Genomic DNA, 56845 nt, shown 5'->3' with positions numbered 1-56845 from the left:
GATAAGCAGCCAGAACGCGTCCTTTTTTCCCTTTGTCCTTCCCTGCAATCACGATAACCGTATCGCCTTTTTTTACGTGCATCGCTTGGTGCACCTCCTATCGAACAAACTGCCTTGCACGAATTTCCGTTCCGAATTAGAGAACCTCTGGAGCGAGGGAGATAATCTTCATGAAATCTTTGTCACGAAGTTCACGCGCTACCGGTCCGAAGATACGCGTACCACGCGGGGACTTGTCTTCACGGATGATAACCGCTGCGTTCTCATCAAAGCGGATGTAGGAACCGTCGTTACGGCGCACACCGCGTACCGAGCGAACGACAACCGCCTTTACTACTTGCCCTTTCTTGACAACGCCGCCGGGTGTAGCGGATTTTACGGAGCATACGATAACATCGCCGATGTTTGCCGTCTTGCGGCCGGAACCACCCAGAACTTTGATGCACATCAGCTCTTTCGCGCCGGAGTTGTCTGCAACGGCCAGTCTCGTCTGAGCTTGGATCATTTGAAGTTCCTCCTTTCGGTGTTGTTTCCCCGAAATCTAGCTTATAAAATAACAGCTTCTTCCACGATGCGTACCAGACGGAAACGCTTGTCTTTGGAGAGCGGACGGGTTTCCATGATCTCTACGACATCGCCGGTTTTGGCTGTATTGTTCTCGTCATGCGCCTTGAACTTCTTGGAGTATTTCACGCGCTTGCCGTACAACGGGTGCTTTTTGTAGGTCTCCACCAGTACCACGATGGTTTTATCCATTTTGTCGGATACGACGCGACCTACCATGGTTCTACGGTTATTGCGTTGAGCAGTCATCGTTCGAACCTCCTTCCTTTATTAGCCGATTCCCAATTCTCTTTGGCGCAGGATGGTTTTCGCACGAGCGATATCCTTACGCACCTGCTTGATACGAGCGGTGTTTTCCAGCTGACCGGTAGCCAATTGGAAACGAAGGTTGAACAGCTCTTCTTTCAAAGAGGCGATGTTTTGCTCGATTTCGGCAGTGGTCAAATTACGGTACTCATTAGCCTTCATGTGCGTCACCACCCACTTCTTCACGCTTCACGAACTTGCACTTGATCGGCAGTTTGTGCATGGCCAAGCGCATCGCTTCGCGTGCTACTTCTTCAGGAACACCGGCAAGTTCGAACATGATCTTACCCGGTTTTACGACAGCGACCCAGTGTTCAGGAGAACCTTTACCGGAACCCATCCGCACTTCCAACGGCTTTTGGGTAACCGGTTTGTCCGGGAAAATTTTGATCCATACTTTACCGCCACGGCGGATATAACGAGTCATCGCAATACGCGCTGCTTCGATTTGACGGTTGGTAACCCAGGCCGGTTCGAGTGCTTGCAGACCGTATTCACCGAATGCTACAGTCGTACCGCCTTTTGCGTTACCTTTCATTCTGCCGCGCTGTTGTTTGCGGTGTTTCACGCGTTTCGGCATTAACATGTTTACTTGCCTCCTTCCTCATTGGCTTCTTTCTTCTTTGTAGGAAGCACTTCACCACGATAAATCCATACTTTTACGCCGATGCGGCCATAGGTTGTGTGCGCTTCAGCCGTGCCGTAGTCGATATCAGCACGCAGCGTATGAAGCGGAACCGTACCTTCGCTGTAGCCTTCGGAACGGGCGATGTCAGCGCCGCCCAAACGACCGCTCACCAGGGTTTTGATCCCTTTCGCGCCTGCACGCATGGTGCGGGAGATCGTTTGTTTTTGCGCACGGCGGAACGAAATGCGGTTTTCCAGCTGACGAGCGATGTTTTCTGCCACCAGCGTCGCATCCAGATCAGGTTTTTTCACTTCGTTGATGTTGATGTGAACGCGTTTGCCGGTCATTTCGGACAGGGTTTTGCGCAGAACTTCCACTTCGGCACCGCCTTTTCCGATCACCATGCCTGGCTTGGCGGTGTGAATTGTCACGTTTACGCGGTTAGCCGCACGCTCGATTTCGATGGTGGATACGGCTGCATCTTTCAGACGCTCTTTTACATATTTGCGGATACGCAGGTCTTCATGGAGCAGCGTGGCGAAATCCTTGTCAGCGTACCATTTGGATTCCCAGTCGCGGATGATGCCAATGCGAAGACCTACAGGGCTTACCTTTTGACCCACACGTTTTCCCTCCTTATTTCTCGTTTAGAACGACTGTGATATGGCTAGTGCGCTTGTGAATGCGGCTTGCACGACCCATAGCGCGCGGACGGAAGCGTTTCAAGGTAGGACCTTGGTCCACAAACACTTTTCCAACCACCAGGTTGTTCGGATCCATTTCGTAGTTGTGTTCCGCATTGGCAATAGCCGATTTCAACAGTTTTTCCACAACAGGAGAAGCGGCTTTCGGCGTGTGTTTCAGGATCGCCAGCGCTTCACCCACCTGCTTGCCCCGGATCAAGTCAACCACCAGGCGGACTTTGCGAGGAGCGATGCGAATATAGCGAGCAACTGCTTTAGCTTCCATCTGTGTACCTCCTCTCTATGAAGAGAAAATTAACGCTTCTTGGATTTCTTATCGTTGTCGACGTGACCTTTGAAGGTACGAGTCGGCGCGAATTCACCCAACTTATGACCCACCATGTCTTCCGTCACGTACACCGGTACATGCTTGCGACCATCATATACCGCGAACGTGTGTCCAACGAAATCAGGGAAGATCGTAGAGCGACGAGACCAGGTCTTGATCACGCGTTTCTCGTTTTTCTCGTTTAGCTCCAGCACTTTTTTCATCAAGTGGTCGTCCACGAAAGGTCCTTTTTTCAAACTACGTCCCATGTGTGAACCTCCCTTCGCCTAAGGCGTTCGGTTATTTTCTCATCCTGCCTTACTTCTTGCGACGGCGGATGATGTATTGATCGGATTTGTTGCGTTTTTTGCGGGTTTTGAGACCCAGAGTCGGTTTACCCCAAGGAGTAACAGGCGCTTTGCGTCCGATTGGCGCGCGACCTTCACCACCACCGTGCGGGTGATCGTTCGGGTTCATTACGCTACCGCGAACGGTCGGACGTTTGCCCAGCCAGCGGGAGCGGCCTGCTTTCCCGATGTTGATCAGCTCATGATCCAGGTTACCTACTTGACCGATGGTTGCGCGGCACTCGTTGTGAATGCGGCGGATCTCACCGGAGGAGAGGCGAACGATCACGAAGTCGCCGTCACGACCCAGCAGCTGCGCGGAGGAACCAGCGGCACGAACCAGCTGACCACCTTTGCCCGGCTTCAGCTCGATGTTGTGGATCGTGGTACCTACCGGAATCTTTTCCAGCGGCAGTGCGTTACCTACTTTGATATCGGCATCCGGACCGGAAACGATGGTGTCGCCCACTTTCAGGCCGAGCGGAGCGATGATGTAACGCTTTTCGCCATCCACATAGTTGATCAGCGCGATGTTTGCGGAACGGTTCGGATCGTATTCGATCGTGGCAACGCGGCCAGCGATGCCGTCCTTGTTCCGTTTGAAGTCGATGATACGATATTTGCGTTTATGACCGCCACCTTGATGACGAACGGTAATCTTACCTTGGTTGTTACGGCCTGCCTTTTTGGTCAGAGGGGCCAGGAGAGATTTCTCTGGGGTAGAGGTGGTAATCTCTTCGAAAGTAGATACCGTCATTTGGCGACGACCAGGAGAAGTCGGTTTAAACTTTTTGATACCCATTTGCATTACCCTCCTTTACGGTAGTCGTCGTGCTTACACGCCTTCGTAGAATTCCAGCTCTTTGCTGTCAGCTGTCAGTTTTACGATAGCTTTTTTCCACTCGGACGTATATCCGGAGTATTTGCCGTAGCGTTTCGGTTTGGCCGGAACACGCATGGTGTTCACCGCTTCCACTTTCACGCCAAACACCTTTTCAACCGCTTGCTTGATTTCGGTTTTATTGGCTTTGAGCGGCACTTCGAACACGTACTTCTTGTCAGCCATCATGTCAGTGGTGCGCTCCGTAATAACCGGACGACGGATGACATCGTGAAGGTGTTTCATTATGCGAGCACCTCCTCTACTTTGGCAACCGCATCTTTGGTTACGATTACCTTGTCGTGCGCAACGACATCTAGAACGTTAATGCCGGCAGCATCCACGAACTTGGCACCCGGAATGTTGCGGGAAGAGAGCGCTACGTTTTGATCATACTCGGAGGTGACGATCAGCACTTTGCGATCTACTTTCAGGTTGTTCAGCACCTGAACCATTTCCTTCGTTTTGGGAGCCGCAAAATTCAGGGCATCCAGTACGAGCAGTTCATTGTTTTGCACCTTGGAAGAGAGTGCGGATTTCAGAGCCAGACGGCGAACTTTACGATTCAGTTTGTAACCGTATTTGCGCGGAGTCGGTCCGAATACCACGCCACCGCCTTTCCATTGCGGCGCACGGATAGAACCTTGACGAGCGCGGCCGGTACCTTTTTGACGCCATGGCTTGCGGCCACCACCGCGAACTTCGGAGCGGTTCTTGACATCATGGGTACCTTGGCGGCGGGAAGCTTGTTGCATCACAATCGCATCATACAGTACCGCGTTGTTTGGCTCGATGCCAAATACGCTGTCTGCCAATTCGATTTCGCCAACCTGCGCACCAGATTGGTTGTAAAGAGCTACTTTTGGCATGTCAGTTCCTCCTTTCTTTACTTGTTCTTGACAGCCGTTTTTACGACGACGTAGCTATTTTTCGGTCCAGGAACGGAACCTTTCACTAGGATCAGGTTGCGGTCTGCATCCACTTTCACGACCTCGAGGTTTTGGATGGTCACATTGTCGCCACCCATTTGACCCGGAAGCGTTTGACCCTTGAACACGCGGTTCGCTGCAATGGAACCGAGAGAACCCGGCCCACGATGGTAACGGGAACCGTGCGCCATCGGCCCGCGGGATTGGTTGTGACGTTTGATCGCACCTTGGAAGCCTTTCCCTTTGGTTACGCCTGCAACGTCCACCACATCTCCTGCGGCGAAAATGTCTGCTTTCAACTCTTGACCAACCTCGTAATCGGCGAGGTTAACTCCGCGAATCTCGCGAATGAAGCGCTTAGGTGCCGTGTTTGCCTTGGCTGCATGGCCTTTTTCCGGCTTGTTGGCGCGCTGTTCCTTCTTGTCTTCGAAACCGACTTGGATCGCTTCATACCCGTCGTTTTCCAGGTCTTTCTTTTGCAAAACAACGCAAGGACCCGCTTCGATAACCGTTACAGCGATCGCTGTTCCATTCGGACCGAAAACTTGGGTCATGCCCAGTTTCTTCCCTAAGATTCCTTTGGTCATTAGTGCCACCTCCTGTACATGATTCATAAAAAAACAAATGACCAGTTTGTTGTATCAAGTCCCCACCGATGCGCAGGGTTGCTATGTTTTTAAGACAACGCTTGCGTGTGTGTCACACTTGCTACTTACAGTTTGATTTCGATGTCAACACCGGACGGCAGATCGAGACGCATCAGCGCATCTACCGTTTGCGGCGTCGGGTTCAAAATATCGATCAGGCGCTTGTGCGTGCGCATTTCGAACTGCTCGCGGGAATCTTTGTACTTGTGAACCGCACGCAGGATCGTGTATACCGCTTTTTCGGTAGGAAGCGGAATCGGCCCGGACACGTTTGCACCAGAGCGTTTCGCTGTCTCTACGATTTTCTCAGCGGATTGATCGAGGATTTTGTGATCGTACGCCTTCAGACGGATACGAATCTTTTGTTTTGCCATTGTAGTCCCTCCTTCTTCGCCCATTTTATAAACGGACATTTCTCCGTGGAAATATCCTGCACCCCAGCCATGGCAAAGGGGCCGGGTGTGTCAGCAACCTCCCACTTCATCGCAAGTCCATGACCAACATTCACTATTGTACTAAAATCGAATAGGCAGCGCAAGTTTTTTTTGGTGCGCCAAACCGTTGGAATATTTGGGCTGACACGGGTTTGCACACTTTGGGATTGGAGCGCGGCTCCTTTTTTTGATACAGTAGATGGAGACGAAAGGAAAGGGGCTTTGATCCGATGTCACAGCAGCCTTTTGCAACCCAATACGAGCTGATCGGCGGGGCTGAAACCCTGCGGCGCCTGATTGACGTTTTCTACGATCTGGTCAAGGCGCACCCCGATCTCGCGCCGATCTTCCCGGATGACCTGACCGAAACCAAGGAAAAGCAGTATATGTTCCTGACCCAGTTTCTCGGCGGTCCCGGGTTATACAGCGAGCGATACGGCCATCCCATGCTGCGGGCACGCCACATGCGCTTTCCCATCACCCCCAAAAAGGCGCAGGCCTGGCTTTCCTGCATGAGCGAAGCCATGGACAGCATCGGCCTCGAAGGAGAGGTCCGCAAGGCGATTTTCGAGCGGCTGACGCTAACCGCCTATCACATGGTGAATACGGCTGAACAATCCTGAGGCGCTGTCCCCATCGTGAACAGCGCCCGCATTTTGTCCTGATGTTTCCTTATTATAATAGAAGCATCTCATTGCTACGCCTCAAGCTGTTCCAGCCGGCGTGGTTTCGCTGCAGCTCCCTGGGCCCCCAGGAATACCCCCAGCACCACCAGCGCAAAGGCAAGCGCATGGACCCATTTCAACTCTTCCCCCAGCAGGACGGCCGAAAAAATCAAGCTGGCAAGCGGCATGCCATTGAGAAAAACAGCAGTCCGGCTGGCCCCCAATTGTCTGATTCCGTAGTTCCATCCAATCGAGCCGAGTCCGGTGGACACCCCGCCTGATGCGACGATCACCAGCCAGGTAAACGGCCGCGTGTCAATGGCCGCAAAGGTAGTGGCCGGATAGATGATCACGGAGATGAACCACAGCAGCAGGGCGGCCAATGCGTGTGAATAGCCCGTGACGATCAGCACCGGGACGCCTCGTGTTGTCAATTTGCGCACCAGCAGGCCGCCGATGACATACATCAGCATGGAGACAAACATGATAAGATCTCCCCAGCCGTTCAGCTCCACACCGCCGCTGCCGCTCGTCACCACAATCAGCACACCGCCAAAGCCCATCAGCACACCCAGCACTTTCCGGCGTGTCATTTCTTCCCCCAGAAAGATCATGGCCAAAAGCGCGGTGGACAACGGGTTTAAGCCCAGGATCAGCGACCCGGTCCCCGCCGACGTATACTGCAATCCCCACGCCAGCGTGATTTGGTGAAGCGTAATCATGGACAGCGCCACTCCCGCGATCAGCAGCAGATCCTGCCGCCTCACTCTCACGAATCCCTGTTTCCAGAGAATGATCGGCAGCAGGAAAAGTGACCCGATCGTCATCCGGATCGCTGCAAGCAAAACAGGCGGAAAAAAGCTCAGATACTTCACCATGACGACATTCAAGCCCCAAACGGTTACCACCGCGCAGAGGATCATGATGATACGACGTTCTTTACCCAACATCCGGTCGACCTTCTCTCATCCTTGCAATCAGCTATTTTCGTATTGTAGCACAGCCGGCCTCTCTTCCATATTCAATCATTTTCATCATGATGATGAAAATGATTGATGAACGATGTTTACCCGTGTCAGACTGCCGCCTGTCTCCCCGCCGGTACCTTGCGGAGAACACGGCAAAAACCCCCGAAAAGCTTTTCGGGGGTTTTCTGCGGGATTTACTTGCCGCTATTACTCGATGATCGCGGAAACTACGCCGGCGCCTACCGTACGGCCACCTTCGCGGATCGCGAAACGAGTACCTTGCTCCATCGCAACCGGTGCGATCAGTTCAACGGTGAACTCGGTGTTGTCACCAGGCATTACCATTTCAACGCCTTCCGGCAGTTGGATGATACCGGTAACGTCAGTGGTGCGGAAGTAGAATTGCGGACGGTAGTTGGAGAAGAACGGAGTGTGACGGCCGCCCTCTTCTTTGGACAGAACGTAAACTTCCGCTTTAAATTTACGGTAAGGTTTTACGGAACCCGGTTTTGCCAGAACTTGACCGCGCTCGATTTCTTTACGGTCGATACCGCGGAGCAGCGCACCGATGTTGTCACCAGCTTCTGCTTGGTCGAGCAGCTTGCGGAACATCTCTACGCCAGTAACGGTAGTGGATTTGGTTTCTTCAGCCAGACCGATGATTTCTACTTGGTCGCCCACTTTTACTACACCGCGCTCTACGCGACCGGTAGCAACCGTACCGCGACCGGTAATGGTGAATACGTCCTCAACCGGCATCAGGAACGGTTTGTCGGTTGCGCGCTCAGGAGTCGGGATGTAGCTGTCAACAGCTTCCATCAGTTCGAGGATTTTCTTCGCCCATTCGCCAGTCGGGTTGTCAAGCGCTTCTTTTGCGGAACCTTTGATTACCGGGATTTCGTCGCCCGGGAACTCGTATTGGGAGAGCAGGTCGCGAACTTCCATCTCTACCAGTTCCAGCAGCTCTTCGTCGTCAACCATGTCGCACTTGTTGAGGAATACAACAATGTACGGTACGCCTACTTGGCGGGAGAGCAGGATGTGCTCGCGGGTTTGCGGCATCGGACCGTCAGCAGCGGATACTACCAGGATCGCGCCGTCCATTTGAGCTGCACCGGTAATCATGTTTTTCACGTAGTCAGCGTGGCCCGGGCAGTCAACGTGAGCATAGTGACGGTTGTCGGTTTCGTACTCAACGTGAGCGGTGTTGATGGTGATACCGCGCTCTTTTTCTTCCGGAGCAGCGTCGATGCTGTCATAAGCCATTGCTTTTGCTTTACCTTGTTGCGCCAAAACGGTGGTGATGGCAGCAGTCAGGGTCGTTTTACCGTGGTCAACGTGACCGATGGTACCAATGTTTACGTGCGGTTTCGTACGTTCAAATTTTTCTTTTGCCATTGCAAAAAGCCTCCTTAAAGGTGAAGGTTTAATATGGGTCAAGAAAGGCTTACGCTATGCAGGATTTGTCCAAACAATATTGTAAACCTTTCTTGGTTTGAGATAAAGGGTAAAAGCTGGCGCTTGTGAAAATTCTACGCCTCAGATCCCTTGGACTTCTTGATGATCTCATCCGCAATGTTCTTCGGCACTTCTTCATAGTGGTCGAGTACCATCGCGTAGTTGCCGCGGCCTTGCGTACGGGAACGCAGGCTGGTGGAGTAACCAAACATTTCGGAGAGCGGAACCATCGCGCGGATGACCTGCGCGTTGGCACGCGCTTCCATCCCCTCGATGCGTCCACGGCGGGAGTTCAGGTCGCCCATGACGTCGCCCATGTACTCTTCCGGCACGGTTACTTCCACTTTCATGATCGGCTCGAGCAGAACCGCGTTACACTTCTTGGCCGCTTCTTTCAGCGCCAAGGAACCGGCCACTTTGAACGCCATCTCGGAGGAGTCGACATCGTGGTAGCTACCGTCAACCAGCGACGCTTTGATATCGACGAGCGGATAGCCGGCGAGCACACCGTTTTTCATCGCTTCTTCGATACCTGCTTGAACAGCCGGGATGTATTCTTTCGGTACCACGCCACCCACGATCTTGTTCTCGAACTCGAAGCCTTTGCCAGGCTCAAGCGGAGAGAACTCGACCCAAACGTGACCGTATTGACCACGACCACCGGATTGGCGAACAAATTTTCCTTCCACTTTTGCGGAGCCGCGGAATGTTTCGCGGTATGCCACCTGCGGTGCACCCACGTTTGCATCCACCTTGAACTCGCGCTTCAGGCGGTCAACGATGATCTCCAGGTGGAGCTCACCCATACCCGCGATGATGGTTTGACCGGTTTCTTCATCCGTCCAGGTTTTGAACGTTGGATCCTCTTCAGACAGCTTGGAGAGGGCGATACCCATCTTGTCCTGGTCCGCTTTGGATTTCGGTTCGATGGCGACGTTGATAACCGGTTCCGGGAACTGCATGGACTCCAGAATAACCGGAGCCTTCTCATCGCAGAGGGTGTCACCGGTTGTCGTGTCTTTCAGACCGACAGCTGCGGCGATGTCACCCGCATACACGATGGAGATCTCTTCACGGTGGTTCGCGTGCATCTGCAGGATACGGCCGATGCGTTCACGCTTGCCTTTCGTGGAGTTCAGCACGTAAGAACCGGAGCTCAGAGTACCGGAGTATACGCGGAAGAAGGTCAGCTTACCAACGTACGGATCCGTCATGATCTTGAACGCAAGCGCCGAGAACGGAGCGTTGTCGTCGGATTCACGGGTAACCTCTTCTTCGGAGTCCGGAATAACCCCTTTGATCGCCGGGATGTCAACCGGGGACGGCAGGTAGTCGATCACAGCGTCGAGCATGAGCTGAACGCCTTTGTTCCGGTAGGAAGAACCGCACAGAACCGGCACGATTTTCACCGAGATGGTACCTTTGCGCAGCGCAGACTTGATCTCTTCGACCGTCAGCTCTTCGCCTTCCAGGTACTTCATCATCAGTTCTTCGTCTTGCTCCGCTGCAGCCTCAACCAGGTTGTTGCGCAGGGTTTCGCACTTCTCTTTCAGATGATCCGGGATTTCGCCGACCACGATCTCTTTCCCCAAATCATCCTTGTAGAAGTACGCTTTGTTTTCGACGAGATCCACGATCCCTTCGAATGTATCTTCCGCCCCGATCGGATATTGGATCGGAACCGGATTGGCACCGAGGCGCGTCTTGATTTGCTCTACGCACATATCAAAGTTGGCGCCGATGATATCCATCTTGTTGATATAACAGATACGCGGTACGCCGTAACGGTCAGCCTGGCGCCATACCGTTTCGGTTTGCGGCTCTACGCCACCTTTCGCGTCAAACACGGTTACAGAACCATCGAGTACGCGCAGGGAACGTTCCACCTCAACAGTGAAGTCTACGTGGCCCGGCGTGTCGATGATGTTGATGCGATGGCCTTTCCATTGGGCCGTGGTGGCAGCAGACGTGATGGTGATACCGCGCTCTTGTTCTTGCTCCATCCAGTCCATGGTGGCTGCACCTTCGTGCACTTCACCAATCTTATGGACACGACCGGTGTAGAACAGAATACGCTCGGTAGTGGTTGTTTTGCCGGCGTCGATGTGAGCCATAATACCGATATTGCGCGTATTCGGCAGTGAGAACTCGCGAGCCATTTGGTATGCTCCTCCTCATATGTGGATATGGACGGGTATCCAAAGCGGATACCCGCTTTGGATACTACCAGCGATAGTGTGCAAACGCTTTGTTTGCCTCAGCCATCTTGTGCGTGTCTTCACGCTTTTTCACTGCTGCACCGGTATTGTTTGCCGCATCCATGATTTCAGCGGCAAGACGTTGTTCCATGGTTTTCTCACCGCGTTGACGGGAGTAGTTAACCAACCAGCGCAAACCGAGAGTCGTGCGACGCTCAGGCTTTACTTCAACCGGCACTTGATAGTTGGCACCACCGACGCGACGAGCCTTTACTTCGAGTACAGGCATGATGTTTTTCAGCGCTTCCTCGAATACTTCCATCGGGTTGCGGCCTGTACGCTCCTGAATGATATTGAACGCATTGTACAGGATGTTTTGGGCAACACCGCGCTTCCCATCGATCATCAGCTTGTTGATCAGACGAGTTACCAGCTTGCTGTTGTAAATCGGATCAGGCAGTACATCACGACGGGCTACTGGACCTTTACGTGGCATGTGTCCCCCTCCTTACTTTTAAGATATTTTCCATAGCATGATGGGCTCATGCGAGAATCTTACTTTTTGCCGCCAGCTGCTGCTTGGCCCGGTTTCGGACGCTTCGTGCCGTATTTGGAACGACCTTGCTTGCGGTTGTTCACACCGGCAGTGTCAAGCGCACCGCGAACAATGTGGTAACGTACCCCCGGCAAGTCTTTTACACGACCGCCGCGCACAAGGACGACGCTGTGCTCTTGCAGGTTGTGACCGATACCACCGATGTAAGCCGTAACCTCGATCCCGTTCGTCAAACGCACACGCGCGTATTTACGAAGAGCGGAGTTCGGTTTTTTCGGTGTCATGGTACCTACACGAGTACACACACCGCGTTTTTGCGGCGAGCTTTGGTTGGTTTGCTCCTTTTTGAAGGAGTTGTACCCTTTCTGCAGAGCAGGGGATTTGGATTTCACAACCTTCGCCTTGCGTCCTTTGCGGACCAGTTGGTTCATTGTAGGCATGATGGAGACCTCCCTTCTTGATTACCCGTTTTCAAGACCACAGATCCAGGTGAGTCATTTTTGGGGCAAATAGAAAGTTTTTGCGGACATGCTTCCTTTCAGCCTGTCGACAAAAACAGTGTTAACCACTTTTCTTTATCGCGGCCGCAGCCGCGCCCACGTCGATTCCACACGCCTTTCCCAGGCGCCGCATGGAATCTACATAGATGACTGGAACACCCTTCTCTTTACAGAGGAGCGCGATCTTGTTCGTCAAACGCTTGTCGGCATCTTCTGCGATAAACACCTCTTGGACGAGGTTGCTTTCGATCGCCTTCATCGTTTGGTTGATGCCGATCGTCAACTCCTTGGCCCGCTCTACTTTTTCATAAGACATGAGTTTCATATCCTCCAAAGTACCGAGTATCAGGCACACTTGAATATCATAGCAGGTTGTTTGGAAGAAGTCAACGCGGAAATTGAAAGAAACAGCAGCGCTTGAAAGAACCTGCACACGCCGAACAATAAAGCGAAGCCCGTCGCATCGGACGGGCTTCCGCAGCTTATTCTACCGGCACTGCTTCGCGAGCGGCTTGTTCCTGACTGTTTGCCTGCGCCTCGTATTCGGAGCGCGTCAGCACCTTGGTGCCGCGATAGCGGGCCATCCCCGTACCGGCCGGCACCAGCTTCCCGATAATCACGTTCTCTTTCAAGCCGAGCAGACGGTCCACTTTGCCTTTGATCGCCGCATCGGTAAGAACGCGCGTCGTTTCCTGGAAGGAAGCGGCGGACAGGAAAGAATCCGTCTCCAGCGACGCCTTGGTAATCCCGAGGAGAACCGGACGGCCCACCGCCGGATTTTTGCCTTCCAGCAGCACCTTGGCGTTCGCCGCTTCGAACTCGTGCACTTCGACGAAGGAACCCGGCAGGAGATCGGTATCCCCGCTGTCGATGACGCGCAGTTTGCGCAGCATCTGGCGGATCATCACCTCGACGTGCTTGTCGTTGATCTCTACCCCCTGCATCCGGTATACCTTCTGTACCTCTTGCAGGATATAGTTGGATACGCCGCGCTGGCCGCGAACCTTGAGCATCTCTTTCGGGTCGACGGAACCCTCTGTCAGCTCGTCGCCGGCGCTCAGCTTGGTGCCCACCGACACTTTGATGCGGGAACCGTATGGAACGGCGTATACCTTGTTCTCCGCTTCCCCGCGAACTTCGATTTCGCGGCGGTCCTTGCCTTCCCGAATATCGATCACTTCGCCGTCAATCTCGGAGATAACCGCCTGCCCTTTCGGATTGCGCGCTTCAAACAGCTCTTGAATACGCGGCAAACCTTGGGTGATGTCGTCCCCTGCAACCCCACCGGTGTGGAAGGTACGCATCGTCAGCTGCGTTCCCGGCTCCCCGATGGATTGGGCGGCGATGATACCGACCGCTTCGCCGATCTCCACTTCCGCACCTGTCGCCAGGTTGCGGCCGTAGCAGCGTTTGCAGACGCCGTGGCTGGTCCGGCAGGTCAGAACGGTCCGGATATAGACATCCTTGATGCCCAGCTTCTCGATCTTCTCGGCCACTTCATCCGAAATCTCTTCGTTGCGACCCACCAGGATCTCGTTGGTCTCCGGATGGCGGACGGTTTCAAAGCAGGTACGGCCGACGATCCGGTCTGCCAGTTTCTCGATCTCTTCCTTCCCGTCCTTGATGGCCGAGACGCGAATCCCCTTGTCGGTACCGCAATCTTCCTCACGCACGATCACGTCCTGGGCCACGTCAACCAGACGGCGGGTGAGATAACCGGAGTCTGCCGTCCGCAGCGCGGTGTCGGCAAGACCTTTCCGCGCACCGTGCGTGGAGATGAAGTACTCCAATACGGTCAAACCTTCGCGGAAGTTAGATTTAATCGGCAGCTCGATGATCCGGCCGGACGGGTTCGCCATGAGACCGCGCATGCCGGCGAGCTGGGTGATCTGCGATACGTTACCGCGCGCACCGGAGTTGGCCATCATGAAAATCGCGTTAAATTTATCCATCGATTTCATGAGGACATCGGTCACTTCATCCTTGGCTTTGGACCAGATCGAGATGACGCGGTCATAACGCTCGTCGTCGGTGATCAAACCGCGGCGGTATTGCGTCATGACGGTGTTCACCTTCGCTTCAGCCTCTTCCAGGATCTCCCGTTTTTTCTCCGGAACGACGATATCGGAGACCGCGATGGTGATCCCGGCCTTCGTCGAGTAGGCGAAGCCCAGTTCCTTGATCTTGTCGAGAATTTTGGCTGTCTCGGTCGTGCCGAAACGGCGGAAGCATTCGGAAATGATCGTGCCGAGGAACCCTTTCTTCACGGCGCCGTGATCCGGCAGCTTCTTGGCAAATTCCTTCAGATCAACGCCCTTTTCAAAGACAAAGTACTCATCCGGCACTTTGTTCTGCAGGTTGGCCTTGGTCGGAACATTGATATACGGCAGCTCCGGCGGGAAGATCTCGTTGAAGATGATCTTGCCGACCGTGGTAAACAGGAGCGCCTTTTCCTGTTCCGGGGTAAACGAGGTTTTCCCCAGGCTTTTGGCCGGAACGGCGATGCGTGTATGCAGGCTGATATAGCCGTTTTGATAGGCCGCAATCGCATCGTGCGGATCGCGGAAGACGGAGCCCTCGCCCTTGTCGCCTTCCCGCTCCAGGGTCAGGTAGTACGAACCGAGCACCATGTCCTGGGACGGAGTGACGACCGGTTTGCCGTCTTTCGGGTTCAGGATGTTTTGGGCAGCCAGCATCAGGATGCGCGCTTCCGCCTGCGCTTCTGCGGACAGCGGCACGTGAACGGCCATTTGGTCACCGTCGAAGTCCGCGTTGTATGCGGTACATACCAGCGGATGGAGACGGATGGCGCGGCCTTCCACCAGCACCGGCTCGAATGCCTGAATCCCCAGTCTGTGCAGCGTGGGGGCGCGGTTCAACAGGACCGGATGCTCGCGGATCACGTCTTCCAGTACGTCCCACACTTCCGGCTGCACGCGCTCCACTTTCCGCTTCGCGCTCTTGATGTTATGGGCAAGCCCTTTGGCCACCAGCTCTTTCATTACAAATGGCTTGAACAGCTCCAGCGCCATTTCCTTCGGCAGACCGCACTGATACATCTTCAGATTCGGTCCGACGACGATTACGGAACGGCCGGAGTAGTCCACGCGCTTACCCAGCAGGTTTTGACGGAAGCGCCCTTGTTTTCCCTTCAGCATGTGGCTGAGCGACTTGAGCGGACGGTTGCCGGGTCCGGTAACCGGACGGCCGCGGCGGCCGTTGTCGATCAGGGCGTCCACCGCCTCCTGCAGCATGCGCTTCTCGTTTTGGACGATGATGTCCGGCGCGCCCAGTTCGAGGAGACGCTTCAGACGATTGTTCCGGTTGATCACGCGGCGGTACAGGTCGTTCAAGTCGGATGTGGCAAAACGGCCCCCGTCCAATTGCACCATCGGACGCAGCTCCGGCGGAATTACCGGCAGGACGTCCATGACCATCCACTCCGGACGGTTGCCGGAGTTGCGGAACGCCTCCAGCACTTCCAGACGCTTGATCGCACGGTTGCGGCGCTGGCCCTGCGCGGTTTTCAGCTCTTCTTTCAGATGCTCCACTTCTTTGTCCAGATCGATTTCCTGGAGCAGGCGCTTGATCGCTTCAGCCCCCATCATCGCCTGGAAGGCATAGCCGTATTTTTCACGATAGTTGCGGTACTCTTTCTCAGACAGCAGCTGCTTCTTGTCGAGCGGCGTATCGCCCGGATCGGTCACCACATAGGATGCGAAATAGATCACTTCCTCCAGCGAACGGGGGGACATGTCGAGCACAAGCCCCATCCGGCTGGGGATCCCTTTGAAATACCAGATGTGAGAGACAGGGGCAGCCAGTTCAATGTGCCCCATCCGCTCACGACGCACCTTGGCGCGGGTCACTTCCACGCCGCAGCGATCGCACACGACCCCTTTGTAGCGGACGCGCTTGTACTTGCCGCAGTGGCATTCCCAGTCCTTGGTCGGACCGAAGATGCGCTCGCAGAACAGGCCGTCTTTTTCCGGTTTCAGCGTGCGGTAGTTGATCGTTTCCGGTTTTTTCACTTCTCCGAAAGACCAGGAACGGATTTTGTCCGGGGAAGCCAAACCGATCTTCATGTATTCAAAATTGTTAACGTCAATCACAGGGCGTTACCTCCCTTGTACCGGAATCTTACTCTTCGTCCAAGCTTCCACCTTCAAGCACGAGGTTCAGTTTTTCGCCGCTTCCTTCATCCTCGTCCTCGATCTCGCGCATCTCAATCTCACGCTCGTCTTCGGAGAGGATTTTGACATCCATCCCCAAGCTTTGCAGCTCTTTGATCAGTACCTTAAACGATTCGGGAACGCCTGGTTCCGGTACGTTTTCGCCTTTGACAATCGCTTCGTACGTTTTCACGCGGCCCACGACGTCGTCGGATTTGACGGTGAGAATCTCCTGCAAGGTGTAGGCGGCACCATACGCTTCCAGCGCCCAAACCTCCATCTCCCCGAAGCGCTGTCCGCCGAATTGGGCTTTCCCGCCCAGCGGCTGCTGCGTAACGAGGGAGTATGGACCCGTCGAACGGGCATGGATCTTGTCGTCAACCAGGTGAGCCAGCTTCAGCATGTACACGCAGCCCACGGTGACGCGGCGGTCGAACGGTTCACCCGTACGTCCGTCGTACAGGATAGTTTTACCGTCGCGGTCCAAGCCGGCTTCTTCCAGCGTCTTGAACACATCGTCCTGCCGCGCGCCGTCGAATACCGGTGTCGCCACGTGGATGCCAAGCATCTTCGCCGCCATCCCCAGGTGGGTTTCCAATACCTGACCGATGTTCATCCGGGACGGCACGCCCAACGGATTGAGCACGATTTCCACCGGTGTGCCATCCGGCAGGAACGGCATGTCTTCCTCCGGCATGATGCGGGCGATAACCCCTTTGTTTCCGTGGCGGCCCGCCATTTTATCCCCGACGGAGATTTTCCGTTTTTGCGCGATGTAGACGCGTACCAATTGATTGACGCCAGGCGGCAGCTCGTCGCCGTTTTCGCGGGTAAATACCTTCACGTCCACGACAATGCCCGATCCGCCGTGCGGCACACGCAGAGAGGTGTCGCGCACCTCGCGCGCCTTTTCGCCGAAAATGGCATGCAGCAGGCGCTCTTCCGCGGTCAGCTCGGTGACGCCCTTCGGCGTTACTTTTCCGACGAGGATATCGCCGTCTTGAATCTCCGCGCCGACGCGCACGATGCCGCGCTCGTCGAGATTTTTCAGCGCATCTTCACCCACGTTCGGGATGTCGCGCGTGATTTCCTCCGGACCCAGCTTGGTGTCGCGGGCCTCGGATTCGTACTCTTCAATGTGAATCGACGTGTATACATCGTCTTTTACCAGCTTCTCGCTCAGCAGGATGGCGTCTTCGTAGTTGTACCCTTCCCATGTCATGAAGGCGACGATCACGTTGCGGCCAAGCGCCAGTTCCCCTTTTTCGGTGGACGGACCGTCCGCCACGATATCGCCGGCTTCCACCCAGTCGCCTTTCTTGACGATCGGGCGCTGGTTGATGCATGTTCCCTGGTTGGAACGGATAAACTTATGCAGCTTGTATTTGTCCAAATCGCCGGCTACCTTCCTGCCGTCAATCTCTTTATACCGGCGAATCCAGATCTCCCGCGCCGTCACACGCTCAACCTGGCCGGCGTGACGGGCCACGATGACCACCCCGGAATCCTGGGCGGCCTTGTGCTCCATGCCGGTGCCGACGAACGGTGCCTGCGGAACCAGCAGCGGAACCGCCTGCCGCTGCATGTTGGATCCCATCAGCGCACGGTTGGCGTCGTCGTTTTCCAGGAACGGAATCAGCGCGGTGGCCACGGAGACCACCTGTTTCGGCGACACGTCCATGAAATCCACCTTGTCGCGCGGCACGATCAGGTTTTCGCCCTTGCGGCGGCAGATCACGGTCTCGTTGATGAAACGACCCTCTTCATCCAGCGGTTGATCGGACTGGGCCACGTTGTACACATCTTCTTCGTCAGCGGTGAGGTAGACGATCTCGTCCAGCACGCGTCCCGTCTCCGGATCTACCTTGCGGCGCGGGGTTTCAATAAAGCCGTAGTCATTGATCCGCGCATAGGTGGAGAGGGAGTTGATCAGACCGATGTTCGGACCCTCCGGCGTCTCAATCGGACACATCCGGCCATAGTGCGAATGGTGAACGTCGCGCACTTCAAAACCGGCGCGCTCCCGCGTCAGACCGCCGGGACCCAGCGCAGAGAGACGGCGCTTGTGCGTCAGCTCGGCAAGCGGGTTGGTCTGATCCATGAACTGGGACAGCTGGGAGCTGCCGAAGAACTCCTTGATCGCCGCGATGACCGGGCGGATGTTAATCAGCGCTTGCGGCGTGATCTGGTTCTGGTCCTGGATCGACATGCGCTCGCGCACCACGCGCTCCATCCGGGAGAGACCGATGCGGAACTGGTTCTGCAGCAGTTCGCCCACGGAACGGAGGCGACGGTTGCCGAGGTGGTCGATATCGTCCGTATTGCCCACGCCGTGCAGCAGGTTGATAAAGTAGTTAATGGAGGCCACAATATCTGCAGGCGTGATGTGCTTGATCGATTTGTCCACGTTGCCGTTGCCGATCACCTTGATGATCTTGCCGTCTTCATTCGGCGAGAAAATGTTGATCGACTGCAGCCGGATCACATTCTCTTCCAGAATGCCGCCGTGGGTGCGGACATCCATGAAGCCTACGCTCTCTTCCAGCGCCGGCAGAATCCGGTCCATCAGGCGGCGGTCGATGATCTGCCCGGCTTCGGCGATGATTTCACCGGTTCTGGTATCCACCAGGGTTTCCGCCAAACGCTGGTTATACAGGCGGTTTTTGATATGAAGCTTTTTGTTCATTTTATAACGCCCGACAGAAGCCAGGTCGTAGCGCTTCGGATCGAAGAAACGCGAAACGAGCAGGCTCTTCGCATTCTCGATGGTCGGCGGCTCGCCCGGACGCAGACGCTCATAGATTTCGATGAGCGCTTTCTCTGTCGAGTCGGTGTTGTCCTTCTCCAGGGTGTTTTTGATATATTCATCTTCCCCAAGCAAGTTCAGAATCTCCACATCGGAGCTGAAGCCGAGGGCGCGCAGCAGGACGGTCACCGGAATTTTGCGGGTGCGGTCGATGCGGACGTAAATCACATCTTTCGCATCCGTCTCCAGCTCCAGCCAGGCGCCGCGGTTCGGAATGACCGTTGCGGTATAGGTATGTTTGCCGTTTTTGTCGACTTTCTGGTTGTAATACACGCTTGGAGATCGAACGAGCTGACTGACGATGACACGTTCAGCGCCGTTGATGATGAAGGTCCCGGTTTCGGTCATCAGCGGGAAATCGCCCATGAACACTTCCTGTTCCTTCACTTCACCCGTTTCCTTGTTCAAAAGACGCACTTTTACCCGCAGCGGGGCCGCATAGGTAACGTCACGTTCCTTTGACTCATCCACATCGTACTTGGGTTCTCCCAAACTGTAATCAATGAATTCAAGAACGAGATTGCCGGTGAAATCCTGAATGGGAGAAATGTCCTGGAACATTTCCCGCAGGCCTTCGTCCAGGAACCATTGATACGATTTCTGCTGAATCTCGATCAGATTCGGCAGACCCAGTACTTCGTTAATGCGCGAATACGTGCGACGCTGGCGGTGTCGGCCGCATTGAATCACTTTACCTGCCAACTCATTCACCCCTCAGTTTCTGTGCATACACACAAAAATAAAAATGGGTTAAACCAGGAACACCATTTTTAACCCAAAAAACCTCTATTTTAAAAGATTTCCCAACTATTTACACCTGCATTCCTCCTTGTTTATATAAAGAAGAAAAGGGTTGACAAAGCAGGGAATAGCAAAAAATAGCATACATACCCATATTGACATTTTACAATGTTATCACAACCACTTTTTTGCGTCAAGGGCGAATTACATTTCTTCTTTGATGGCGCGGAAGATGTGATATCCTTTGCTCCTCTCCACTTCCTCCACGCGAGCGTAGGTTTCCTCCAGTTTTTTCCGGGCGGAAGGGGCCCCCTGCTTCTTTTGGATCACGACCCACAACTCTCCGCCGGGAACCAGCAGCGCGTGCCCTTCCGTAAAAATCCGGTGAACCGTCTCCTTGCCGGCCCGAATCGGCGGGTTGGTCAAAATCACGTCGAAGGTTTGGTCACTCACTTCGCTGTACAGATCGCTCACCCGAATCTCTACATTGCGGATGGCATTTTGTGCGGCGTTGCGGCGCGCCAGCGATACCGCCCGCTCATTGATGTCGATCATGGTGACGCTGCCTTGATCCGCCAGCTTGGCGGCAACCAACCCGATCGGACCGTATCCGCAGCCCACATCCAGGACCCGTGCGGCACGCGGAATCTGCATGGTCTCGATCAGCAGCACGCTGCCAAAATCGATCCGGTCCCGGGAAAACACGCCGGCATCTGTGACAAAGCGCAGGGAAAAGCCGCGCAGTTCAAACGTAAACTCCTGCTCGTCATGACGGGCGTCTGGATGTTGGGAGAAGTAATGGTTGGTCACGGGTTAATCCCCTTTCATGCTGTCTGCTATGCAAAAACCCCCTGCCATAGGCAAGGGGTTGTTTCCGCCAGCAGTAACTCAACTTACTTGATTTCGACAGTTGCGCCAGCTTCTTCGAGTTTTGCTTTGATGGATTCGGCTTCTTCTTTGGATACGCCTTCTTTGAGCGTTTTCGGAGCGTTGTCTACCAGGTCTTTTGCTTCTTTCAGGCCCAGACCGGTCAGCTCGCGAACAACCTTGATAACGTTGATTTTGGAAGCGCCGCCGCTTACCAGGTTCACGGTGAATTCCGTTTGCTCAGCAGCTGCTTCAGCAGCGCCGCCGCCAGCTACTACCGCTACCGGAGCAGCAGCGGTTACGCCGAATTCTTCCTCGATGGCTTTAACCAGTTCGTTCAGTTCCAGAACGGACATGCTTTTGATCGCTTCCAGGATTTGCTCTTTGCTCATTTTGTTATCCTCCCATCACGAGATTAATTTCATAAGATTGATTACGCGCCTTGGCCTTCTTTTTGCTCTGCCACCGCTTTGACTGCAAGCGCGAAGTTGCGAACCGGTGCTTGCAGCACGCTGAGCAGCATGGAAAGGAGACCTTCGCGGGACGGCAGTGCAGCCAGCGCCTTGATTTGATCAGCGCCCACTACTTTCCCTTCGATTACGCCGCCTTTGATTTCCAGCTTCTCGTTTTTCTTCGCAAACTCAGCCAGAATTTTTGCCGGCGCAATCACATCAGTCGCCGAGAACGCAATCGCGTTCGGACCCGTCAGGTATTGATCCAGCTCGGTCAGGTTTTCCTTCGCTGTCGCCAGACGAGTCAGCGTGTTTTTGTACACTTTGAACTCAACGCCTGCTTCGCGCAGTTGTTTGCGGAGTTCGGTCACTTGCGCCACTGTCAGACCGCGGTAGTCAGCCACAACCGTGGTTTGGCTCTCGCGCAGCTTTGTAGCGATCTCGTTAATCGTTTGAACTTTTTCTTCACGAATAACGGTAGGACGAATTTCTGCCATGATTTACACCTCCCGTGCGTCAAACCTGGTCAAAAAGAAAAGGCCCTCGCAGACATACGAGGGCATAATGTATCACGCATGAAAACAATCGTTTTCACTGTCCATTACACGCCTCGGAGGGATATTAAGCACGGCCTGCAAGCAAGCCGGCACCTTCTGTCTACGGCATGACACGATTCTTTTATCAACAGGCTCTATCGTAACAACTTCACTCAAGGAAGTCAAGTGCAATTATTTTACAGCGACGCGAACGCCAGGACCCATCGTGGAGCTGATGGAAACGTTTTTCATGTAAACGCCCTTGGCCGCTGCCGGTTTCGCGCGGTTCAGCGCTTCGGTCAGGGCAGCCAGGTTCTCAGCCAGCTTCTCGGTATCGAAAGAGACTTTTCCGATCGGCGCGTGGATGTTGCCGGCCTTGTCAACGCGGTACTCGATTTTACCCGCCTTGATCTCGTTGACGGCTTTCGCTACATCGAACGTAACGGTACCGGTTTTCGGGTTCGGCATGAGCCCTTTCGGACCGAGCACACGGCCCAGCTTCCCTACTTCACCCATCATGTCAGGGGTTGCCACCACTACGTCGAAGTCGAACCAACCGCCTTGGATTTTGGCGATCAGATCTGCATCGCCGACATAGTCAGCACCGGCAGCTTCCGCTTCTTTTGCCTTTTCGCCCTTGGCGAAAACGAGGACGCGCTGCACTTTACCGGTACCATGCGGCAGCACAACCGCACCGCGGATTTGCTGGTCGGCACGCTTCGGGTCTACACCCAGACGGAATGCCGCTTCCACGGTCTCGTCGAATTTGGCGGACGCCGCCTTTTTCACGAGCTCGATGGCTTCGGTTACTTCATATACCTTGTTCTTGTCAATCAGCTTTGCAGCCTCTTGATATTTCTTCCCACGTTTTGGCATTGTTTGTCTTTCTCCCTTCATTTGTGGTCGTAGCGGTTTAATCCTCCCACAAACGCGGGGTACAGGTCCTGTACCCCGCGACAGACAGCGATGATTAGTCTTCGATGACGATACCCATGGAACGGGCGGTACCTTCGATCATGCGCATGGCCGCTTCCACGGATGCCGCATTCAGATCAGGCTGCTTCAGCACGGCGATTTCGCGTACCTTGTCGCGTTTCAGCGTAGCAACCTTGGTCTTGTTCGGCACACCGGAACCGGATTCGATACCGGCAGCTTTTTTCAGCAGCACCGCAGCCGGCGGGGTTTTCGTAATGAAAGTGAAGGAACGGTCTTCATAAACGGTAATTTCTACCGGAATGATCATTCCTGCTTCGCTTTCCGTACGAGCGTTGAACTCTTTGCAGAAGCCCATGATGTTCACACCAGCTTGACCGAGAGCCGGACCAACTGGAGGTGCAGGGTTCGCTTTACCTGCCGGGATTTGTAGTTTAATTACGCGGATTACCTTTTTCGCCACGTAAGGACACCTCCTTGCTTCGATTGTGGTTATGCGGGGGAACGCCCCCTCCCACCGATTGTGCGGAAGTCTTCACGTATGTAAGACGTTCCAGATCTATAGTGAGAGTACGGGAAACCGCATCTTCATGAATGATGGTTGGAAAACCAAATTGAAATGTACCACAAGGATGGGGTACTTTTCAATATCAATCCTAATCCAATTTGTGAACTTGGATAAAGTCAAGTTCCACCGGCGTTTCGCGGCCGAAGATATCCACCAGCACGCGCACCTTCTGGCGATCCGGCTGAATCTCGATGATCTCTCCGGAACGGCCCGCAAACGGCCCTTCCGTTACGCGCACCATGTCATGGAGCGCAAAATCGACCCTGACTTTCGGCATTTCAATGCCCATCTGGCGGAGAATGGCGTCCGCTTCTTCCGGGCGCAGCGGGGTCGGCTTGGAACCTGCCCCTGCAGATCCGACAAAGCCCGTTACTCCAGGGGTGTTGCGCACGACATACCACGAGTCGTCGGTCATCACCATTTCAACAAGAACGTAACCGGGAAACACCTTTTTCGTGACGGTGCGTTTTTTGCCGTCCTTCGTTTCTACTTCTTCTTCCGTAGGCACGAGGACGCGGAAAATCTTGTCTTCCATGCCCATCGACTCAACGCGTTTCTCCAGATTCGTCTTCACCTTGTTCTCATACCCGGAGTAGGTATGAACGACATACCAAGCTTTTTCCATATCAACAAGGACGCTAACCCGTCCGTCCCTCCCAGATACCGATTGTCACTACTTCTTCAAGATCAGGTCGATCAGGTAAGAGATCCCCAGATCAATCAACCAGAAAAACACCGATAACAGCAAAACCGTCACCAGCACAACCACCGTATAGGTGGTCAGCTCTTTGCGGTTCGGCCAACGGACTTTTTTCAGCTCGGATATGACGTCGCCGAAAAACTCACCCGTCCGGCGAAACCCTGCTCCGATTCTAGCCAGGAAACCCACTCTGCCACCCCCAGACTTCGTCGCAGCCATGATTATTTCGTCTCGCGGTGAAGGGTATGCTTTTTGTCGCGGGAGCAGTATTTTTTCAGCTCGATGCGTTCCGGGTTGGTACGCTTGTTCTTCGTGGAGATATAGTTACGCTCACCGCATTCGGTGCACGCCAACGTTATATTTACTCGCATCATTGCCACCTCCGTCTCATTTCAAACCTGCATTTTTTCAAAGCAAAATAAAAAAACAGCCGGGAAAAAACCGCTACTTTTTTCCTGAACCATCTCAAAGAAGTAACCATAGAAGAAACTCTATGGCTACCTAGTCAAATTTATCACACCATCCCGTCCATGTCAACAAAACGTCTTGACAACAAACAGGTTGTTTGCTCCCAATCTTTCCCGAAATTTTTTTGACAAGAAAACAGGAATTTCGACACCAACATCGAATAGATCACATCAGGAAGAAAAAAAGAGAGAGATTCCTGCTTTACAGATGAATCTCCCTGCCTTCCAGATAACGTTCCAGTTTGCGTTTGACCCGCTGGAGCGCATTGTCGATCGATTTCACGTGCCGATTCAGCTCCTCGGCGATTTGCTGATACGACCGTCCATCCAGATACAGCATCAGCACCTGACGCTCCAGCTCGCTCAGGATCTCGCTGATCTTGCCCTCGATATCATCGAACTCTTCCCGATTGATAAACAGCTCTTCCGGATCGGTCACTTTCGTGCCGCAGATAACATCCAGCAAGGTACGATCGGAATCTTCGTCATAGATAGGCTTGTCCAACGATACGTAAGAGTTCAACGGTATATGCTTCTGGCGGGTTGCCGTCTTGATCGCGGTAATGATCTGACGCGTGATGCACAGCTCGGCAAATGCCTTGAATGACGTCAGCTTGTCCCCCCGAAAATCCCGGATGGACTTGTACAGCCCGATCATGCCTTCCTGCACGATATCTTCCCGGTCCGCTCCGATCAGAAAGTAGGAGCGCGCCTTGGCGCGAACGAAGTTTTTGTATTTGTGGATCAGGTACTCCAAAGCCTCGGCGTCGTCATCTCGTACCAGGTCAACTACTTCTTCATCGGACATCAGTTCATACTGGGTATGTTTCAACTCCTTGAGGTCAACGCTCACGACCATCCCTCCGGCAACTGATTTCCCACGCGATAGAGTTATTATACATGACGCCGTAAAAAAGCGTCAACAAACTCTCTTTTATTCCCTTCTCCATTTTTCGAAAATTTTTGCGATTTCCTCATTCAGCGTAATCCGGGTGGAGAACCGTTCTTCTTGCGTTTTTTTCACCTGCTCTGCGATTTCCTTGCCTACGCTTTCGATGTCTATCAGCAGCTCCCGGGCCGATTTGCGCAGCGCCCCCTGGCCGAAGATCACCCATTGCGAGGTATAATCCGACGTCGCGACATAGATTTGTCGATTTTTTTCATAATAGTCGGCAACGAGCTTCTCGATTTTTTCGTCCGCTGTCTCCTTTTCCGCCGTAAAGTAGATGTCAATCTGGTAATCCTTCATCTGGCGGCCGATCCCCGGAACCGTATACGCGTCAAAGACAACCACCACTTTGATCCCGGAATAGCTTTGGTAATCGGCCAGCCTGGAGATGAGCAGATCGCGCGCTTCGTCCATGCGATCCTGGTCTTTCAAAGCGCGCAGATCGGGCCAGGCCCCGATGATATTGTAGCCGTCCACAATCAACAGCTGTTTCGCTTTCCTGCCTCGAGCAGACATGTTACTTCACCTTAAGCGTCAAGGGATGGCGGGCGCGGAATACCTCATACATCAGCAGCGCTGCGGCTACCGAGGCATTGAGAGAGGTCACGTGCCCCACCATCGGCAGGCGGAACAGAAAGTCGCAGCTTTCGCGTACCAGGCGGCTGATGCCCCTTCCTTCGCTGCCGATGACGAGGGCGAGCGGCATGGTAAAATCCCCTTCACGAAAATCCTGGCGGGCCGACGCGTCCGTCCCCGCAATCCAGACGCCCTGTTCTTTCAGTTCCTCAATTGTCCGCACCAGATTGGTTACCCGCGCTACCGGCACGTATTCCACCGCACCGGCCGAAGCCTTCGCCACCGTCGCGGTCAGATTGACCGAGCGCCGCTTCGGGATAATGACGCCGTGCGCCCCTACGGCATCGGCGGTGCGCAGGATGGAGCCGAGGTTGTGCGGGTCCTCCAGTTCATCGAGGATCAGCAGGAACGGCGCCTGCCCCTTCTCTTTCGCACGCGCGAGCAGATCGTCCACTTCCGCGTAGTCATAGGCTGCCACGGAGGCAATCACCCCCTGGTGATTATCCGTTCCGCTCAGCTGATCCAGTTTTTTGCGGTTGGCCGTGCTGATCACGACGCCCTGTTCCCGGGCCAGCGAAAAGATCGGACCCAGCAGGTTCCGGTTGGCTCCTTCGGCAATCCAGATCTTGTTGATCGTCCGGCCGGAACGCAGCGCTTCGATGACCGGATTCTTGCCTACAATCCATTCTTCACTCATCCGTTCCGTACTCCTTCCACAATGGCAAACGCTTGTTCCACGATCTCGGCCAGCCGGTCCTCATGGCCGTTCAAATAAAGGTACCCGATCAGCGCTTCAAACGCGGTCGCATGCCGGTAGTCGATGATATCCGCATTTTTGGCGACCGAGCCCGACTTGGCATTGCGTCCCCTCCTGACGACCGCCTGCTCCTCTTCCGTGAGGGTGGGCAGGAGGGTGAGCAGGATGTGTGCCTGGGCCTTGGCCGATACGTAGCGGTTGGCTTCCTTGTGCAGCTGGTTGGGTTTCACCAGGCCGCGCGCAATCAGATGGTAGCGGACGCAGTGGGCGTACGTGGCATCGCCCAGAAACGCCAGCACCAGCGGGTTGGTTGATTTTGGATCGCGGGTCAGCTCTTCCCTCTGCATAACGGTTGTTGTGCTCCTTACTTGCGGCGCCAGCGGACGCCCTGCGGAGTATCCTCCAGCACGATGCCTTTGGCGGTCAGGATCTCGCGAATCTCGTCGGCGCGGGCAAAGTTGCGGGCTTTGCGGGCCTCCGTCCGCTCGGCGATCAGCCGTTCAATCTCCTCGTCCAGCAGCTGGTCCTGCCGCTCCATCTCCAGGCCGAGCACCCCGGTCAATTCCCGCAGGAGGCCGAGGTATGCTTCCAGCTGCTTGATTCCCACATTGTCATGACGCAGATAGAGATTGGCTTCCTTTACGACGTCAAACAGGACGGTGATGCCGTTCGCGGTGTTGAGGTCGTCATCCATTTCCGCGATAAACCGCTCGCGCAGCGAACGGATCGTCTCTTCCTGTTCTGCCGCCAGGCCGTTGGGCTCTTCCGCACGGGCCGTGGCCATGCGATGCTTCACGTTGGCACAGGCGGTGGTGATCCGCTCCAAGCCGTTTGCCGCCTGCTCCAGGAGATCGACGCTGAAATTGATCGGCCCCCGGTAATGGCCCGTCAGCAGGAAGAAACGGATCAGCTGACCGCCATAGCGGTTGATGAGGTCGCGGGCCAACAGGAAGTTGCCAAGCGACTTGGACATTTTCTCGTTGTCGATGTTGAGCATCCCGTTGTGCAGCCAATAGCGCGCAAACACCTTGCCCGTGAGGCACTCGGATTGGGCGATCTCATTCTCGTGGTGCGGAAACACAAGGTCGGTCCCGCCCGCATGAATGTCGATGGACTCTCCCAAAAATTTGAGCGCCATGGCGGAGCATTCGATATGCCAGCCCGGACGTCCCGGTCCCCACGGGCTGTCCCAACTGATCTCTCCCGGCTTGGCTGCTTTCCACAAGGCGAAGTCGAGCGGGTTCTCCTTGCGCTCGTTGATCTCCACGCGCGCGCCCGCCTGCAGCTCTGCCAGCGGCTGATGGGAAAGCTTGCCGTACTCGTTGAAACGTCCCGTGCGGAAATAGACATCCCCGTCGCTTTCGTATGCAAAGCCTTTCTCGATCAAGCCTTCCACAAACCGAATGATCTCCGGGATCGTCTGCATGACTCTCGGTTGGATATCGGGGGGCATGACGTTTAAGGCAGCCAGATCCTGGTTGTACGCTTCCGTATAGCGGTCCGCCAGTTCCTGGACGGTGGTGTTCTCTTCGTTGGCGGCCCGAATCAGCTTGTCATCCACGTCGGTGATGTTCTGCACGAACGTCACCTCATAGCCGCGATACCGGAGATAACGGCGCAGCGTATCAAACACAACGGCCGGACGGGCGTTGCCGATATGAATGTAGTTGTAGACCGTCGGGCCGCATACATACATTTTCACTTTTCCCGGTTCGAGGGGGATAAATTCTTCCTTCTGTCTTGTCAGCGTGTTATAGAACTGAATGCTCATTCTGCTTTTGATCCTCCCTTAGGGTGCGAAGCTCATTCACTTCTTTCCGCAACTGCTCGATCTCCCGCTGCAGCTGGCGGATCATGTCCGTCACCGGGTCCGGCAGATTGACGTGATCCAAGTCGCATTTGACGCGCTTGCCGTCCTGAATCACGATTTTTCCCTTGATCCCGACAACGGTTGAGTTGGGCGGCACTTCCTCCAGCACGACCGTGCCCGCCCCGATTTTCGAGTTGTCTCCGATTTTGAACGAGCCGAGCACTTTTGCCCCGGTGGCGATGATCACATTGTTCCCGATGGTGGGGTGGCGCTTTCCTTTCTCTTTCCCCGTTCCACCCAGCGTCACCCCCTGGAAAATGGTAACATCATCGCCGATCTCACAGGTCTCCCCGATGACGACCCCCATCCCGTGGTCGATGAACAGCCGTTTGCCGATCTTGGCGCCCGGATGGATCTCGATGCCGGTGAAAAAGCGGGATATCTGGGAAATGACGCGCGCCAACGTGTACCATTTGGCTTTCCAGAGCCTGTGGGCAATGCGATGCGCCCAAATGGCATGCAGACCGGAATAGGTCAGGATCACTTCAAGCGTGCTGCGCGCCGCCGGATCACGTTCAAAAATCGCCTGAATGTCCTCTTTCATCTCTCTCCACATCGGAAACACCTCCAGATTCCAACGGCCTTGCCACTAAACTTTCCTCTATACCAAAAAAGCCGCCTCGACGCCTTGAATCAAGGCGCAGAGACGGTCTTGCCCGCGGTTCCACTCTGCTTAGGCGATGTCCGTTTTTCCGCAGCAAAACTGACATCTCCTCGCTCTACCCTCGATAACGGGAGGAATCCGATCCATCTTACTTCACGGCCAGGCAGCCGGGTTCAGACGACAGCTCCCAGGTGCATTTCCAGGATGTCAACGCCGGATGGCTCTCACCAGCCCCATCCTCTCTGGGGGCGCCACATTCCTGTACTCTCCTGTTCATTGCCGCTTTGCGCTCTCTTAGGATTTATCTTACCACATCTTCTCGATTTGTCAGCACTCGTTCAGCCCGTTCCAATACTTTTTCCCGGCCCAGCAGATACAGGGTACGGTCCAGATCCCGGCCGTGCACCTGGCCGGTGGTGGCCACCCGGATCGGCATAAACAAGGCCTTGCCTTTTTGGCCCGTCTCTTTCTGCACTTCTTTCAGTGCCGCCTTGATCGTGTCGGGCGTGTAGGTCTCCAAGGCGCCTACGTGCTTGCGGAAAGAGGCCAGCACGTCGGGTACCTGCGGCTCCAGGAGAACGCTCTTGGCTTCTTCATCGTACACGACATCCTCCAGGAAGAACAGGGCGGCCAGCGGCACGATCTGCGCACAGTAAGCCATCTGCTCCTGGTACAGGGCGACGATCTCTTTGACCCACTCTTTCTTTTCGGGGGTCGGCTCTTCTTCCACAAACCCGGCCTTTTGCAGATGCGGCAGGCACATCTCCGCGATGATCTCCAGCGGTTTGTTCTTCAGATAATGGTTGTTCATCCAGTTCATCTTCGTCGAGTCGAAGACGGCCGGGGACTTGCTCACGCGCTCCAGCGAGAACCGCTCGATCAGATCGTCCATGCTGAAAATCTCTTCCTCGCCGCCGGGCGACCAGCCAAGAAGCACCAGGAAGTTGACGATCGCCTCCGGCAGGAAGCCCAGCTCGCGATACTGCTCGATAAACTGGATGATGCTTTCATCCCGCTTGCTCATCTTCTTGCCGTCCTGATTCAAAATCAGGGCAAGATGAGCGAATTTCGGCGGCTCCCAGCCAAACGCTTCGTAGATCATCAACTGCCGGGGCGTGTTGGAAAGATGCTCTTCCCCGCGCACCACATGGGTGATCTTCATCAGATAATCGTCGATCACGACCGCAAAGTTGTAGGTGGGAATCCCGTCGGGCCTGCAGATGACGAAGTCGCCGATCCCGTTCGATTCAAACGTGACTTCCCCGCGAATCAGGTCGTTTACCACATACACCCTGTCATCCGGCACGCGGAAATGGATGGAGGGGACGCGCCCTTCCCTTTCATACTGCTCCCGCTGCTCCGGTGTCACGTTGCGGTGCTTTTCCGAAATCTTCGGCGTCTCCCCGCGGGCGATCTGTTCCTCCCGCTCCGCGTCCAGCTCTTCCTTCGTTGCATAGCAGTAGTAGGCCTTGCCCTCCGCAAGCAGCTGGTCGATATACTTGCGGTAGATGTCCAGCCGCTCCATTTGGCGATAGGGGGCATACGGGCCGCCGATATCCATCCCTTCATCCCACTGCACGCCGAGCCACTTCAGGTTTTCCATCTGCTTTTCCGCCGCGTTCTCCACGTTGCGCGTCTGATCGGTATCTTCCACGCGGACGATGAACTTGCCACCGTGCCGCTTCGCATACAAATAGTTAAACAGCGCCGTACGCGCTCCTCCGATATGTAAATGCCCCGTCGGGCTGGGCGCATAACGCAGTCGGACTTCGTTTGCCATGACGACACCATCCTTCATTCTATCTAAACTCTAATGTTACTACTCCTGCTCCGACTTGACAAGCAAGCAGACCGCCTGGGCCGCGATCCCTTCGCCGCGTCCGGGAAAGCCCAGCTTTTCCGTTGTCGTCGCCTTCACATTGACGTCTGACAGCGCATCCGCTTCCAGCGCCTTGGCGATGATCTCGCGCATCTGCGGGATGTAGGGGGCCATTTTGGGCGCCTGCGCAATGATGGTCGCATCCACATTGCCCAGGCGGTACCCCCGCTTCTTCACCAGGCTCCACACATGCTCCAGCAGCTTCAGGCTGTCCGCATCCTTGAAGGCGGGGTCGGTATCGGGAAAATGGCGCCCGATGTCCCCCTCCCCGATCGCGCCCAGCAGCGCGTCACTGATGGCGTGCAGCAGCACGTCGGCATCGGAATGCCCCAGCAGCCCTTTCTCGTAGGGGATGGCCACCCCGCCGATGATGCAGGGACGTCCCTCCACCAATTGATGTACGTCAAACCCTTGTCCGATTCGCATCATTGCCCGCTCCCTCTCCTTCTGCGCCGCAAGATCTCTTCACCGATCCACAGGTCGTCCGGTGTTGTTATTTTGATGTTTTCATAATTCCCCCGCATGATCCGGACGGGGTGACCCAGCCACTCCACCAGCATGGCATCGTCCGTGCCGATTCTGCCCGCCGCCTGTGCGGCCTTGTGCGCTTCGATCAGCAGGGAAAGACGAAAAGCTTGTGGGGTCTGCACCGCCCACAAGCTCTCCCGTGCCGGCGTCGCTTCTACGGTTCCGGTCGGTCCGACAACTTTGATCGTATCTTTCACCGGAACCGCCATGATGGTCGCCTGATCCTTCCGCACCTGGGCAATGATGGCGCTGATCTCCTCCGCTCTGACGAAAGGGCGGGCGGCATCATGCACAAGAACATAGGTGCAATCCGGTGACAGCGCCATGATGCCCTGCCGCACGCTGTCCTGCCGCTCCGCCCCTCCCAGCGTCACCTTCACCCGGTAGGGCATCTCCCGAATCCAAGCCTGCACCTCGGCGTGATCCTGCTCGCTCACGACCAATACGACCTCCGCAATCTCCGGATGCGTGGCGAACATCTCCACCGCGTAGGCCATGATCGGCTTCCCCCCGAGCGGCAGCCACAGCTTGTTGCGGTTCGCCCCCATGCGTTTGCCCGAACCGGCGGCAACGATCACAACCCCTGTACTCACGTCAAATCCTCTCCACCATTGCGGTGTCCGCCACAGATCACCGCGGCGGACACCCTCTTTGATTGATCTTATAACGCTTTTTCCAGCAGCTTCGGCTTGGCAAAAATCATCCGCCCTGCCGAGGTCTGCAGCACGCTGGTCACCAGCACGTCAACATCATTGCCAATGTACTCGCGGCCGCCCTCGACGACGATCATCGTGCCATCGTCCAGATAAGCGACGCCCTGCCCGTATTCCTTCCCGTCCTTGATCACCTGGACCGTCAGCTCCTCGCCAGGCAGCACCACCGGTTTGACGGCATTGGCCAGATCATTGATATTCAGGATTGGCACGCCCTGCAGCTCGCACACCTTGTTCAGGTTGAAGTCGTTGGTTACCACTTTCCCGTTCAGATGCTTCGCCAGCTTGATCAGCTTGCTGTCCACTTCGGAAACGTCCTCGAAATCGCCTTCCCAAATCTGGACGTTCACCTTCAGCTCTTTCTGGATTTTGTTCAAGATATCCAGCCCGCGGCGGCCCCGGTTGCGCTTCAGCACATCGGAGGAGTCGGCAATATGCTGCAGTTCCTCCAGCACAAAGCTTGGGATAACCAGCTTCCCCTCGATAAAGCCGGTACGGCAGATATCGGCGATCCGCCCGTCAATGATGACGCTGGTATCCAGGATCTTGTGTTCCACGTTGGCGGTAATGTTGCTGCCGTCCCGCTTGGACTTGTCTCTTCGGCCAATCGAAAAAACCGCCATGATCTCGTCCCGTTTGCGAAAGCCCACCTGAAAGCCCAGGTAGCCAAGCAAACCCGATACAAGAAGCGGCAGCAAATCACCAACAACCGGGATCGCAATGCTGCTGAGGGGCAGGTATAATAAAAAACCAACAATAAGTCCACTAATCAACCCCATCGCCCCGAACATCACATCGATGATCGGCAGTTTCAGGAGCATTTCCTCTCCCCAGTGGATCGTGTTCACGATGTAATCAACGAGCCAGCTGCTCACGAAATAGAGGAGCACGGCCCCCAACACCGCTCCGAAATATTCCGGTCCTTGTATCTCTCCGAAATTGAGCAGGGAATTGAGCAGGTCAAAGATGTCCTTGCCGAAATGGAATCCCAGACCCGCGCCGACTACGACAAAGAAAATCCGCAAGATGCGTTTTAACATCCTGTCACCTCCTTATCATTAATATAGACAGAAGCCGCCAAGAAAAACCCTGTCTGCCACGAAAGAATTCGAGTTGTCATCGGCTTTCCCCCACTATAGCAAATGTTTTTTTGTCGTGTCAAATGGCTAAAAATTTTAACATATACGCTAAAATTTCGTCAACATGAATTTCGCATCCGTTTATATTCCCGGTTTGACACGACTGTGCACCAATCCGTATAATTAGCAGTAAGAACTCACAAAAAATTCTGAAGATGTGTTCAGCTTAGAGTAGAGGTGATTCCGAGTGGGAACCATTCATTTGGATGATTTCCAAAAACAGGTGTCTCAACTGTTGATACGCCACCGCAGCGTACTCGACGTCCTTTCGAAATCCCAGGAAGCCAACGCCCGCATCAACCGTTCCATCACCAAAGCCATCACGGAATGCGGCTGTGTGGAAGTTGTCGCCAAGAAGCAGGCCTATGATCCCGAAAAGAGCCTGCATGAAAACCAGCCGCACCTGGAAACCCATTTTCACGGTCCGCTGTGCGAGCACTGCAAAGAGGTATTGACAGCCGAACTGGGCAAGGGATTGTTTTACCTGGCCGCGCTCTGCAATATTACGGAGATCAAGCTGGCCGATGTGATCAAAGCGGAATGCGACAAGCTGAACACGCTGGGCGTCTTCAATTTGTCCTAGCAGCCTACCATTATTACGAAAAAAAACGCGGAAAAGTTTCAATGGAAAAACCCCGCTGATCCATTCGGCGGGGTTTTGATGTGCAGCGCCTTATTCAAACGGTAAGGTTTCCTCTTCGTTCGCCTTCTCTTTTTTCCATCTCTTCGCAAGAATCTCAACGTTTTTTTTTATCCCGTAAAGGGCGTAGATCGCCAGCGGCAGAAAGACGATTTTGGGGAACTGCGCCGGATACTTGATCGCCATCAGCACGACCACTCCGACAATCAGCGGGGTGATCCAGTACGCCGATTTGGGGATTCCCACTTTTTTGAAGTTCGGGTACTTGATCTTGGAAACCATCAAGAAGGAAAGCAGCAGCATGCTGGCCGCCAGCAGCGCGATGTTGAACACCTCATGGTACAGCGCCAGGGTAGCCAACACGCCGCCTGCTGCCGTGATGGGAAGGCCGATGAAATAACCCGGCACGCCCGCCTGTACGTTGAACCGGGCCAGCCGCAGCGCGCCGCAGATCGGGAAGACGGCGGTGATGATGATCCCCAGCACATCCAGCTGCTGCAGGGTTACCACGTACATGATAAAGGCGGGAGCGACCCCAAAAGTAATCACGTCCGACAGCGAATCCAGCTCTTTGCCAAACTCGCTCTGGGCATTCAGCATCCTCGCGACGCGTCCGTCCAGGCCGTCCATCAACATCCCGACGATCACGGTAACCGCCGCATAATCGACATATTGTTTCCCTTGAAAAGCAAGGATAATCGCCACTATCCCTAAAAACAAGTTGCTTACGGTCAGCATGTTCGGCAGTGACTTCACGAACATAGACTACCTCCTGATTCGTTGTGTAAGAAGACCGTACATCCTTGCAGGCAGGGCAGTAATTGTCTCCTTCACAGAATGGAATGACCCATAATGCCTCTATACTATTTTACATCAGATGTGTCTGTCAATGAACACCTGCTCCTGGATTCGTTTCAACCCATCCTTGATCGCTCTGGCCCTGACTTCCCCGATGCCGTCCACCTCATCCAGCTCCTCGATGGTCGCCAGCATGATGCGGGACAAATTGTGAAAATGCTGAACCAGATTGGAAATGATGGGCAGCGGCAGGCGCGGGATCTTATGTAAAATCCGGTACCCTCTCGGCGCCACCGATTCTTCCAGCAGATTGACATGGTTTTGATACCCGAGGAGCCGTAAAAAAGAGCCCATTTCCAATATTTCGTCGGCCGTCAGGTTTTTCATGCCCTGCATAACCTCTTCCGGGTCCGTGCTGTCATCCCGGCAGTAATCGCGGATCAGCATGTACGCCTCTTCCTCAATGTTGGCGACCAGCTCCTCCAGCTGCATGCTGATCAGACGGCCTTCCGTCCCTAATTCATATATATATTTCGTAATTTCCGATCGGATGCGTAAAACCATCTCGATCCTCTGCAAAACCGATGCGATGTCGTACAGGGTGACCAGTTCTTCAAATTCCAGCGCCCCCAGATTGGTCAGCGTTTGATCCAGCACCGATTTGTATTTCTCCAGCGTCGATATCGCCTGGTTGGCCTTGGTCAGAATCACGCCGATGTCGCGCAGCACGTAACGGAAGTTGCCCTGGTACAGCGTAATCACATTGCGCCGTTGGGAAATGGCGATCACCAGATGATTGGTCTGTTTGGCCGTTCGCTCTGCGGTGCGATGGCGTGTTCCCGTCTCGCTGGACGGGATCGACGACGGTGGAAACAACTGGGCGTTTGCGATCAAAATGCGCTTGGCGTCCTCACTAACTATGATCGCCCCGTCCATCTTCGCCAATTCATACAAATGGGCCGGGGTGAAGTCACAATTGATGGAAAAGCCGCCGTCCACAATCTGTTTCATCTCCGGTCCGTATCCTACCACGATCAGGCCGCCCGTTTTTGCCCGAAGCACATTCTCCAGGCCTTCACGCAGCGGGGTGCCGGGAGCCACCAATCGGAGCATGTCATTGATCGTATCTTTCCTCAATAATTCCATCATGACGGCACTACCCCCTCAACACCTCATGCAGCGCTTCTGCGATCGTGCGAACGCCGATCACTTCGATCCCGGGGGGGACTTCCAAACCCCGAATGTTCTTCTCCGGAATGATCACGCGCTTGAATCCCAGCTTCAGCGCTTCCCGAATCCGCTGATCGATACGGGAGACCCCGCGTACCTCGCCGGTCAGTCCAACCTCCCCGATCACCACATCATGCGGGCTGGTCGGCTGATCGCGAAAGCTGCTGGCAATACTTACGGCAATGGCCAGATCTACGGCAGGTTCGTCCAGCCGCACCCCGCCCGCCACATTGACATACGCATCCTGGTTTTGCAGCATGAGGCCGATCCGTTTCTCCAGCACGGCCATGATCATGGCGACGCGCTGATGATCCACCCCGGTTGCCATCCGGCGCGGTGTCACAAAACTGGTAGGGGAGACGAGTGCCTGCAGCTCGACCAGAACCGGCCGCGTCCCTTCCATACTGGCCACGACCGTTGATCCGGCAACGCCAACCGGCCGCTCCGCGAGAAATATTTCCGATGGATTGGACACTTCCTCCAATCCGCGCTCCTTCATTTCAAAAATGCCGATCTCATTGGTAGAGCCAAAGCGATTCTTGACGGCGCGGAGAATCCGGAACGTATTGTGCCGCTCTCCTTCAAAATAAAGCACCGCATCAACCATATGCTCCAGCATGCGCGGCCCGGCGATGGCCCCTTCCTTGGTCACATGACCGACGATAAACGTGGCGATTCCCTTGCCTTTGGCGATGCGCATCAAATGGGCCGTTGTCTCCCGCACCTGGGCGACGCTGCCGGCTGCCGACTGGATCTGCGGATGAAAAACGGTTTGAATGGAGTCAATAATGACGACCTGGGGCTCCACCTGGTTGATGTGCTGCTCGATCAGTTCCAGGTCATTCTCAGCCACGACAAAGAGCGGCGGCGTATCCGGTCCCAGGCGGTCCGCACGCAGCTTGATCTGTTTGACCGACTCCTCGCCGGACACATACAGGATCTTATACCCCTGCCGGGCGAGCGCAAACGAGGATTGCAGCAGCAGGGTGGATTTGCCGATGCCGGGGTCGCCTCCTACCAGAACCAGCGATCCTGGCACCAAGCCGCCTCCCAATACCCGGTTCAACTCGCCCATGGTCGTATCAAAGCGGGGTTCTTCCTCGCTGGCGATCTGCGCCAACGGCAAAGCCCCCTGTCTGCCGCCGTTTCCCGATTCGTGGCGGAAATGGGAAGATTTCGTCGTTATTTCTTCCACCAATGTGTTCCAGCTGTGACAGCCCGGGCATTTTCCCATCCATTTCGGGCTTTCATAGCCACATTCTTGACATGCGTATTTGCTTTTATACTTGGCCATGTATGATGCTCCTGTAATCATTTGGGATTAGATACCTCTTATGATACATGGAGACCGCACAGAAAAAAAGGATATCCCGGCGGGGGGATATCCTTTTCGCTCCTTAGTCAGGTTGTCGACGGTTCCAAACGCTTGACCACGAGCTTGCCGTCTTCCGCATCGATGGAGACGGTATCGCCTTTGCTGATGTTGCCTTTGAGCAGTTCTTCCGACAGGCGGTCTTCGATGTTGCGCTGGATGGCCCGGCGCAGCGGACGGGCGCCGTAAGCCGGATCGAAGCCTTCCTTTGCCAGCACCTTCTTCGCCTCATCGGTGAGCTGGAAGTCGATGTTCTGCTCTTTCAGGCGTTTGCGCAGCTCTTCGGTCATCAAGGTGACGATCTGTTCGATATGCTCCTGCTCCAGCGAGTGGAACACGATCACTTCGTCGATCCGGTTGAGGAACTCCGGACGGAAGCTCTTCTTCAGTTCGTCCATCACCTTGTCTTTCATATCCTGGTATTTCTTCTCCGAATCGCCCACCGTGAAGCCGAGCGAGGTGTTCTTTTTGATCATGTTGGCCCCGACGTTGGAGGTCATGATGACCACCGTGTTGCGGAAATCGACCGTCCGGCCTTTGGAGTCCGTGAGGCGGCCGTCATCCAGCACCTGCAGCAGGATATTGAATACATCGGGATGCGCTTTTTCAATCTCATCGAGCAGGATCACGGAGTACGGTTTGCGGCGCACTTTTTCCGTCAGCTGGCCGCCTTCGTCGTACCCCACATATCCCGGAGGCGCTCCGACCAGCCGTGCCGTGGAATGCTTCTCCATGTATTCCGACATGTCGATCCGGATCATGGCATCTTCATCGCCAAACAGGGCTTCCGCCACGGCACGCGCCAGTTCCGTCTTACCTACACCGGTCGGCCCCAGGAAGATGAACGAACCGATCGGACGTTTCGGATCCTTCAGGCCGGCGCGCGCCCGGCGCACGGCACGGGAGATCGATTTGACCGCTTCGTCCTGGCCGATGACGCGGTCGTGCAGGATCTCTTCCATTTTGAGCAGGCGTTCCGTCTCTTCCTCCTTCAGTTTGACCACCGGAATGCCGGTCCAGCTTGCCACCACATGGGCGATGTCTTCCGGCGTCACTTCCATGTTGAGCTTGCCTTGGCGCTCTTTCCAATCCTTCTTGGTTTTTTCCAGCTCTTCACGCAGCTTTTGTTCCTGATCGCGCAGAGCCGCCGCTTCCTCAAACTCCTGGGATTGAACGGCCGCATCCTTTTCCTTGCGTACCTGCTCGAGGCGCGCCTCCAGATCCTTCAGGTTGGGCGGTACGGTAAAGGACTGCAGGCGAACCTTGGATGCCGCTTCGTCGATCAGGTCGATCGCCTTGTCCGGCAGGAAGCGGTCGGTGATGTAGCGGTCCGAGAGCTTCACGGCCTGTTCGATGGCTTCATCCGTAATTTTGACGCGGTGATGGGCCTCATAGCGGTCACGCAGGCCGTGCAGAATGCGGATCGCATCCTCCACGGTGGGTTCATCGACCTGGATGGGTTGGAAACGGCGTTCCAGCGCGGCGTCCTTCTCGATATACTTGCGGTATTCATCCAGCGTCGTTGCCCCGATGCACTGCAGCTCCCCGCGGGCCAATGCCGGTTTCAGGATGTTGGAGGCATCGATGGCCCCCTCGGCTCCGCCCGCTCCGATCAAGGTGTGCAGTTCGTCGATAAAGAGAATGATATTGCCGGCTTGCCGGATCTCGTCCATGATTTTTTTCAGGCGGTCTTCGAATTCGCCGCGATACTTGGTTCCCGCCACCACGGTCCCCATGTCAAGGGTCATCACGCGTTTGTCGCGCAGGGTTTCGGGAATCTCGTTGTTGACGATCTTTTGCGCGAGACCTTCGGCAATCGCCGTTTTCCCCACGCCCGGTTCGCCGATCAGCACCGGGTTGTTCTTGGTGCGGCGGCTCAATACCTGGATCACGCGCTCGATCTCTTTCTGACGGCCGATCACCGGGTCCAAGCCGCCTTCACGCGCTATGGCGGTCAGGTCGCGGGCCAGGCTGTCCAGCGTCGGGGTGTTGGCCGACGGATTGTTGCCCGACGGCTGATGGGAAGCCATCATTTCGGAGCTGCCCAACAGCTGCAGGACCTGCTGCCGCGCCTTGTTCAGGCTAACCCCCAGGTTGTTCATGATCCGAGCCGCGATCCCTTCGCCTTCACGGATGAGGCCGAGCAGGATATGTTCGGTTCCCACATAGGTATGACCCAGCTTGCGGGCTTCATCCATGGACAATTCAATCACCTTTTTGGCGCGGGGCGTGTAGTTCGGCGTGTAGTTGCCGGTAACGGCCTGTTCCGTGCCGCGTCCGATCAGCGATTCCACTTCGCTCTGGATCTTATCCAGTCCCAGGCCAAGCGACTGAAGCGCCTTGGCGGCAATCCCTTCACCTTCCCGAATCAACCCGAGCAATACGTGCTCTGTGCCGATATCCTTGTGGCCCAAACGCACCGCTTCTTCCAGCGCGAGAGCCAGCACTTTCTGCGCACGTTCGGTAAAACGTCCAAACATCATCATGAATGCACCTCCTGCTTACCTTTTCCATTTATGAAGATTTCTCCGCAGCCAGCCGCTCGCGGATCAACCGCGCCCTGCGTTCATCCCGCTGCTCCGGTGCCAGTTTCTGGCCGGCGTGATGCTGCAGGAATCCCGGCTGCGTCATGACAAGCAATTCATTTAACGCAAAGGCCGACACATTTTTTATGATGCCGATATCGATCCCGAGCCGTACGTCGGATAAACGCTGGGCGGCTTCTTTTGATTCCACCGTCCGGGCGTATTGCAGGATGCCGTAGGAGCGAAAGATGCGGTCTTCCAGGGCGATCCGCGAATGTTCCAACAGATAGCGGCGAGCCGCCCTTTCCTGTTCGATGATCTGGTTGGCGACACTGTACAGATTGGAGAGGATATCGGTCTCCGACATGCCGAGCGTCACCTGGTTGGAGAGCTGGAACAGGTTGCCCAGGGCTTCGCTGCCTTCGCCATAGAGGCCGCGTACCACCAGCCCCACTTGATTGATCGCCTGCAGAATCCGGTTGATCTGCTTGGTCATCACCAGAGCGGGCAGATGAAGCATGACGGATGCCCGGATACCGGTGCCGACGTTGGTCGGGCAGCTTGTTAAATACCCTCTCTTCTCGTCAAAGGCATAATTGAGATGCTTCTCGAACACGTCATCGATCTTCGTGCCGATTTCCCATGCCTCATGGAGCTGAAAACCGGGAAGCAGCACCTGGATCCGGATATGATCTTCTTCGTTTACCATAATGCTGATCGACTCGTCTTCGTTCAGCAGCACGGAGCCTTTGCGGGATTCTTCCGCCAGATTGGGGCTGATCAGGTGTTTTTCCACCAGCACCCTCTTTTCCAGCGGGCTTAGCTGATCCATCGCGATCAGTTCAAATTTGCCGTGCTTTTGCATTGTGGCGCCCAAGGCCACATCCGCTACCTTCTTGACAACTTCCTCAGCCTGGGAATCGGTTGCCAGCAGCGGAAACGGATGCTGACGCAGGTTGCGGGCAATACGCAGACGCGTGCTCACCACGATATCGGCGTCCGGACCGACTCCTTTCATCCAGTTGCTCCAGGGATGCTGCATAAAACGCTGTTGGGACATCATCGCTCACCTCCTCTTCAAGACTGGGTGATCTTTTGTTCCAGCGCCCTGATCCGGTCGCGGATCTCCGCGGCTTTTTCAAACTCTTCCTTGGCAACATACTGCTGCAAGGCCGCCTTCAACTGCTCCAGCTCTTTGCGCACCTTGATTTTCCCGCCGGTCCGCTCCGGCACCTTCCCGATATGCTGGGTGTTGCCGTGGATGCGTCTGAACAGCGGGTCGAGACGGTCGCCAAAGAATTCGTAGCAATCGCTGCAGCCGAAGCGGCCGCTCTTGCTGAATTGGGCGTAGGTCATGCCGCATGTTTCGCAGCGGGCCGCCTTTGTCTGGACCGTGCCTTGCCCTTCCTTGATGCCGACACCCTCTTTTTTGGTCATCGGGTCAAAATTCAACAGACCGGACAGGAGTTGATGAATGCCGAAATCGCCGAATCCGCCAAACCCGCCGAACCCGCTGAACATATCGCCCTTATCCTTTGCACAGTGCTCACAGATATGATATTCCGTTTTCTCGCCGTTGACGATCTTTGTCAGGTGCAAGGTTGCCGGACGTTTTCCGCACTCCTCACAGTTCATGGAAAATCCTCCTTCCCGATATTGGCGTTACCGAAGCAGCACAGAGGCGATCATGTTTTTCAGGATGCTGGCGCGCAGGCGGTCGCGAATCTGGGGCTCCACAATAAGCACCTCCCGCGAGGTCGCCACTTTCATCAAGTCGGATTCCCGGCTGTTCACAATCCCCTCCTCATGCAGGCGATCGATGATGGCAAAACCGACTCCCTGCGTGATGCTTTCGCCAATCAGCTCCTGGGTCAACAGTTCCTGCAGCTTCGACCGGCTGACGATCTGTACTTTCCGAATCCGGATATATCCGCCTCCGCCCCGTTTGCTTTCGACAATGTACCCTTTTTCCACGGTGAAGCGCGTATTGATCACATAATTGATTTGCGAAGGCACGCATTGGAACGTTTCGGCAAGCTCGCTGCGCTGGATCTCCACAGATCCGTCCGGGCTTTCCTGCAGGATGCGCTTGAGATATTGTTCAATAACATCCGAAATGTTTCGCAAGATGCCTCCTCCTTGTTCCAACGTTGGATATTGACTTTGACTATCTTTGACTTTAATTATAATGGTTTTTGGTTTCCTGTGCAAGTGGTCGATGCTTCAGCATTATTTTTGTCAAAAAAGGCGCTGTTGAAACAAAAAGAGAACCACTCCCGTGCAGAGTGGTTCTACCGATGATGCAGCATGGGAAAAGGCAAATGGGCAGCCAGCTCCGAAAATTGCCGGATGATGGCATCCGCCCCCTCCAGTTCGCCCGGCTTGGCGAAACCAAAGTCGCAGGCGATGGTGAAGAGGCCGTTTTTCTTGCCCGCCTCCACGTCGGAATGGCGATCGCCTACCATGACCGCCTGTGCGATCGGGTAATCGGCCAGCAGTTTGGCGACCAGGTCGGTTTTGGATTTGGTGTGGAAGCGGCCGGCGGAGTACAGATCGGTAAAGAGCGGCTTCAATTGAAACTGCTCGCACACCGCGTCAATATATGCTTCCAGACCGTTGCTGGCCACGAACAGCGCGATTCCTTCCGCGTGAAGGAGCTGCAACTGCTCGCGGACGCCGGGATACAGCTCGCATGCTCCTTCTTTCAACAGGTCAATCTCATGCTTGAGCATCCATTCGTTTGCCGTTTCTTTGACGTGCCTGTCGGCTCCCGGGAGCAAGGTATCCCACAGCTGCTGGATGGTCATGCCGAGGACATTGGTGAACTGCTCGTCAGACGGTGTTTCCCCGTCCCACAGCTTGCGGTCGCGCAGATCGGCAAACGTTCGTTTAAAAGCCGGGGTTGCCAGTTGTTCTGTCATCAATAACGTGCCATCCATATCGAACAGCACGGCGTATGGTATCTTCATGATGGGCCACCTTTCTCAGTTCTGCTATGGTTCCATGTCGTTTTTGATAAATTGGGCGATGTGCCGGGCGGCATCCGGTTTGGCCACCCGTTTGGCCATCTGTTTCATGTAAGCCGCCTTTTCCGGGTTTTCGATCATCTCTTCAATGAAGTAGATCAGCTGCTCCGTTACATTGGCATGCTTCGCGCAGGCATTGTTCAGCAGGAAATGGCTGTTCCTCTCCTCCTGCCCGGGCAGCGGGTTATAGATGATCATCGGCACCTGTTTGCTGAGCACTTCCGCCGTGGTTAACCCGCCCGACTTGGTGACGATCAGGTCGGCCACTTCCAGATATTCGTGGAAGTTGTTCACGAACCGGAGCGGCACGACATCATGCCGGTAGGTGCGATTGGACACCTTGCGGAACAGTTTCTCATTGAGGCCGGTCAGGACGAAGGTTTTGAGCGGCGTTTCCACCTCTTCCAGCCCTTCCAGCACCTTTTCCATCGGCCCCAGCCCCAATCCGCCGCCCGACAGAATGATGCATTTCTGTTCGGGCCGGATCTGAAACCGCTCCTGCAGCTCCTCCTTGTCCAGCGGTTCGGTGAATTTCTTGCTGATGGGGATGCCCATGGGCTTGAATTTGGCGTAATCGTGGCGGTAGATATCCACCAGATAGTACAGCTGTTCATGAGCCATAAAATAATAGTTGATATGATGGTTCAGCCACGACGGATGGATGGTGTAATCCGTGATGATCGTGTAGATGGGCTCTTTCCATTCGTTGCGCCCTTTCAATACCGACAGCATGCAGCTGGCAAAGGGATGCGTCGCGATGAACGCATCCGGTTCCACGCTGCTGATCAGCTTTTTCAGTTTGTTCGCCAGGAGCTTGTTGACAAAGACATTCAGGTCAAAGAAGCGCGTTTTTTCCGTATTGTGATAGATTTTCCCCCACATGCGGGGGGAAATTCTCAGCAAATTCATGTATCCTTCCAGCAAGATCTTGTGAAACGTGGGACTGATATACTCCAGGGTATCAATCACCATGGAAGTGTATCCGACATCCGCCAAACTTTCCTGCATCGCCCGCGCCGCCTGATTGTGGCCATTGCCAATCGAAGCAGAAAAGATCAGGATTTTTTTCATTTTGCTTGATTCTCCTTCTTACCCTTTCTCCTGGGTAGCTGGCTTTTCTACTATTTTTATTCATCGTTTTCCATGTTAGTCCAGGTCTTGTCCGATTCGCAAGAGAATATCTGCACCCGTTTGGCCGTTTGGCCTCCCAGCATACTGTTTTCACATGAAAAAAAGCCTTCATACCCAAACGGTACAAAGACTTTTCCCATTGCTACCAGGCCGCGATGCAGCCGTCCGTACGCGGTTCCGTCCCGCCTACCAAGACGCCATGCTCATTTCGCACGATGATTTGTCCGCGGCCAAACCCTCCGGAGCCGAGCGCCCATCTGACATCGTGTCCTTTCTCCGCGAGGGCCAGCGCGATATGCTCGGGGACGGTGCTTTCCAGCTCCACCGTTTTTCCCTTGATCCACTGCCACCTTGGGGCATCCAGCGCCGCCTGCGGATTAAGATGAAAATCAATCAGATTCATGACCACCTGCATGTGGCCCTGCGGCTGCATAAAGCCGCCCATCACGCCAAACGGGCCCACCGGTTGATCATCTTTCGTCAAAAAGCCCGGGATGATCGTATGATACGTTTTCTTGCCCGGCTCCAGGCAGTTGTCATGAGCGGGGTCCAGCGAGAAGTTGTGCCCCCTGTTCTGCAGGCTGATGCCCGTGCCCGGAACGACCAGACCCGAACCGAAGCCCATGTAGTTGCTTTGGATAAAGGATACCATGTTTCCTTCCGCATCAGCCGCCGCCAGATACACGGTGCCCCCTTTGGGAGGCTCCCCGGGAGCCGGCTGCAAGGCCTTGTCGCCAATTAGTTCCCTTCTCGCAGCAGCATACGATTCCGACAGCAGGTCTTCCACCCTGACCTTCATTTTATCCCGCTGGGTGATATAGGCAAGTCCATCGGCAAAGGCCAGTTTGATCGCTTCAATCTGCTTGTGGTAGGTATCCGCCGTATCCCTGGAAGGGAAGTCAAACCCCTTTACGATCTGCAGCGCCAGCAGGGCAACAAGCCCCTGACCGTTGGGCGGAATCTCCCATACATCATATCCGCGATAATTGACGCGGATCGGCTGCACCCATTCCGGCTCGTAGGCCGCCAAGTCTTCCTTTCGCAAAAAGCCGTCGTGCTGCCGCGAAAAGCGGTCGATCTCCTCGGCCAGTTCGCCGCGGTAAAAAGCTTCCGCATGCGTTTCCGCAATCAGCCTGAGGGTACGGGCGTGATCGGGAGAACGCCACATTTCCCCGATTTCGGGCGCTCTGCCATGCGGGGCAAACGTGGCAAACCAATGGCGAAACTCATCGCCTTTCGCCTCCGCCGCATATTTGGCAAACGCAATCTTCCAGTATTTCCCGAGCGTAGGTGAAACGGGGTACCCCTCTTCGGCATACCGGATAGCCGGCTGCAGCACTTCGGCAAACGGCAGTCTCCCGAATCGCTTCGACAGGGCCGCCCAGGCAGACGGGGCGCCTGGTACCGTTACGGGGATCCAGCCGTATTTCGGCATCTCTGCATATCCCCGCTGCTGCACGGCTGCAATGGAGATGCTTCGCGGTGCCGGGCCGCTGGCATTCAGGCCGTGCAGCTCTCCTTTTGTCCATACAAGGGCAAAGGCGTCCCCGCCAATGCCGTTGGACGTGGGTTCTACCACGGTCAGGCAGGCTGCTGTCGCGATGGCGGCATCAATGGCATTGCCCCCTTTTTTCAAGATATCCAGCCCCGCTTGGGCGGCCAGCGGTTGGGATGTGGCCACCATCCCGTTTTTCGCAAAAACGGCATTCCGGCGCGAACCGTATGGGTAATGTAACGGGTTGTACTGCATAGACGACTCCTCCCCTGAGCAGCTTGCGTTAATGGATAAAGATGATGCCATAAACCATGGAAGAAGCGATCACCATGGCCGGATGAGCCTTTTTCCGCTCCAGGAAAAAGTAAGCGGCAGCGGCCAAAATCAGGGTATGCATCCACCCCGCCTGCTCGATGGCACTGAGGAAAAACTGGTAGGTGAGCACGGCGAACAGGACGGCAATGATCGGACGTATCGACTGGGACATCGCTTTTACCTGCGGCGCATTCCGAAAGAGATTCATAAAGCCGATCAATGCGATCATGGCGATGCCGGTGGGAGCGATCGTGGCAAGCAGGGCAACGATGGCGCCCGTCACACCGCCCACCTCATAGCCGATGTATCCGCCCAGTTTGGTTGCGATCGGACTGGGCAGTGCGTTGGCCAACGCAAGAATTTCCCCGAACTGTTCATTGGTGATCCAATGGTAATGATCTACAACCTCCGCCTGAATCAACGGAATCGACGGCGGCCCGCCGCCGTATCCCAAGATGTTGGCGACAAAAAATGCCCAGAATATCTGCAGGTACAACATGGCTTATGCCCCCTTGCTCGTCTCTTTCGCCCGCTGCTTTTTTTGCTGTCTCACGGTTCGGGTGGAAAGCGCAAACGCCCCCAGGAGGGTGACCGCGACAAGTATCCCCGGGTGAATGTCCAACAGCACGATCCCAATAACCGATGCCAGCATCATGCCGAACAGGCCGTTTTTGCGGTCGCCGGCATCTTTCCATCCTTTCTGGATCACTTCAATCGCCATCGCGGCCATCATGACGGCGATGACCGGCTGAATGGCCGTCACCATCCCTTTGACCGCACCCGAGTTTTTGAGGGTATAGACGAGACTGAGCAGCCCCATCATCGCCAGCAGGACGGGCAGGGTAACGGCGCAGTTGGCGATGAATGCCCCTGTCCACCCCTTCACTTTATAGCCGATGTAGCTGGCCATCTTGGTGGCGATCGGTCCGGGCAGCGCGTTTGCAAACCCGACCGTATCGGCAAACTCATCGGCCGAGATCCAGCCGTACTTTTTCACACACTCCACGTGAAAGAGAGGCAGCATGGTAGGTCCCCCGCCGTACCCGAATATGCCGATACGAAAAAACGCCAGAAACAACTGCCAATATATCATGCGAAGCGCCTCCTTCCGCCCTTATTTTCTCAGGAAGAGTGAAAGGGCGATCAACAATAGCGAAACGAGAAATGCGACAAAAATGCCGCCAACGCCGCCCTTGATCCACCACGTGCCGTATCCGGATGCGGCAGCGATCACGGTACTGTACGGAACCAGATTCCCCGTTGGCCGCCGGCTGAATATCACAACCAGCATGGGCAGCATCAGCGCAACCTGAATGACTCCGGCAAAGAGCAGCAGCTGCAGCAGACTTGGGGCAAAAGAAACCGTCAGGAGAAAGGAAAGCAGGGAGACGGCGGCGGCAAACAAATAGCCGGCCCGGAGCAGTTCCCTGTCGCTGGCGGCAGGCTTCCAGGCTTGATACATGTTACGCACGAACAAGCAGACCAATGCATGAAGCTCAGCTCCAAACGACGCGGTCACCATGCTGAACATCCCCAGAATGAACACACCCAGCAAGGCGGGAGTGCTGATGGTATCAATCAGCGCGTACAGCAGGGAATACACATTGGCAAAACTGCCTTTGTGAATGGCGAACAGGGTCAGGGTGGCAACCGCCGGGGGCAGCGTGGACCAGATGAACCCGGACAATCCCAGTATGGAGACCACCTTTTTCTCCTCCATCATAAACAGCCGCTGCCAAAGCGACCGGTCAGACAGCACCTGTCCCACCCCGACAATGACCCCGGCGAGGATCAGGTACCAGCCATCCCGATTGTTCCATACCAGCAAATAGGGGTGATACAGCCGGATGCCGTCATACACCTGCTCGACGCCCTCGCGGACAAAAAAATTCACGGGCAGCAGTATGAGCGTCATAAACAGGAAAACCATTTGGGCCAGTCCAACCCGATTGAGCATCGCCCCCCCGCCGAATCCGGCATACAGCAAGCAGAGCAGAAAAAACAGGAAAACCCCCTGGGACAGAGACAGCCCCGTCAGCTTTTGCAGGAAATATCCCGCCGCCAGGCCGTGAACGAATATGGCATTGACGCTCGTTGCCAGGATGAACCCCAGCATCACCCGATAACCCGCCGGATGCAGCTTCCCCCGCAGATAATCGGCGATCGTCTGCCCCTCCGGCAGCTCCCGTCTGATCCGTTTTCCCAACAAAGCGAACAGAACCAGCGCAATCCCCAATGCCAGACTGAAGCCTATTCCGCCGATCAGCCCATATTTTACCAGCACTTCCGGGGAAGTGACCAGCAAGTTTTGGGAAACCCATCGCGTCAGGACCGCGATAATCCCCATGCCGATCCCCAGCTGTACCGTTCCCATTGCATAATGGCGAAAGGATTCGTTCCGCAAGGTTATTTCTCCTTTTCACGGAATTCTTTCGGTGTGACGCCGACCAGTTTGCGAAAAATCGTGCTGAAGTAGTGAAGGCTGTTAAACCCTGCCTGCTCCGCCACTTGGGAAATGTTCCAATCCGGATGGTCCATCATCATCTCTTTTGCTCGTTCAATCCGGTATTTCATCAGGTATTCGGAAAAGGAGAGCCCTACCTCCTCATGAAACCGCCTGCTGAGGTAAGAGGGGTTTACGTGAATCTGTGCCGCTATGTCAGCCAGATTGATTTTTTCATGAAACTGTTCCCTCAGGATGTGCAGGGCGTCCCGGATGATCCGCGAATGCACGGCCGGTTTGCGGTATCGGGTGAGCACCTCCATCAGCTCGCTTTCGATTACCGGCTTCGTGATGTACTCCATCACGCCCAGCCTGATCGATTGCTTCGCATAATGGAAATCCTGGAACGCCGTCACGATAATGATGGCCAGATCCGACGCATGCCTCCGCAGCGCTTCCGCCAGCTTCAATCCTGATTGGCCCGGCAGATGAATATCCAGAAACGCCAGATCCAGCTTCACTTTTTCCTGGATGGTCAGGGCTTCCTCGCTGTCCATTGCTTTGTACAGGTTCCAGGACGGAAATTCCGGTTTGATCAAAAATTCAAGCTGTTCCAGTTCGAGCGGTTCATCGTCGACCAGCAGTACATTCATCGTCCTCACCACTTTTTCAGGCATGTCAAGCTTTCATGAGCGGCCAGCGCACCTCTGCGACCGTGCCTTTCTCCTCACCGGGTTTCATGGTCAGCACTCCCTGGTTTTCAAACAACAGCGAGAGACGACGCCGGATATTATTCAGCCCATGACCGCTTGTTCCCGTGGAATCCGCAGGCGTGCCAATCCCCCGCGCCGCCCCGTTGTCAATCACCTGCAAAACAGCCGTCTCCCTCTCGGAAAAGAGGCGGATGCGCAGAATCGCCTCCCCTGTCTTTTTCTCCAGCGCATGCTTGAACGCGTTCTCCACCAGCGTCTGAATCAGGAAGGGAAGAATCAGACAGTTCTTTAATTCAGGCTCACACTCGATCGACACCTGTAAGCGCGATCCGAAGCGCAGCTTCTGTATCTCGATGTAATGCTCCGTGTAGGTCAGCTCCTGCTGCAGTAAAATAAGCTGTTCCGTCGTTTGATACTTGAATTTCAACACAGCGGCAAGGTGCTCCAGCGCCCGGACCAGTTCCTCCGTCCGCTTCAGCCTGGCCAGGCTCAGGATCACATTGAGCGCGTTGAACAAGAAATGGGGCTGAATCTGCTGGTTCAACTGGTTGTACAAGCTTTGCTGCAGTTCCTTTTCCAGGGCGATTTTCTTGTTTCGGTTTTCCAGCAGATCGATCCGCTTTTCAAAGCTGAACATGAACAACAGCGTAATCGCCCCAACGATCGGCGCCAGAATAAACATCATGATCAGCGCGGTAAAGGTGTCAAAACCTATCATGGCGATCCCTTTGCATGCATGTAACGATCTAGATCAAATGGCAGGCCACCTGATGCGTTTCTCCCGCGGCCTTCATCTCTGGCGCCTTTTCCTTGCAAAGCGCGACCGCATAGGGGCAGCGCGTATGGAAGCGGCAGCCGGCGGGCGGATGGAGCGGAGACGGCACATCTCCGGAGAGCAGGATGCGTTCCCGTTTCACCCTGCGATCGGGCAGCGGAATGGACGACATCAGCGCCCGGGTGTACGGGTGCTGCGGGTTGGCGAACAAGGATTGCTTGTCGGCAACCTCCACGATTTTTCCCAGGTACATCACGATGACGCGATCGGAGATATGTCGGACGACGCCCAGGTCATGGGAAATAAACAGATAGGCGAGCCGATACTTGCGCTGCAACTCCTTCAACAGATTAAGCACTTGCGCCTGAATCGAAACATCCAGGGCGGAGACGGCTTCATCGCACACGATCAGCTTCGGTTCCACTGCAAGCGCTCTGGCAATGCCGATTCTTTGCCGCTGGCCGCCGCTGAATTCGTGCGGGTAACGATCCATGCTGTCGGGGCGCATCCCGACGTTCGCCAACAATTCCATGATTTTCTCGGTATACTGGCTTTTCGGCACAACCTGTTGGATGGCGAGCGCCTCCCGCAAGATCTCTCCCACTGTCTGTCTGGGATTTAACGACGCGAAGGGATCCTGGAAAATCACCTGCAAATCCTTCCGCATGCGGCGCATCTCCCTTTTGCCCAAGGCCAGCAGGTTGATGCCGTTGAAGCGGATTTCCCCGGCGGTCGGTTCATCCAGCCGCAGGATCGCGCGCCCCGTCGTCGATTTCCCGCATCCCGACTCGCCGACAATGCTGACCGTCTCTCCCGGGTAAATGGTAAAACTGATATCATCCACCGCTTTGACATGCTGGACGACGCGGCCGAAGACGCCTCCTTTTATCGGAAAATACTTTTTCAACCCGGTTACTTCCAACAATGGTTGTTTCGCTGCTTCAGCCACCTGTGGCCACCTCCCTTTCGTCACTCTTTCGCTCCGCGCCCGGCAGGTGATCGCCGTTCCACTCTTCCGTATAGGCCCAGCAGCGAACCAGGCCCGTTCCTGTATCGAATAGTTCGGGAAGCGCGGTATTGCACTTTTCCGTCGCATAGGCGCAGCGCGGGGCGAAGCGGCATCCCGGCGGCATGTGATATGGACTTGGCACACTGCCCGGGATGGCTTGCAGTTCTTCCTCATCCCGATCAAGACGGGGCAGGGAATTGAGCAGGCCGATTGTATACGGGTGCTTGGGCTGTTCGAACAGCGTATCGACATCTGTATATTCTACCACTTTGCCGGCATACATGACCGCCACCGTGTCACATGTTTCGGCAACCACCCCGAGGTCGTGCGTGATCATGATAATGCCCATGCCCATCTCTTGCTGCAGCGATTTCATCAGGTCCAGGATCTGTGCCTGAATCGTCACGTCCAACGCGGTTGTCGGTTCGTCCGCTATCAGCAGTTCCGGATGACAGGCCAGCGCCATGGCAATCATCACCCGCTGCCGCATCCCCCCGCTCAGCTCATGTGGCTCTTGGGCCGCGCGTTTTTCCGGAGAGGGGATGCCGACCAGTCGGAGCATCTCCACCGCTTTCGCCCACGCCTCTCTCCGGCCGAGTCCCTGATGCAGACGAAACGCTTCGGCGATTTGCTCTCCTACCGGGTACACAGGATTTAACGCCGTCATCGGCTCCTGAAAAATCATCGAGATGTCGTTCCCGCGGATGTTTCGCATCTCTTCTTCCGACTTCTTCAGCAAATCTTCTCCTTTAAAGAGAATTTCACCGCCTACGATTTTACCGGGAGGCGAAGCAATCAGCCGCAGGATGGAGAGGGAGGTGATGCTTTTGCCGCAGCCCGACTCACCGACGATGCCGAGCGTCTCCCCTTTGTGAACCGTAAAATCAACGCCATCGACTGCCTTCACGACCCCTTCTTCGGTAAAGAAATGGGTTTGCAGCTGCCGAACTTCCAGGATTTTTTCCCGGTGCTGACTCACGTGAACCACCTTCCCGTCAGTTTAATTCAATGCGTTTGTTCAAGGAACGATATATGATATCAACGGCCAGATTCACCAGCACGAAAATAACCGACACAACCAGTACCGCGCCTTGCACCATCGGCAAATCACGCATGCGGATGGCGTCGACAATCAACCGCCCGAGGCCGTTGATGGCAAAGACCGACTCGGTTAAGACGGTCCCCCCAAGCAGGGAGCCGAACTGGAGACCGACAACGGTGACGACGGGGATCAAGGCATTTTTCAAGGCGTGCTTGTAGACAATGACCCGTTCCTTCACGCCTTTGGCACGTGCGGTCCGGATATAATCCTGCCGAATCACCTCCAGCATGCTGGAACGCGTCATCCTGGCCACGATCGCCGCTCCCGAGGTTCCCAACGTCAGCGCAGGAAGGACCATGTGCATGAAGCTGCCCCAACCGGCAACCGGGAAGAGGTGCAGCTTGACCGAGAAATAGAGAATCAGCATCAAGCCCAGCCAAAAGTTGGGCAGCGATACGCCAAGCAGCGCCACGATCATCAAGGATATATCCGCAACCGTATACTGCTTGGTGGCAGAGACAACCCCCGCAAACACCCCCAGTACAATCGTGATCAGGATGCTGGCTGCCGCCAGTTCAATGGTAACCGGCAGCCGCGTCATGATTTCGCTCAAAACGGGGCGGTTCGTGCGAATGGACTCCCCCAAATCGCCCTGAGCCACATCCTTGACATAATTCAGATATTGCAGGGCCAACGGTTTGTCCAACCCCAGTTGATGCCGCACTTCCGCGATTTTTTCCGGGGTTGCCCCTTCACCCGCCAGCAGCACGGCCGGATCGCCCGGCACCATCTGCATGATCAAGAAGACGACCAGGGTAACCCCCAGCAAGACGGGAATCATTTGCAGAATGCGTCTGATGATAAATACCAGCATGCTCATGTCCTCCTATTTTTTCATACGCGGATCAAGCGCGTCCCTCAGCCCATCGCCGAACAAGTTGAATCCCAACACCAATGTCGAAATGGCGATGCCGGGGAACAGGGCGATATGAGGAGCGCTGAACAAAAAATCCCGGCCATTGCTCAGCATTGCCCCCCACTCCGGAGTGGGCGGCTGCGCCCCAAGCCCGAGGAAGGAGAGCCCCGCCGCTGTCAAAATGGCTGTCGCCACACGCAGCGTGGCCTGGACAATAATCGGCGACATGATATTGGGGAGGATGTGCTTCGCAATGATGATGAAATCGCTGGCGCCGAGTGCCCGCACGGCATCGACGTATTCGAGCTTTTTCACCGCCAGCGTCGACCCTCTTACAATCCGGGCAAACGTTGGAATGGAGAAGATGCCCACCGCCACCATGACGTTCATGAGGCTTGGCCCGAGCGCACTGATGATGGCCAGCGCCAGCAGGATCCCCGGGAAAGCGAGCAATACATCAATCACCCGCATGATGACCGTGTCGATCCACTTCCCGTAATACCCCGCCACTACGCCAAGGACAATTCCAAAAACCATGCCGATCAAAACGGAGACAAACCCGACCGCAAGCGAGAGCTGTGTCCCGTACATCAACCGGCTCAAGATATCCCGGCCTTTGTCGTCCGTTCCCATCCAATGCTCTGCCGACGGAGGAACCAGCTTCTTCTCCAAATGAATCTCCAGTGGATCAAAGGGAGCGAGAACAGGAGCCAACATCGCGACAAGGAGATAAAAAAGGACGATTGCCCCCCCTACCAGGGCGATTTTGTTCCTTTTCAATTTTCGATAAAAACCGTTCCATTTCTGCTTGCTGCGGGAAGCAGTCTGTTTGGGCGAAGTCTGTTGAACATCTGCGTATTCCAGCTTCATATGGATCTCCCTTCCCTTTGTTCGAGCAATACCAATGCCGTTTCCTACAAAAGTAATCAGAAAGGGAGGCAAAGTAAATACAAGCAAGCCAAATAGTAAAATAACTTTAAATTTAGGTAAAAATCATGTAAATAAAATTTTTTGAATGTTACTTATAATACACGTAACGCGTCACATCCTTGAATTGAATCCATGGAAAGGAGGGTATGATCGGTTACAATGAACAGGGAAAACAGACTGCGCAAACTTCGCCATGAGATGAAGGCGAAAGGGCTGGAAGCGGTTTTTGTCCAGTCACCGGAAAACCGTTATTACCTGTCCGGGTTTCGCGGCAGCAGCGGCGCACTCCTGATCACGGAGACCGATGCCCTGCTGTACACAGACTTTCGCTACCTCGATCAAGCTGCGGAAGAAGCACCATTATTTGAAGTGGTGAATCATCAGCAGAACCTGATGACCATGATCTGCACCAGGCTTCAGGATGAAACGCTTCGCCATGTCGGGATCGAGCTCGACAAGCTGCCGACCGCCCAATACCTCGCATTCAACCGTCTCGCTCCCACACTGGAGCTGTCCAATGTGGAACCGATCCTGGATCGCATCCGCATGTACAAGGATGCAGAAGAGATCGCGTATCTGCGCCAGGGAATCGCCATGTGTGACCAGGCCTTCGCGCACATTCTTTCGTATATCAAACCCGGCATAACCGAGAAGGAGATCGGCCTGGAACTGGAATTTTTCATGCGAAAGCTGGGAGCCGAGGGCATCAAAGCCAATCATGTGATTGCCTCTGGCGAACGCTCTTCCCTGCCGCATGGGCAAGCGACCGATCGGGTCATCCGGGTCGGCGATTTCGTGAAAATGGATATCGGTGCCCGTGTGATGGGGTATTACTCCGACTTCACCCGCACCGTGGTGGTCGGACAGCCCAGCGCCAAACAGCTTGAAATCTACCAAATCGTCAAGGAAGCCCAGGAAGCCGCCCTTGCTGCCATCGGGCCGGGCAAAGTCTGCTCCGAAGTGGATGAGGTCGCACGATCCATCATTCGCGCGGCCGGATATGGCGACTGTTTCGGTCACAGCCTGGGCCACTCCATCGGCCTTGCCGTTCACGAAAAGCCAACCATGCGGCATAACGATCAGACCGTACTGGAACCGGGAATGGTCATCACCGTCGAGCCGGGCATTTACATCAAGGGATTTGGCGGTGTGCGCATCGAGGATCTGGTTGTCATCACGGCTGACGGTTACGACAACCTCACCACGGCGACGAAAGAGCTTCAAGTGATCCCCGTGTGATCACCTTGAGACCAAATCAGTAAAGGGGGAAATTCCAAGTGAAAAAGAGACGATTACGCAGCAGTTTACTCGCATTGTCACTTCTCTGCTCATTGGCCTTGACCGGATGTTCGTCTGCGCCGGACAATGCAGGCGGGACACCAAGTGCTCCTGCTGCAGCCAACCCGGGCGGGACATTGGTCATTGCCGAACTGTCCGATGCGACCCAGCTTGATCCGCACAAAGGGACGGACATTCCGTCTGCCAACGTGTATCACGGCAAAATTTACGAAGGGCTGGTCACCCAGGACAAAAACATGGAGATTCAGCCGGCATTGGCGACAGAGTGGAAGAAAATTGACGATGTGACGTGGGAGTTCAAGCTCCGCCAGGGCGTTACCTTCCACGATGGGACACCGTTTACCGCCGATGCGGTGAAAAAGACGTTTGCCCGCGTGCTTGACAAGGAAACGGCTTCTCCCCGCGCCTCCCTTTTTAAGATGATTAAAGAAGTGAAGGTCATCGACGACTATACCGTACAGATCATTACCGAGTATCCATTCTCTCCGCTCTTATCCAATCTGGCTCATTACTCCGCGGGTATTATCAGTCCGAAAGCCATCGAGCAATACGGATTGAAACTGGGTCAGCATCCGGCGGGAACCGGTCCGTTCAAGTTTGAATCATGGACTCCTGGACAGGAAATTGTCCTTGTCAAAAACGAAAATTACTGGGGCAACAAAGCAAAAGTGGATAAAGTGGTCTTTAAAGTTGTTCCGGAAGACGCGACAAGAATGGCCATGATTGAGGCCGGGGAAGCTCATCTGGCTGAACCGGTGCCGGTCAACGATGTCGAGCGCGTCCAATCTTCGCCGAATGCCAAATTGTACCGCAGCGACGCGCTTGGGGTTGACTACATCGGGTTCAACTTGAAGAAGAAACCGTTTGACGATGTGCGCGTCCGTCAGGCAATCAGCTACGCGATTGATGTGGATGCCATCCTGAAGGGTGTCTACAACAATGTTGGTACCAAGGCAACCGGCCCAATGGGACCAGCCGTTTGGGGACACAATCCTAACCTGAAGCCTTACGAATACAATATCAACAAGGCCAAAGAATTGCTGGCCGAAGCGGGATACCCGAATGGCTTCAATACGACCATCTGGACCAACGACAACAAGGAACGGCAAAACCTTGCCGAGGTTGTACAGTCCCAGCTGAAAGGGATCGGGATCAACGTGGAGATTAAGGTTGTGGAATGGGGGGCCTATTTGGAGGGGACGGCAAAAGGAGAGCAGGATATGTACATCCTTGGTTGGTCCAACATGACCGGCGATGCCGACTACAACCAATACTTCCTGTTCCATACGGAAGCCCAAGGAAACCCAGGTAATCGCTCCTTCTACAGCAATCCGGAAGTGGACAAGCTGATTGATGCCGGCCGCCGTGAAACGGATCCGGAAAAACGGAAAGCGATCTATGCAAAAGCACAGGAAATCGAGATGAATGACGCTCCCATGGTCTTTATCCGCAATGACCAGGATCTTGTGGCCGCCGGCAAAAACGTAAACGGGTTCTGGATGCATCCGTCCGGCATTATGATGTTAAACGACGTGACGATCCAATAGGGCTTATGAAAAATGACGCCTCCGAAAAATCGGAGGCGTCAGTTGTTTGTCATCAGTTTGACAATCAAGCACGGTGCAAGCGGCCGACAATAACAAAAACAGCCAACCGGCAGGTAGGCTGCTTTCCTTCGCTTTTGCACCTTCAAAACTGGATACGCAAGATTTTGCTGAAGGCTTGTTGTGGATAAGTCCTCGACCGATTAGTATTCGTCAGCTCCACGCGTTGCCGCGCTTCCACACCGAACCTATCAACCTCATCGTCTATGAGGGGTCTTACCAGCTTGACGCTGT

The 56845-nt window shown here is 55.0% G+C and carries 62 protein-coding genes, 1 rRNA gene and 2 other annotated features (1 of these 65 cut by a window edge); of the genes, 4 read left to right on the top strand and 59 right to left on the bottom strand.

What is annotated here, in order from left to right; all coding sequences use genetic code 11:
- From rplX to rpsJ, 13 genes are all read right to left on the bottom strand, one after another.
- On the bottom strand, nt 1-82 hold the 5' portion of the coding sequence (rplX, locus tag G3578_RS18820; protein WP_165214883.1) for a 50S ribosomal protein L24. Its footprint begins 233 nt before the window's first position; the window shows 82 of its 315 coding nt (coding positions 1-82); the start codon lies at nt 80-82; the stop codon falls past the left edge of the window.
- Between the two features lie 54 nt (nt 83-136).
- Nucleotides 137-505, bottom strand: a complete 369-nt coding sequence (gene rplN, locus G3578_RS18815; RefSeq protein ID WP_165214880.1) for a 50S ribosomal protein L14 — start codon at nt 503-505, stop codon at nt 137-139.
- Nucleotides 506-546: 41 nt separating this feature from the next.
- Complete coding sequence (gene rpsQ / locus G3578_RS18810) at nt 547-813, bottom strand: 30S ribosomal protein S17 (RefSeq protein WP_165214877.1); 267 nt, start codon at nt 811-813, stop codon at nt 547-549.
- Nucleotides 814-834: 21 nt separating this feature from the next.
- Entirely contained in the window at nt 835-1032 is a 198-nt protein-coding gene (gene rpmC / locus G3578_RS18805; RefSeq protein ID WP_165214874.1) for a 50S ribosomal protein L29, read from the bottom strand.
- Nucleotides 1022-1456 carry a 50S ribosomal protein L16 gene (gene rplP, locus G3578_RS18800; RefSeq protein ID WP_165214871.1) on the bottom strand — a complete coding sequence of 145 codons (435 nt, stop codon included), beginning with the start codon at nt 1454-1456 and terminating at the stop codon, nt 1022-1024. Before rplP ends, rpmC begins: the two co-directional genes overlap by 11 nt.
- Nucleotides 1457-1458: 2 nt before the next feature.
- Nucleotides 1459-2121, bottom strand: a complete 663-nt coding sequence (gene rpsC, locus G3578_RS18795) for a 30S ribosomal protein S3 (RefSeq protein WP_165214868.1) — start codon at nt 2119-2121, stop codon at nt 1459-1461.
- A gap of 13 nt (nt 2122-2134) precedes the next feature.
- On the bottom strand, nt 2135-2467 hold the full coding sequence (rplV, locus tag G3578_RS18790) for a 50S ribosomal protein L22 (protein WP_165214865.1): 333 nt from the start codon (nt 2465-2467) through the stop codon (nt 2135-2137).
- A 29-nt stretch (nt 2468-2496) separates the two neighbouring features.
- Nucleotides 2497-2778: a 30S ribosomal protein S19 gene (gene rpsS / locus G3578_RS18785; protein WP_165214862.1), complete on the bottom strand. Its 282-nt coding sequence runs from the start codon at nt 2776-2778 to the stop codon at nt 2497-2499.
- A gap of 49 nt (nt 2779-2827) precedes the next feature.
- The gene (gene rplB, locus G3578_RS18780) at nt 2828-3658 is read right to left on the bottom strand and encodes a 50S ribosomal protein L2 (protein ID WP_165214859.1); all 831 of its coding nucleotides are present in this window, start codon (nt 3656-3658) and stop codon (nt 2828-2830) included.
- A gap of 33 nt (nt 3659-3691) precedes the next feature.
- Nucleotides 3692-3982, bottom strand: a complete 291-nt coding sequence (rplW, locus tag G3578_RS18775) for a 50S ribosomal protein L23 (protein ID WP_165214856.1) — start codon at nt 3980-3982, stop codon at nt 3692-3694.
- On the bottom strand, nt 3982-4605 hold the full coding sequence (gene rplD / locus G3578_RS18770) for a 50S ribosomal protein L4 (RefSeq protein ID WP_165214853.1): 624 nt from the start codon (nt 4603-4605) through the stop codon (nt 3982-3984). The genes rplW and rplD overlap by 1 nt, the downstream gene beginning before the upstream one ends.
- A 17-nt stretch (nt 4606-4622) precedes the next feature.
- The gene (gene rplC / locus G3578_RS18765; protein ID WP_165214850.1) at nt 4623-5252 is read right to left on the bottom strand and encodes a 50S ribosomal protein L3; all 630 of its coding nucleotides are present in this window, start codon (nt 5250-5252) and stop codon (nt 4623-4625) included.
- A gap of 125 nt (nt 5253-5377) precedes the next feature.
- Entirely contained in the window at nt 5378-5686 is a 309-nt protein-coding gene (gene rpsJ, locus G3578_RS18760) for a 30S ribosomal protein S10 (protein ID WP_003333796.1), read from the bottom strand.
- 290 nt (nt 5687-5976) lie between these two features.
- On the opposite strand from rpsJ, the gene G3578_RS18750 reads away from it, so the two are divergent.
- Nucleotides 5977-6369: a globin domain-containing protein gene (locus G3578_RS18750; protein WP_165214847.1), complete on the top strand. Its 393-nt coding sequence runs from the start codon at nt 5977-5979 to the stop codon at nt 6367-6369.
- A 74-nt stretch (nt 6370-6443) separates the two neighbouring features.
- Here G3578_RS18750 and G3578_RS18745 read toward each other — a convergent pair whose 3' ends face one another.
- The 26 genes from G3578_RS18745 to G3578_RS18620 form a co-directional block, all read right to left on the bottom strand.
- The gene (locus G3578_RS18745; RefSeq protein ID WP_165214844.1) at nt 6444-7361 is read right to left on the bottom strand and encodes a DMT family transporter; all 918 of its coding nucleotides are present in this window, start codon (nt 7359-7361) and stop codon (nt 6444-6446) included.
- A gap of 225 nt (nt 7362-7586) precedes the next feature.
- Entirely contained in the window at nt 7587-8777 is a 1191-nt protein-coding gene (tuf, locus tag G3578_RS18740; RefSeq protein ID WP_165214840.1) for an elongation factor Tu, read from the bottom strand.
- Nucleotides 8778-8911: 134 nt separating this feature from the next.
- Entirely contained in the window at nt 8912-10996 is a 2085-nt protein-coding gene (gene fusA, locus G3578_RS18735; RefSeq protein ID WP_165214837.1) for an elongation factor G, read from the bottom strand.
- Between the two features lie 64 nt (nt 10997-11060).
- Nucleotides 11061-11531 carry a 30S ribosomal protein S7 gene (gene rpsG, locus G3578_RS18730; RefSeq protein ID WP_165214834.1) on the bottom strand — a complete coding sequence of 157 codons (471 nt, stop codon included), beginning with the start codon at nt 11529-11531 and terminating at the stop codon, nt 11061-11063.
- Nucleotides 11532-11590: 59 nt separating this feature from the next.
- A complete protein-coding gene (rpsL, locus tag G3578_RS18725) occupies nt 11591-12031 on the bottom strand; it encodes a 30S ribosomal protein S12 (RefSeq protein WP_165214831.1) in 441 nt (146 codons plus the stop codon).
- 121 nt (nt 12032-12152) lie between these two features.
- Nucleotides 12153-12407, bottom strand: a complete 255-nt coding sequence (locus G3578_RS18720; protein WP_165214828.1) for a 50S ribosomal protein L7ae-like protein — start codon at nt 12405-12407, stop codon at nt 12153-12155.
- 166 nt (nt 12408-12573) lie between these two features.
- On the bottom strand, nt 12574-16203 hold the full coding sequence (gene rpoC / locus G3578_RS18715) for a DNA-directed RNA polymerase subunit beta' (protein ID WP_165214825.1): 3630 nt from the start codon (nt 16201-16203) through the stop codon (nt 12574-12576).
- Nucleotides 16204-16231: 28 nt separating this feature from the next.
- Nucleotides 16232-19771, bottom strand: a complete 3540-nt coding sequence (gene rpoB, locus G3578_RS18710; protein WP_165214822.1) for a DNA-directed RNA polymerase subunit beta — start codon at nt 19769-19771, stop codon at nt 16232-16234.
- 243 nt (nt 19772-20014) lie between these two features.
- On the bottom strand, nt 20015-20620 hold the full coding sequence (locus G3578_RS18705) for a methyltransferase (RefSeq protein WP_165214819.1): 606 nt from the start codon (nt 20618-20620) through the stop codon (nt 20015-20017).
- An 83-nt stretch (nt 20621-20703) separates the two neighbouring features.
- Nucleotides 20704-21069, bottom strand: coding sequence for a 50S ribosomal protein L7/L12 (gene rplL / locus G3578_RS18700; RefSeq protein WP_165214816.1), 366 nt, complete (start codon nt 21067-21069; stop codon nt 20704-20706).
- A gap of 41 nt (nt 21070-21110) precedes the next feature.
- Nucleotides 21111-21626, bottom strand: a complete 516-nt coding sequence (gene rplJ / locus G3578_RS18695; protein WP_165214813.1) for a 50S ribosomal protein L10 — start codon at nt 21624-21626, stop codon at nt 21111-21113.
- 26 nt (nt 21627-21652) lie between these two features.
- Nucleotides 21653-21810 (bottom strand) — a sequence feature (ribosomal protein L10 leader region).
- Between the two features lie 47 nt (nt 21811-21857).
- A complete protein-coding gene (rplA, locus tag G3578_RS18690; RefSeq protein WP_165214810.1) occupies nt 21858-22541 on the bottom strand; it encodes a 50S ribosomal protein L1 in 684 nt (227 codons plus the stop codon).
- A gap of 94 nt (nt 22542-22635) precedes the next feature.
- The gene (rplK, locus tag G3578_RS18685) at nt 22636-23061 is read right to left on the bottom strand and encodes a 50S ribosomal protein L11 (RefSeq protein WP_165214807.1); all 426 of its coding nucleotides are present in this window, start codon (nt 23059-23061) and stop codon (nt 22636-22638) included.
- A gap of 193 nt (nt 23062-23254) precedes the next feature.
- A complete protein-coding gene (gene nusG / locus G3578_RS18680; RefSeq protein ID WP_165214804.1) occupies nt 23255-23791 on the bottom strand; it encodes a transcription termination/antitermination protein NusG in 537 nt (178 codons plus the stop codon).
- Between the two features lie 48 nt (nt 23792-23839).
- Nucleotides 23840-24088, bottom strand: coding sequence for a preprotein translocase subunit SecE (gene secE, locus G3578_RS18675; protein ID WP_346774038.1), 249 nt, complete (start codon nt 24086-24088; stop codon nt 23840-23842).
- Nucleotides 24088-24237 carry a 50S ribosomal protein L33 gene (rpmG, locus tag G3578_RS18670; RefSeq protein WP_165214798.1) on the bottom strand — a complete coding sequence of 50 codons (150 nt, stop codon included), beginning with the start codon at nt 24235-24237 and terminating at the stop codon, nt 24088-24090. The genes secE and rpmG overlap by 1 nt, the downstream gene beginning before the upstream one ends.
- Before the next feature lie 298 nt (nt 24238-24535).
- Entirely contained in the window at nt 24536-25186 is a 651-nt protein-coding gene (sigH, locus tag G3578_RS18665; RefSeq protein WP_165214795.1) for an RNA polymerase sporulation sigma factor SigH, read from the bottom strand.
- Nucleotides 25187-25267: 81 nt separating this feature from the next.
- Nucleotides 25268-25798 carry an NYN domain-containing protein gene (locus G3578_RS18660; protein ID WP_165214792.1) on the bottom strand — a complete coding sequence of 177 codons (531 nt, stop codon included), beginning with the start codon at nt 25796-25798 and terminating at the stop codon, nt 25268-25270.
- Between the two features lies 1 nt (nt 25799).
- Nucleotides 25800-26555: a 23S rRNA (guanosine(2251)-2'-O)-methyltransferase RlmB gene (gene rlmB, locus G3578_RS18655; RefSeq protein ID WP_165214790.1), complete on the bottom strand. Its 756-nt coding sequence runs from the start codon at nt 26553-26555 to the stop codon at nt 25800-25802.
- The gene (locus G3578_RS18650; RefSeq protein ID WP_165214787.1) at nt 26552-26962 is read right to left on the bottom strand and encodes a Mini-ribonuclease 3; all 411 of its coding nucleotides are present in this window, start codon (nt 26960-26962) and stop codon (nt 26552-26554) included. Before G3578_RS18650 ends, rlmB begins: the two co-directional genes overlap by 4 nt.
- A 17-nt stretch (nt 26963-26979) precedes the next feature.
- Nucleotides 26980-28386 (bottom strand): cysteine--tRNA ligase, encoded by a 1407-nt coding sequence (gene cysS / locus G3578_RS18645; protein WP_165214784.1) that lies wholly within the window; start codon nt 28384-28386, stop codon nt 26980-26982.
- Nucleotides 28367-29041 carry a serine O-acetyltransferase gene (cysE, locus tag G3578_RS18640; RefSeq protein ID WP_165214781.1) on the bottom strand — a complete coding sequence of 225 codons (675 nt, stop codon included), beginning with the start codon at nt 29039-29041 and terminating at the stop codon, nt 28367-28369. Before cysE ends, cysS begins: the two co-directional genes overlap by 20 nt.
- Before the next feature lie 83 nt (nt 29042-29124).
- Nucleotides 29125-29375, bottom strand: a binding site (T-box leader).
- 15 nt (nt 29376-29390) lie between these two features.
- The gene (gene gltX / locus G3578_RS18635; RefSeq protein ID WP_165214778.1) at nt 29391-30869 is read right to left on the bottom strand and encodes a glutamate--tRNA ligase; all 1479 of its coding nucleotides are present in this window, start codon (nt 30867-30869) and stop codon (nt 29391-29393) included.
- 39 nt (nt 30870-30908) lie between these two features.
- Nucleotides 30909-31394, bottom strand: a complete 486-nt coding sequence (gene ispF / locus G3578_RS18630) for a 2-C-methyl-D-erythritol 2,4-cyclodiphosphate synthase (protein ID WP_165214950.1) — start codon at nt 31392-31394, stop codon at nt 30909-30911.
- Entirely contained in the window at nt 31394-32089 is a 696-nt protein-coding gene (ispD, locus tag G3578_RS18625; protein WP_165214775.1) for a 2-C-methyl-D-erythritol 4-phosphate cytidylyltransferase, read from the bottom strand. The genes ispF and ispD overlap by 1 nt, the downstream gene beginning before the upstream one ends.
- Before the next feature lie 68 nt (nt 32090-32157).
- Nucleotides 32158-33249 carry a PIN/TRAM domain-containing protein gene (locus G3578_RS18620; RefSeq protein ID WP_165214772.1) on the bottom strand — a complete coding sequence of 364 codons (1092 nt, stop codon included), beginning with the start codon at nt 33247-33249 and terminating at the stop codon, nt 32158-32160.
- Nucleotides 33250-33535: 286 nt separating this feature from the next.
- Here G3578_RS18620 and G3578_RS18615 point away from each other — a divergent pair, with 286 nt between their 5' ends.
- Nucleotides 33536-33931 carry a nucleoside triphosphate pyrophosphohydrolase family protein gene (locus G3578_RS18615; RefSeq protein ID WP_165214769.1) on the top strand — a complete coding sequence of 132 codons (396 nt, stop codon included), beginning with the start codon at nt 33536-33538 and terminating at the stop codon, nt 33929-33931.
- 90 nt (nt 33932-34021) lie between these two features.
- Here G3578_RS18615 and pssA read toward each other — a convergent pair whose 3' ends face one another.
- The 19 genes from pssA to nikC all read right to left on the bottom strand — a co-directional run bounded on the left by pssA (nt 34022) and on the right by nikC (nt 53648).
- Nucleotides 34022-34750 carry a CDP-diacylglycerol--serine O-phosphatidyltransferase gene (gene pssA / locus G3578_RS18610; RefSeq protein ID WP_165214766.1) on the bottom strand — a complete coding sequence of 243 codons (729 nt, stop codon included), beginning with the start codon at nt 34748-34750 and terminating at the stop codon, nt 34022-34024.
- A gap of 111 nt (nt 34751-34861) precedes the next feature.
- Entirely contained in the window at nt 34862-35932 is a 1071-nt protein-coding gene (gene disA / locus G3578_RS18605; RefSeq protein ID WP_481752757.1) for a DNA integrity scanning diadenylate cyclase DisA, read from the bottom strand.
- A gap of 10 nt (nt 35933-35942) precedes the next feature.
- Nucleotides 35943-37310: a DNA repair protein RadA gene (gene radA / locus G3578_RS18600; protein WP_165214760.1), complete on the bottom strand. Its 1368-nt coding sequence runs from the start codon at nt 37308-37310 to the stop codon at nt 35943-35945.
- A gap of 107 nt (nt 37311-37417) precedes the next feature.
- Complete coding sequence (locus G3578_RS18595) at nt 37418-39871, bottom strand: ATP-dependent Clp protease ATP-binding subunit (protein ID WP_165214948.1); 2454 nt, start codon at nt 39869-39871, stop codon at nt 37418-37420.
- A gap of 31 nt (nt 39872-39902) precedes the next feature.
- On the bottom strand, nt 39903-40973 hold the full coding sequence (mcsB, locus tag G3578_RS18590) for a protein-arginine kinase McsB (protein WP_165214946.1): 1071 nt from the start codon (nt 40971-40973) through the stop codon (nt 39903-39905).
- 17 nt (nt 40974-40990) lie between these two features.
- Entirely contained in the window at nt 40991-41548 is a 558-nt protein-coding gene (gene mcsA / locus G3578_RS18585) for a protein-arginine kinase activator protein McsA (protein ID WP_165214757.1), read from the bottom strand.
- A gap of 27 nt (nt 41549-41575) precedes the next feature.
- Nucleotides 41576-42040 (bottom strand): CtsR family transcriptional regulator, encoded by a 465-nt coding sequence (locus G3578_RS18580; RefSeq protein WP_165214754.1) that lies wholly within the window; start codon nt 42038-42040, stop codon nt 41576-41578.
- A gap of 164 nt (nt 42041-42204) precedes the next feature.
- Nucleotides 42205-42882: an HAD-IA family hydrolase gene (locus G3578_RS18575; protein WP_165214751.1), complete on the bottom strand. Its 678-nt coding sequence runs from the start codon at nt 42880-42882 to the stop codon at nt 42205-42207.
- Nucleotides 42883-42906: 24 nt separating this feature from the next.
- Entirely contained in the window at nt 42907-44010 is a 1104-nt protein-coding gene (locus G3578_RS18570) for an MGDG synthase family glycosyltransferase (protein ID WP_165214748.1), read from the bottom strand.
- Between the two features lie 202 nt (nt 44011-44212).
- Nucleotides 44213-45820 (bottom strand): gamma-glutamyltransferase family protein, encoded by a 1608-nt coding sequence (locus G3578_RS18565; protein WP_165214745.1) that lies wholly within the window; start codon nt 45818-45820, stop codon nt 44213-44215.
- A 28-nt stretch (nt 45821-45848) separates the two neighbouring features.
- A complete protein-coding gene (locus G3578_RS18560) occupies nt 45849-46379 on the bottom strand; it encodes a chromate transporter (protein WP_165214742.1) in 531 nt (176 codons plus the stop codon).
- Nucleotides 46380-46382: 3 nt separating this feature from the next.
- Nucleotides 46383-46973: a chromate transporter gene (locus tag G3578_RS18555; protein ID WP_165214739.1), complete on the bottom strand. Its 591-nt coding sequence runs from the start codon at nt 46971-46973 to the stop codon at nt 46383-46385.
- A 21-nt stretch (nt 46974-46994) separates the two neighbouring features.
- Complete coding sequence (locus tag G3578_RS18550; protein ID WP_165214735.1) at nt 46995-48284, bottom strand: SLC5/6 family protein; 1290 nt, start codon at nt 48282-48284, stop codon at nt 46995-46997.
- Nucleotides 48285-48286: 2 nt separating this feature from the next.
- Nucleotides 48287-48976, bottom strand: coding sequence for a response regulator transcription factor (locus tag G3578_RS18545; protein ID WP_165214732.1), 690 nt, complete (start codon nt 48974-48976; stop codon nt 48287-48289).
- A 25-nt stretch (nt 48977-49001) separates the two neighbouring features.
- A complete protein-coding gene (locus tag G3578_RS18540) occupies nt 49002-49754 on the bottom strand; it encodes a sensor histidine kinase (protein WP_165214729.1) in 753 nt (250 codons plus the stop codon).
- A 28-nt stretch (nt 49755-49782) separates the two neighbouring features.
- Complete coding sequence (locus G3578_RS18535) at nt 49783-50760, bottom strand: dipeptide ABC transporter ATP-binding protein (RefSeq protein WP_165214726.1); 978 nt, start codon at nt 50758-50760, stop codon at nt 49783-49785.
- Nucleotides 50753-51799, bottom strand: coding sequence for an oligopeptide/dipeptide ABC transporter ATP-binding protein (locus G3578_RS18530; protein ID WP_165214723.1), 1047 nt, complete (start codon nt 51797-51799; stop codon nt 50753-50755). Before G3578_RS18530 ends, G3578_RS18535 begins: the two co-directional genes overlap by 8 nt.
- Before the next feature lie 16 nt (nt 51800-51815).
- Complete coding sequence (gene nikB, locus G3578_RS18525; protein ID WP_165214720.1) at nt 51816-52736, bottom strand: nickel ABC transporter permease; 921 nt, start codon at nt 52734-52736, stop codon at nt 51816-51818.
- A gap of 12 nt (nt 52737-52748) precedes the next feature.
- Nucleotides 52749-53648, bottom strand: coding sequence for a nickel transporter permease (nikC, locus tag G3578_RS18520; protein ID WP_165214717.1), 900 nt, complete (start codon nt 53646-53648; stop codon nt 52749-52751).
- A 219-nt stretch (nt 53649-53867) separates the two neighbouring features.
- Between nikC and G3578_RS18515 the strand changes: the two genes are divergently transcribed.
- Nucleotides 53868-54947, top strand: a complete 1080-nt coding sequence (locus G3578_RS18515) for a M24 family metallopeptidase (RefSeq protein ID WP_165214714.1) — start codon at nt 53868-53870, stop codon at nt 54945-54947.
- Nucleotides 54948-54985: 38 nt separating this feature from the next.
- Entirely contained in the window at nt 54986-56554 is a 1569-nt protein-coding gene (locus G3578_RS18510; RefSeq protein WP_165214711.1) for an ABC transporter substrate-binding protein, read from the top strand.
- A gap of 180 nt (nt 56555-56734) precedes the next feature.
- On the opposite strand, the gene G3578_RS18505 is transcribed toward G3578_RS18510, so the two are convergent.
- Nucleotides 56735-56845: ribosomal RNA gene (locus G3578_RS18505) — 23S ribosomal RNA — on the bottom strand; the annotation flags it as partial.

Source organism: Brevibacillus sp. SYP-B805, from assembly GCF_011059135.1.
Lineage (GTDB): Bacteria > Bacillota > Bacilli > Brevibacillales > Brevibacillaceae > Brevibacillus_F.
The sequence above is the reverse complement of the archived record's forward strand: the minus strand, read 5'-3'. Positions and strand labels throughout refer to the sequence as shown.

What these genes read in the sequence shown, in the direction of transcription:
- rplN (WP_165214880.1), bottom strand. Translation starts at nt 505, where the DNA reads ATGATCCAAGCTCAGACGAGACTGGCCGTTGCAGACAACTCCGGCGCG.
- rpsQ (WP_165214877.1), bottom strand. Translation starts at nt 813, where the DNA reads ATGACTGCTCAACGCAATAACCGTAGAACCATGGTAGGTCGCGTCGTA.
- rpmC (WP_165214874.1), bottom strand. Translation starts at nt 1,032, where the DNA reads ATGAAGGCTAATGAGTACCGTAATTTGACCACTGCCGAAATCGAGCAA.
- rplP (WP_165214871.1), bottom strand. Translation starts at nt 1,456, where the DNA reads ATGTTAATGCCGAAACGCGTGAAACACCGCAAACAACAGCGCGGCAGA.
- rplV (WP_165214865.1), bottom strand. Translation starts at nt 2,467, where the DNA reads ATGGAAGCTAAAGCAGTTGCTCGCTATATTCGCATCGCTCCTCGCAAA.
- rpsS (WP_165214862.1), bottom strand. Translation starts at nt 2,778, where the DNA reads ATGGGACGTAGTTTGAAAAAAGGACCTTTCGTGGACGACCACTTGATG.
- rplB (WP_165214859.1), bottom strand. Translation starts at nt 3,658, where the DNA reads ATGGGTATCAAAAAGTTTAAACCGACTTCTCCTGGTCGTCGCCAAATG.
- rplW (WP_165214856.1), bottom strand. Translation starts at nt 3,982, where the DNA reads ATGAAACACCTTCACGATGTCATCCGTCGTCCGGTTATTACGGAGCGC.
- rplD (WP_165214853.1), bottom strand. Translation starts at nt 4,605, where the DNA reads ATGCCAAAAGTAGCTCTTTACAACCAATCTGGTGCGCAGGTTGGCGAA.
- rplC (WP_165214850.1), bottom strand. Translation starts at nt 5,252, where the DNA reads ATGACCAAAGGAATCTTAGGGAAGAAACTGGGCATGACCCAAGTTTTC.
- rpsJ (WP_003333796.1), bottom strand. Translation starts at nt 5,686, where the DNA reads ATGGCAAAACAAAAGATTCGTATCCGTCTGAAGGCGTACGATCACAAA.
- G3578_RS18750 (WP_165214847.1), top strand. Translation starts at nt 5,977, where the DNA reads ATGTCACAGCAGCCTTTTGCAACCCAATACGAGCTGATCGGCGGGGCT.
- G3578_RS18745 (WP_165214844.1), bottom strand. Translation starts at nt 7,361, where the DNA reads ATGTTGGGTAAAGAACGTCGTATCATCATGATCCTCTGCGCGGTGGTA.
- tuf (WP_165214840.1), bottom strand. Translation starts at nt 8,777, where the DNA reads ATGGCAAAAGAAAAATTTGAACGTACGAAACCGCACGTAAACATTGGT.
- fusA (WP_165214837.1), bottom strand. Translation starts at nt 10,996, where the DNA reads ATGGCTCGCGAGTTCTCACTGCCGAATACGCGCAATATCGGTATTATG.
- rpsG (WP_165214834.1), bottom strand. Translation starts at nt 11,531, where the DNA reads ATGCCACGTAAAGGTCCAGTAGCCCGTCGTGATGTACTGCCTGATCCG.
- rpsL (WP_165214831.1), bottom strand. Translation starts at nt 12,031, where the DNA reads ATGCCTACAATGAACCAACTGGTCCGCAAAGGACGCAAGGCGAAGGTT.
- G3578_RS18720 (WP_165214828.1), bottom strand. Translation starts at nt 12,407, where the DNA reads ATGTCTTATGAAAAAGTAGAGCGGGCCAAGGAGTTGACGATCGGCATC.
- rplL (WP_165214816.1), bottom strand. Translation starts at nt 21,069, where the DNA reads ATGAGCAAAGAGCAAATCCTGGAAGCGATCAAAAGCATGTCCGTTCTG.
- rplJ (WP_165214813.1), bottom strand. Translation starts at nt 21,626, where the DNA reads ATGGCAGAAATTCGTCCTACCGTTATTCGTGAAGAAAAAGTTCAAACG.
- rplA (WP_165214810.1), bottom strand. Translation starts at nt 22,541, where the DNA reads ATGCCAAAACGTGGGAAGAAATATCAAGAGGCTGCAAAGCTGATTGAC.
- nusG (WP_165214804.1), bottom strand. Translation starts at nt 23,791, where the DNA reads ATGGAAAAAGCTTGGTATGTCGTTCATACCTACTCCGGGTATGAGAAC.
- rpmG (WP_165214798.1), bottom strand. Translation starts at nt 24,237, where the DNA reads ATGCGAGTAAATATAACGTTGGCGTGCACCGAATGCGGTGAGCGTAAC.
- G3578_RS18660 (WP_165214792.1), bottom strand. Translation starts at nt 25,798, where the DNA reads ATGTCTGCTCGAGGCAGGAAAGCGAAACAGCTGTTGATTGTGGACGGC.
- rlmB (WP_165214790.1), bottom strand. Translation starts at nt 26,555, where the DNA reads ATGAGTGAAGAATGGATTGTAGGCAAGAATCCGGTCATCGAAGCGCTG.
- G3578_RS18650 (WP_165214787.1), bottom strand. Translation starts at nt 26,962, where the DNA reads ATGCAGAGGGAAGAGCTGACCCGCGATCCAAAATCAACCAACCCGCTG.
- cysS (WP_165214784.1), bottom strand. Translation starts at nt 28,386, where the DNA reads ATGAGCATTCAGTTCTATAACACGCTGACAAGACAGAAGGAAGAATTT.
- cysE (WP_165214781.1), bottom strand. Translation starts at nt 29,041, where the DNA reads ATGTGGAGAGAGATGAAAGAGGACATTCAGGCGATTTTTGAACGTGAT.
- gltX (WP_165214778.1), bottom strand. Translation starts at nt 30,869, where the DNA reads ATGGCAAACGAAGTCCGACTGCGTTATGCGCCCAGCCCGACGGGGCAT.
- ispF (WP_165214950.1), bottom strand. Translation starts at nt 31,394, where the DNA reads ATGCGAATCGGACAAGGGTTTGACGTACATCAATTGGTGGAGGGACGT.
- G3578_RS18620 (WP_165214772.1), bottom strand. Translation starts at nt 33,249, where the DNA reads ATGTTAAAACGCATCTTGCGGATTTTCTTTGTCGTAGTCGGCGCGGGT.
- pssA (WP_165214766.1), bottom strand. Translation starts at nt 34,750, where the DNA reads ATGTTCGTGAAGTCACTGCCGAACATGCTGACCGTAAGCAACTTGTTT.
- disA (WP_481752757.1), bottom strand. Translation starts at nt 35,932, where the DNA reads ATGGAATTATTGAGGAAAGATACGATCAATGACATGCTCCGATTGGTG.
- radA (WP_165214760.1), bottom strand. Translation starts at nt 37,310, where the DNA reads ATGGCCAAGTATAAAAGCAAATACGCATGTCAAGAATGTGGCTATGAA.
- G3578_RS18595 (WP_165214948.1), bottom strand. Translation starts at nt 39,871, where the DNA reads ATGATGTTTGGACGTTTTACCGAACGTGCGCAGAAAGTGCTGGCTCTC.
- mcsB (WP_165214946.1), bottom strand. Translation starts at nt 40,973, where the DNA reads ATGTCCCAACAGCGTTTTATGCAGCATCCCTGGAGCAACTGGATGAAA.
- mcsA (WP_165214757.1), bottom strand. Translation starts at nt 41,548, where the DNA reads ATGAACTGTGAGGAGTGCGGAAAACGTCCGGCAACCTTGCACCTGACA.
- G3578_RS18575 (WP_165214751.1), bottom strand. Translation starts at nt 42,882, where the DNA reads ATGAAGATACCATACGCCGTGCTGTTCGATATGGATGGCACGTTATTG.
- G3578_RS18570 (WP_165214748.1), bottom strand. Translation starts at nt 44,010, where the DNA reads ATGAAAAAAATCCTGATCTTTTCTGCTTCGATTGGCAATGGCCACAAT.
- G3578_RS18565 (WP_165214745.1), bottom strand. Translation starts at nt 45,820, where the DNA reads ATGCAGTACAACCCGTTACATTACCCATACGGTTCGCGCCGGAATGCC.
- G3578_RS18560 (WP_165214742.1), bottom strand. Translation starts at nt 46,379, where the DNA reads ATGTTGTACCTGCAGATATTCTGGGCATTTTTTGTCGCCAACATCTTG.
- G3578_RS18555 (WP_165214739.1), bottom strand. Translation starts at nt 46,973, where the DNA reads ATGATATATTGGCAGTTGTTTCTGGCGTTTTTTCGTATCGGCATATTC.
- G3578_RS18545 (WP_165214732.1), bottom strand. Translation starts at nt 48,976, where the DNA reads ATGAATGTACTGCTGGTCGACGATGAACCGCTCGAACTGGAACAGCTT.
- G3578_RS18540 (WP_165214729.1), bottom strand. Translation starts at nt 49,754, where the DNA reads ATGATAGGTTTTGACACCTTTACCGCGCTGATCATGATGTTTATTCTG.
- nikB (WP_165214720.1), bottom strand. Translation starts at nt 52,736, where the DNA reads ATGCTGGTATTTATCATCAGACGCATTCTGCAAATGATTCCCGTCTTG.
- nikC (WP_165214717.1), bottom strand. Translation starts at nt 53,648, where the DNA reads ATGAAGCTGGAATACGCAGATGTTCAACAGACTTCGCCCAAACAGACT.
- G3578_RS18515 (WP_165214714.1), top strand. Translation starts at nt 53,868, where the DNA reads ATGAACAGGGAAAACAGACTGCGCAAACTTCGCCATGAGATGAAGGCG.